Below are 55,235 nucleotides of genomic sequence, written 5' to 3'. Positions count from 1 at the left end.
CCGGATCGGTCGCGGCAACCACGACACGCGCCACACCCGCCCGCACCAGCGCTTCCGCGCAAGGCGGTGTGCGTCCGTGATGCGCACAAGGTTCCAGCGTCACATAAGCCGTCGCGCCACGCGCCGCTTCTCCCGCGTCTGCAAGCGCCTGCGGCTCGGCATGAGGCCTGCCGCCAATTGCAGTCACGCCACGTCCGACGATGACGCCATCCTTGACGATGATCGTGCCGACGGACGGATTGGTTCCCGTCAGCCCCTTGTGACGCCGTGCATAACGGATCGTCGCTTCCATGAAGCGGACGTCATCCGCAGTTGCATTCGAAGGCGGAAATTTGCTGCCACTCATGCCTAAACGTCCAGATCGTCCTCGGTTTCAGCAACTGTCAGTTCATCAATGACATTGTGGAAATCGACGGCCTTGCTGAAATTGCGATAGACCGAAGCAAAGCGGATATAGGCGATATCATCGATGCCTTTCAGCGCATCCATGGCCAGCCGCCCGATTTCGTCGGACGTCACCTCCGCCTCACCCGAACTTTCAAGCTGGCGGACAATGCCGGAAATGGCGCGTTCCACCCGGTCATTATCGACGTCGCGCTTGCGTAGCGCCACTTCGATAGACCGCGTAAGCTTGTCGCGATCGAAAGGAACTCGGCGCCCGCTTTTCTTCACGACCATCAGGTCACGCAACTGTACGCGCTCAAAGGTCGTGAAACGGCCTCCACACACCGAACAGACACGACGCCGGCGAATGACCGCACCGTCTTCCGCCGGACGGGAATCCTTCACTTGCGTATCTTCAGACTGGCAATAGGGACAACGCATGGAACACTTTCGATTTCAATATCGGCAATTTCAATATCGGCAGCTTTAGCACTGGCGACGAACAGCTCATATGTGGGGACACCCCCGCCAAAAACTCAAGAGCTTTGCCATCGTCAACCGATTCCCGGCGATCATAGCCCATAAGCGGTAAGCTACCTACCAGATGCGACAATGAAAAAGCCCCGCTCAACAGAGTTGAACGGGGCTTCATCTCAATTATGGAAGCAGGCTTAACCCTGATAGCCATACATCGGGAAACGGTCGGTCAAGGCCATGACCTTTTCCTTCACGGCCTGTTCGACAGCGGCATTGCCTTCATCGGAATTGGCAGCCTTCAGACCATCCAGCACTTCGGCGATCAGCGAACCAATTTCCTTGAACTCGGTTACGCCGAAACCGCGCGTGGTGCCAGCAGGCGTGCCGAGGCGGACGCCGGACGTGACAAACGGCTTTTCAGGGTCGAACGGAATGCCGTTCTTGTTGCAGGTGATGTTGGCGCGGCCAAGAGCAGCCTCTGCACGCTTGCCGGTTGCGTTCTTCGGACGCAGATCGACCAGCATCAGATGGTTATCGGTGCCACCCGAGACGATGTCGAGGCCATTGGACTTCAGTTCTTCGGCGAGCGCGCGCGCATTGTCGACGACGTTCTTGGCATAAAGCTTGAACTCCGGCTTCAGCGCTTCGGCAAAAGCAACAGCCTTACCGGCGATGACGTGCATCAGCGGACCGCCTTGAAGACCCGGGAACACAGCCGAATTGATCTTCTTGGCGATGTCGGCGTCGTTGGTGAGGATCATGCCACCGCGTGGACCGCGAAGCGACTTGTGCGTCGTCGTGGTGCAGACATGCGCATGCGGAACCGGCGAAGGATGGACGCCACCGGCAACAAGACCGGCAATATGCGCCATATCGACCATGAGATAGGCACCGACTTCATCGGCGATCTCGCGGAAACGCTTCCAGTCCCAGACGCGCGAGTAAGCAGTACCGCCTGCGAGGATGAGCTTCGGCTTGTTCTCGCGTGCGAGGCGGGCAACTTCATCCATGTCGAGCAGATGGTCGTCCTTGCGAACGCCATAGGACACGACATTGAACCACTTGCCGGACATGTTGACCGGCGAGCCGTGGGTCAGGTGACCACCCGAATTGAGGTCGAGGCCCATGAACGTGTCGCCCGGCTGAAGAAGCGCAAGGAACACGGCCTGGTTCATCTGGCTGCCCGAGTTCGGCTGAACGTTGGCAAATTCGGCGCCGAAGAGCTTCTTGGCGCGTTCGATGGCCAGTTCTTCCACGACGTCGACATACTGGCAGCCGCCATAATAGCGCTTGCCCGGATAGCCTTCGGCATATTTGTTGGTGAGGATGGAACCCTGCGCTTCGAGAACAGCGCGCGAAACGATGTTTTCCGAGGCAATCAGCTCGATTTCATGGCGCTGACGACCGAGTTCGTTGCGGATTGCTCCGAAAATCTCGGAATCGATGTCCTCGAGGCTTGCATTGAAGAAAACGTCGGACGACGCGTTCTTGGCGGCGGCGTTGGCTTGAGACATGTTTCACACCCTCCGGGTTAGCCGGTAAAAGCTATATGGATGAGGCGCATTATCACACTTGAATGCACAAGGCCAATGGTCGCAAAGCGAAAAGCTTATTCCAAAATGCGGCAAACCGATTTGATAAATGCCTTGCAACTAAAAAGCCGCCCGGAACGGGTCCGGACGGCTTTGGAAAATCAAACTCAAGATGAGAATCAGGTGTCGGTGCCAAGAGCGAGTTCGGTTGCGCCATCCATCTTGTAGATGTCGTCGCGGAACTGCACCACGCCGTCGCCGGTAGACCACGCAGTAATGTAAACAAAATGCAGCGGAACCGGATCGGCGAGCTGGATCGGCGTGTTCGTGCCCGACTTGATCGTGCTTTCGATGTTCTGACGATCCCAGCCTGCGGTGTTCTTCAGCAGCCACACATCGAGGTCGCGCACGTTCTGGACGCGAACGCAGCCCGACGAGTCGAAACGCATGAGCTTGTTGAAATAGCTCTTCTGCGGCGTGTCGTGCATGTAAACGGCGTACTGGTTGTGGAAGTTGATCTTGGTCGAGGACATGGCGTTGATCTTGCCCGGATCCTGACGGAACATCAGCTTTACCGCATCGTCCGTATTCCAGTCGATGCTTTCCGGCGCCACTTCCTGACCGGACTGGTCGTAGAGGCGGATCTTGTTCTTCGCCAGATATTGCGGGTCTTTCCGCATCAGCGGAATGATATCCTTCTGGATGATCGACTTTGGCGCAGTCCAGTAAGGATTGAGAATGACTTCGTGAATCTTCGAATTGAGGATCGGCGTCTGACGGTCGATCTTACCGACAACTGCCGTATGGCGCTGCATGACGCTGCCACCTTCAACGGCCTCGATACGCGCAGCCGGGATGTTGACCATCACGAAACGCTGTTCCTGCAGGCCCTGATTGGCGAGAGGCGAGAGACGCTGCAGATTGGTCTGGAGCTGGCCGAGACGCGTATTCGCGTCCACATTCATGGCCGCATAGGTGAACTGTCCCATGACGCCGTCGGCCGGCAGACCATGACGGGACTGGAAGCGCTTCACGGCAGCATCGACATAGGTGTCGAAAGAACTGGAAAGCCCGGCTTCCTGTGGCAGATCGCCAGAAATCATGAGGCGCTTGCGCAGTGCCTGGACGGACGGATCGGTGACGCCGATCTGGAGTTTTGTATTACCCGGAACGCTCGGCCAGCCACCGCGGCCGGCAATGTCGGTATATTGAGCGATAGCGGTCTGGAGATTGCCAACCGTCTGCGGGCTCAAAACCGGCTGGTTGGTTGCGACCCGCTGGCCACCCGTCGCGCGGGCATCGAACTGGTCAGCCCAGTTGCCGCGACGCGACGATGAGATTACATCGGTCAGAGCTTGTTGAGCGTAAGCCGAGGAAACCATGGCGGAGGCTGCCACGGAAAGGCCGGCGGTTGCCGCGCCGCGCAGGAAACTGCGGCGGTCTACTCTTAAAGTATCGGCTGGTCTGTCGGTCTTGGTCATTTTGCTTAGTCCCAAAAGGCTAACCGCTCGCGCGGGATCTTCCCAGAGAATATCAGCAATAGGTCAACAAGGCGATATCCGGACTGCAGACGATGCAAAGCTGCTCGCTCATCCGAAATTCGATTTCGAGCCCATTCCTGACTGAAGGTGGCACAATATTGCCCGTGCCGCTCTAAAACGCTTATGTCGTTTTTTATGGCTTAATCATGTCGCATGGCCCGAATTTCAAGCCATGCGCCTTACGATTGGGAGCTTCACAGCGCCTTATTCTTCTCAATGGCAGCCTGTTGTGACAGTTCTGCAACAAAGCAGTCAGTCAGTTAACACCGACCCGCTTTCTTTAGAGCCGGTAAGCGATGCTGTCGTTCCAGAAACGGTCGAGACGCTGCAGCGACTTGTTCATCGCCGTGAATTCTTCGACCTGAATACCGCCAACCTGTTCGATCGAGGAGATATGGCGTTCGTAGAGCGAAGCCACCTGATCGGCAATAGCATTGCCCTTGTCCGTCAAGCTGACGCGCACCGAACGACGGTCAACGCGCGAGCGCTGATGATGAATGAAGCCCATTTCGACCAGCTTCTTCAGGTTGTACGAAACGTTCGAGCCGAGATAGTAACCGCGCGAGCGCAGTTCACCGGCGGTCAGTTCCGAATTGCCGATGTTGAAGAGCAGAAGCGCCTGCGTCGCATTGATGTCGCTCTGGCCATTGCGGTCGAACTCGTCCTTGACGACGTCGAGCAGGCGGCGATGCAGGCGCTCGACCAGCTGGAGCGCTTCCAGATAAAGCGAACGAAGTGCGGTTTCCGGTGTCGTGAGCGGAGCGGATATGTCCGTCTTGCGCTGTGCGTTGATCATTTCTTTTGCCTCTCTGTTGGAGCCGCATTCCATGAAACCATGATGCAGCTCTCTGTCCTGTTTTATGCGGTGTATTGTTTCTCACCGTGTCTTGAGAGGAATTTAGGGGAGATGCATAAAATTCGACTTAAAAGTCAGCCTTAACAGTAACTTACCGGACAGATTGACCATTCAGGCTTAATGTTTACTTACTCTGCGCCATTTGCGGGACCGCGCCCGGATACATTGTTACAGCGCAAGAATGCCGGTTTTCCGGGCCTTAGAAAGACCTGCTACATTAAACTTTCGTCATTTGAGAAGTGTCTGGATAGTGGCTAAATACGAGCCATCAACAATCCATTGGAGGGACCATGGCGCTTCGTCTTGCACATTATTTCGTGGTCGGCGGGCTGTTAAGCTTTACCGGCTTTGTGAGTTTCGCTCATGCTGAACCGGTTACCGCAGCTCCGCAAATGACCATGTATAAAGATCCCTATTGCGGCTGCTGCGAGGGCTGGGCTGAACATATGAAAGCTGCTGGCTTCAATGTGACGGTTAAAGTCGAGGAAGCGATGGACACCGTAAAGGCAAAGTATGGCGTTGGTGCCAATCTCGTCTCATGCCACACGGCAGTCGTCGATGGATATGTCATCGAGGGACATGTTCCTGCCGGTGCAGTCAAGCGGCTGCTGGCAGAACGCCCGCAGGCAACGGGACTGACTGCACCCGGCATGCCGATGGGATCGCCGGGCATGGAAATGCCGGGCAGCAAAACCGATACCTATGATGTTCTGCTTTTCAAAGGCCAGATGACGAAGCCCTTTGCCCGCTATGAGGGTACGCAAGCGCTCTAGAAGCTAGATCGGCAGGCTCGCACGGGCCTGCCGTCTCTTTTCGAAGAAGAGCAGAATACGAAAAGCGATAAAAATGACGATGCAGGCCGCGTTGAACCCAACTGTCAGCGGCTTGTATTCGAAATGCCGGGAAAAAACGGAATAGATGGCGATTTCGCCGAGCGCTGCTACGAACCAGAGCACAGGCCCCCACGGTGCGCGCATCCACAGACCTGTCGCAGCAACGGGCATCAAAACGGCCAGAGCCACAACCGCAGTCTGCCAGGGCCACGGCATCAGATCGAAACGCCATAGAAGTCCCGGTTGAATACCGATCAGCCTGATCCAGTAGAAAACACCACTTGCCAGCGCCACAAGGGCGAGTATCCGAACGAACCATGTGAAGGCCCATTCGGTTCCGCTCGGCTGGGTATGCTGGCGCAGCTCGTTCATATGCATCAGCCGATCCTCACCACAAGGTCAGTTCCTTGTCACCCAGATTTGCAAAATAGACATTGACCTGTTCGGGTTTCACTTCGTTGAGCGTTGCGGGTTTCCAGTTCGGCGCACCGTCCTTGTCTATGAGCAATGCGCGAACGCCTTCATAGAAGTCGTGCGCTTCCAGCATCCGGTTGGCAATGCGGTATTCCATGCGCATGCAATCATCGAGATCGAGCGGACGACCATCGGCAATCTGGCGGAAAGTAACCGCGACACTGGTTGGTGAACGCGTGGCGATCACCTTCACGATGTCCATTGCGGCCTTGCTGCCCGCTTCGGCTTCCTTTTCCAGCGAAGCCATGCAATCGGCAAGCGTTGCGCCGGAAAAGCATTCCGCAATGATCTGGCGCGTTTCAACAGCGGTTTCAAAATCGGGATACTGGCTGCGCGTCAGAGCCGCATCAATGTCGGCGGTTGCGATGATGTCGTCCCGCAAATCATGCAGATCGCTTGCAGCGACGGCGTGTGTTGCAATTCCGCTTTGCAGGCAGTCGCCCCAGCGAATACGGTTGCCGGTCAGCGCAAGATAATATCCGAAATTGTCGTGCAGATGCGGCAGAAAAGCGCTGCCACCCACATCCGGGAAGAAGCCGATGCCGGTTTCCGGCATGGCGAACATGGTGTTTTCCGTCACGATGCGGTGCGAACCGTGAACGGAAATGCCCGCACCACCGCCCATGACGATCCCGTTGATCAGCGAGATATAGGGTTTTGGAAAACGGCCAATGCGCGCATTGAGCCGATATTCGTCGCGGAAGAATTCGTAAGCAGGTGTTCCGGCCTGACCGGCCTTGTAGGCGGCAACCACATCACCGCCCGCGCAGAATGCGCGCCCTTCGCCTTCGAGAATCACACAGGCCACTTCAGGATCGTCTTCCCAGGCCTGCAATGCGCGATCCAGCGCCAGAATCATTTTACGCGTGAGCGCATTGAGGGCCTCGGTCCGCGTAAGCTTCACAAGCCCCGCTTTTCCCTTGCGTTCAAAGCTGATTTCGCTGCCGCCGCCGAAGTCAATCTGCATATCGTGTCTCCCGTTCCATCAAATGGGTAGAAAGTGAGACGCCCCGCGTCAATCCTGCACAGGTCAATGTTCTTGGTTTCATCACTTTTCCCATGATAAACGGTGCGCATCCGATATCAGCCTCCAAAATTTGGGAATTAAGGCTTCACTTCTCGGGATTATTCAAATGACCGACCGCCAATCCAAATATCTGCCCACCAATATCAGCCAGCATGTCGATGACGTTACCGGCAGCAGACGTCTGCGCCGTATGCGCAAGGCCGACTGGTCGCGCAGGCTGGTGCAGGAAACCCGGCTGACGGTCGATGATCTCATCCTGCCGTTCTTCCTGACCTATGGAACCGGTGTGGCAGAACCTGTGGAAGCAATGCCCGGTGTCGAACGCTATTCGGTCGACATGGCTGTTCGCATGGCGGAAAAAGCCGCCAGGCTCGGCATTCCCGCCATTGCCCCCTTCCCGCGTGAAAAGCTGGAAGTGAAGACTGAGGACGGTGCTTTCGTCGCAAGCCCGGACAATCTGATCAATCGCGCTGTGCGCGCAATCAAGAAGGAAGTGCCTGAAATCGGCATCATCACCGACGCGGCGCTCGATCCCTTCACCACGCACGGCCATGACGGCATTTTGCGGAACGGCGAGATCGTCAACGACGAATCGGTCGCCATGGTGGTTCGTGGTGCGCTTTCGCAAGCTGAAGCCGGTGCGGATATCATTGCTCCGTCCGATATGATGGACGGTCGCGTCGGCGCCGTGCGTCAGGCGCTGGACGAACATGGGTTCCGCCATCTGCCGATCATGTCTTATGCCACCAAATTCGCTTCCGCCTTTTATGGTCCTTATCGCGATGCCATCGGCACGCAGGGGCTGCTGAAGGGCGACAAGAAGACCTATTATCTCGACCCGGCCAATCCGGAAGAAGCCGTGCGCGAAGCCGAGCAGGATATTGCTGAAGGCGCAGATATGCTGATGGTCAAGCCGGGCTTGCCCTATCTCGACATCATCCATCGCCTGAAAAGCGAATTCCGCCTTCCCACCTATGCCTATCAGGTGTCGGGCGAGTACGCGATGATCAAGGCCGCCGGGATTAATGGCTGGATTGACGAAGAAAAGGTGATGATGGAGAGCCTCATGGCGTTCAAGCGCGCCGGTTGCGACGGAATTCTTACTTACTTCGCAATCGAAGTGGCTGAAAAGCTTAAGCAACAGGGTTAAACGGCAAGTCCTTTCGGCAGGAAATCTTCAAATTTCCTTGAAACCGCCGGTTTTGGTTACCATGTTGATGACTGTTCCGCTGAGGTAGCGGGACAGCGCCGGTTGTCACACTCCCCCGGACGCTTCCTTGGAAACGACTGGAAGGAAAAATGTCCGACCATATTCTGCACGGCGAAGTCATGGGCCCGCGTTATGAAAGCCGCGCATTCTTTGAAGGCGTGCGCACGCGCCGTATTATGGCTTTTCTTATCGATTACCTGATTGTCTTTCTGCTCTGCATCCCGGCAGCAATCGTCATTGCAATCCTCGGCATCATTACGCTCAGCCTTGGCTGGATGCTCTACGGCATCATGTTTCCAATGGTGGCGCTGTTTTACATTGCACGCACTCTGGGTGGACCGCAGCAGGCCACCAAAGGCATGCAGATGATGAACATCAAGCTCGTCCGGCTCGAAGGCGGCACGGTCGATCCGATGCTCGCAATCGTGCACACGGTTCTGTTCTGGGGTCTCAACGTGGTGCTGACACCGCTGATCCTGCTCGCTTCGCTGGTTCTCGACCGCAAGCGCACGGTGCATGATCTTCTGCTCGGCACGGCTGTGATCCGTTCAGATCGATAAACGCATAGAGTTGAATCAACGCATCGACCCCAAAGTCTATTCGGATTTTCGGGTCGATGCTTCAGATCAAAAAAATTCAGAGCCGGCTGCGCAAAATGCCTATTGACGTTTTGTGCCGTCGGCTCAATCTTTAGAGATAGTATCGTGATGGTTTTGCCAGAGCATTTCCAGCAAAAGTGCGAAGCGGTTTTGTGTAGGAAAACGCGTCAAAGCGAATAAGTTAAGCCATTTCGTGGATATTGAATGACCCATCAACCGCAACAGTCTCCGCAGTTCTTTCTGACAGCTCCGTCGCCTTGTCCCTATCTTGAGGGTCAGATGGAGCGAAAAGTCTTTACGCATCTGGTCGGCGACAAAGCGAACGAGATCAATGATCTTCTGACCCAAGGCGGCTTCCGCCGTTCCCAGAACATTGCCTATCGTCCGGCTTGCGAACTGTGCAGGGCCTGCATATCCGTTCGCATCCTTGCCGGAGAGTTCAAGATGACGCGCAACATGCGCCGCGTCTGGACGCAGAATAATGACCTGATCGGGCGCGTGCACAAGGCACAGCCCAGCACCGAACAATATGCACTTTTTCGCGATTATCTCGACGCGCGCCATCGTTCCGGCGGCATGTCGGACATGACTGTCCTCGACTATGCGATGATGATCGAGGATACGCATGTGAACACGCAGATCATCGAATATCGCAAGCGCGGTCCGGAAAGCTTCATCAGCGCCAAAGGCGACGGCGAGCTGATCGCCGTAGCACTCACCGACGTGATGGCCGATGGCCTGTCGATGGTTTACTCGTTCTTCTCACCGCATATGCATGACCGGTCGCTTGGAACCTACATGATCCTCGATCATATCCAGCGCGCACACGCCGCCGGTCTGCCGCATGTCTATCTCGGCTATTGGGTCGAGGGATCACGCAAGATGCAATACAAGATCCGCTTTACCCCGCAGGAGCATCTTGGCCCCCGCGGCTGGCAACGGTTTGAGGGTTAGACATAAAAAGCGGCGAAAGCCGCTTTTTTATTGATCCGTTTGCGCAGTGTCTGAATCAAAAAGCGGCAGGCCGTGGTGAAAATGGTGATTTCGAGAACCGGAGCGCAGCGTACATAAAGGTACGTGAGCACCGGAAGCACAGAAATTGCCATTTTAGACCGGCATGGCGACTTTTAGATCAGACACTTAGAACTTGCCTGAACGCGGAAACCCCTTCGGCACCAGACGGCCCGCAGAGGCGCGTGCGCCGATCCACTCGACAAGCTCTTCCTTGTTGCGATTGAAGGTGCGCTCTGCCGAATCCTGCCAGGAAAGCCCCTCGGCAAGTGCAAAGGTGCGGACGTCGGAAACACCGCCATCCTTGTATTTTTGCAGGCGCACGCCCTTGCCGCGTGTCATTTCCGGAATGTCGGAAAGCGGGAAGACCACCATCTTGCGATTCTCGCCGACGACAGCGATATGATCGCCGGAAACGCGCTGGCAAAGCTTTGCCTCGTCCGGCGCCTTGACGTTCATCACCTGCTTGCCCTTGCGGGTGTTGGCGACCGCTTCGTTTTCTGGAACGATGAAACCGTTACCTTCATGGCTGACGAGCAGCAGTTTCGCGGATGGATCATGCACGAAGGCCGTCAAGATATCCTGATCGTTTTCCATATCGACAAGGATGCGGATCGGCTCGCCATGGCCGCGACCGCCCGGTAGCGTGTTTGCGCCGATAGTGAAGAACTTGCCGCCCGTCGTGAAGAACAGAAGCTTGTCCGTCGTCTCGGCATGGAAAGCGAGCTTGAGCTTGTCGCCTTCCTTGAAGGCGAGCGTCGAGAAATCGGCTAGATGCCCCTTCATCGCGCGCAGCCAGCCCTTTTCCGAAACCACAATCGTGACCGGCTCTCGCTCGATCATCGCCTGATGAATATCTTCCAGATCATGGGTCGGAGCATCAGCAAAGGTCGTGCGACGTGCGCCGAGCTTGGTCTTCGGACCGAACTTTTCACGCACCGCCTTGATTTCTGCACTGATATTCTTCCATTGGCGCGTACCGGAAGCGAGCAACCCTTCGAGATCGGTCTTCTCGACGGTGAGATCGTCGAACTCCTTGCGGATTTCGAATTCCTCAAGCTTGCGCAACGAACGCAGGCGCATATTGAGGATCGACTCGGCCTGAACGTCGGTCAGCTCGAAGGTCCGCATCAGGTCCTGCTTCGGCTCATCCTCCTCGCGGATGATGCGGATCACTTCATCCAGATTAAGATAGGCGATCAGGAAGCCGCCAAGGATTTCCAGGCGTCTTTCGATTTCCGCCAGACGGAATTGCGAACGGCGGACAAGCACTTCCTTGCGATGGTCGAGCCACTCGCGCAGAACGCTGCCCAACGACAGAACATTCGGCACCTTGCCATGCGACAGCACGTTCATGTTCAGTGAAACGCGGCTTTCCAGCTCGGTCAGCTTGAACAGCGATTCCATCAGCAGTTCAGGATCAACAGTCCTGTTCTTCGGCTCCAGAACGATACGGATGTCTTCCGCCGACTCGTCACGAATGTCGTCGAGCAATGGCAGCTTCTTTGCCAGCAGCAGCTCGGCAATCTTTTCGATCAGGCGCGATTTCTGAACCTGATAGGGAATTTCGGTGACGACGATCACCCAGGTGCCGCGATTGCCCTCTTCCTTCTCCCAGCGGGCGCGCACACGAAATGCGCCGCGGCCCGTGCGATAGGCTTCCAGGATATTGCCATGCTCTTCGACAAGGATGCCGCCGGTCGGGAAATCCGGGCCACGCACCTTGCACTTCAACAGAGCAGCCGGGTCGGTCTCGGCTTCGCGCTTCAGTTCTTCCCATTGCTCCGGCGAGGTAACGAGTTCCTCAACCGGCGCGTCAGGATGATTGATGATATAGAGCGCCGACGAGCAAAGCTCCGCCACATTATGCGGCGGAATATTGGTCGCCATGCCGACCGCAATGCCTGCCGAACCGTTTGCAAGCAGGTTCGGGAAAGCGCCCGGCAGAACGATCGGCTCTTCGTCCTCTTCATTATAGGTCGGGCGGAAATCGATGGCGTTTTCGTTGATGCCTTCCAGCAGCAATGTCGCCACTTCCGTCATACGCGCTTCGGTGTAACGCATGGCAGCCGCGTTATCGCCGTCGATATTGCCGAAGTTGCCCTGCCCGTCCACGAGCGGATAACGCACCGCGAAATCCTGCGCCAGACGCACCAGCGCATCGTAGATCGACGCATCGCCATGCGGATGGAACTTACCCATCACATCACCGACGATACGGGCGCATTTTGCATAGGCCTGATCGGGATTGAGACGCAGCAGACGCATGGCGTGCATGATGCGACGATGCACCGGCTTCAAGCCGTCGCGCACGTCCGGCAGCGCACGATGCATGATCGTCGACAGCGCATAAGCGAGGTAACGTTCCTCGAGAGCCGATTTGAGATCGACCCGTTCGATGTGTTCTTCGCCGTCATCCGGCGGAATCAGACTTTTTCCCATGTCTCTCAGTACCAACTGCGCGATTCGCCAGCAAGACTTCAGGAGAACCAATCCAGTACATTAGTGTGTAATAGTCGCAATCCTGCCGCCATTTGTGTCCTATAGAGCTATTGGGGGCAAGTTTCCCCGGCTGCAATCGCAGGATGAGGAAATCATGTTGTTATTGCGAGTGATTTCCGCCTATGAATGCCGCGCTATATTAGAGATTAGGCAGGAGCTTCGAATGCAGGTTTTCGTCAATATCAAGCCAGCGGCACGTGTTTTGGCTGCAGGTACAGCGCTTTCGCTGATTTTCGGCAGCGCGGCCATGGCAGCTGACGCCAATGCAGTCGCCGAGCGTATCAAGGCACTTTATGCGAAACAGGGCGGCGAACTGAGCTTCGCCAATGTTCAGGCGAACGGCTCCGACATCGTGCTCCAGGGCACCAAGATCAAGCTGCCGACAGTGGGCGAAAAAGAAACCGCCCTCGGCGACGTGACGCTCCAGAACGTTCAGGATGCGCCGGACGGCGGCTACAGCATCGAACAGGTCACCGTGCCCGATCTTGCCTTTGCTGGCGAGGAAGACAAGAACGACAAGGCCGAGATCAAGGGCCTTGCCATGCAGAACGTGCATATTCCGTCGGAAACCGCCAAGGGTCCGCTCGACAGCATGGTCATGTATGACAAGCTGAAGATTGACGAAATCCAGTTCGGCACCCCCGGCACGGATGGCGCCACCGTAAAGGGGTTCGACCTGTCGCTCGACACCTCCAACAAGGCCGAGAAGATCGGCTATGTCTGGACCATCGCCAATATCGACGCGACCTTTGAGAAGGGCGGCAAGAACCCGCTTGCACCGCTCGACATGAACACCTTCAACGGCTCGCTGAACTCCAAGGGCAGCTGGTCGCCGACTTCGGGCGACACATCGCTGGACCAGCTGGAACTTCAGGCCGAGGAACTCGGCAAGATCAACATCACCGGCAGCCTCGGTGGCTATGATCTGGCCTTCCTCGAAGCCGTCCAGAAGACACAGGAAAACATGAGCAAGGCCGATGCAGACAAGGATGCTGCCGGACTTGCAATTCTGGGTCTGGCGGAACAGCTGAACCTGAAGAACCTGTCGATCCGCTTCGACAACGAAACCCTGACCCAGAAGCTTCTCGACTATTACGGCAAGCAGCAGGGCGCCGATGGCAAGCAGCTTGGCGAGCAGATGAAGATGATGGTTCCGCTGATGGCGACACAGCTCAAGAACCCGGATTTTGCCCAGCAGCTCAAGGCTGCATCCGACAAGTTCTTCGACGATCCGAAGTCACTGACCATCAGCGCATCGCCGGACCAGCCGGTGACTTTCGCTTCCATCGTTGCCACCGCATCGCTGGACCCGACGAAGATCATCCAGCTTCTCAAAGTCAGCGTCGACGCCAATAATTAAAACGAACAAGCCCGGTGAGGAAATTCACCGAGCTTTTCTTCAACTAACAAAAACCCGGCTCAAGGCCGGGTTTTTTCTTTTCATCGAGGTCGTTTAGCTCTTCTGTACGGGAGCCAGACGGATATGCAGGTCGCGCAGCTGCGCGGGCGACACATCCGAAGGCGCGTTCATCAGAAGATCAAGTGCCTGCTGGTTCATCGGGAACAGCGAGATTTCGCGCAGATTCTTTGCACCGACCAGAAGCATGATGACGCGGTCGATACCGGCAGCCATGCCGCCATGCGGAGGTGCACCGTACTGGAACGCACGATAAAGACCGCCGAAACGCTCTTCCACGTCCTGCTGGCTCAAGCCAACCTTTTCAAATGCCTTGACCATGACGTCCGGCAGCTGGTTACGGATCGAACCCGAGGCAATTTCGAAGCCGTTGCAGACGAGATCGTACTGGTAAGCCTTGATCGCAAGCGGGTCCTGGTTTTCCAGAGCGTCCATACCGCCCTGCGGCATGGAGAACGGATTGTGTGCGAAGTCGAGCTTCTTGTTGTCTTCGTCCCATTCGTAGAACGGGAAGTCGATGATCCATGCCAGTTCGAAACGATCACGATCGACGAGGTTCAGTTCTTCGCCAGCGCGCGTGCGGGCATCGCCAGCGAACTTGTAGAACTTGGACGGCAGACCGGCAACGAAGAAGCAGGCATCGCCGTCTTCGAGACCCATCTGCGTGCGGATCGCTTCCGTGCGCTCTTCACCGATGTTCTTGGCAATCGGACCAGCGCCTTCAAGCTTGTCACCTTCCTTGCGCCAGAAGATATAGCCGAGACCCGGCTGGCCTTCGCTTTGCGCCCAGGAATTCATGCGGTCACAGAATGCGCGCGAACCGCCGGTCTTGGCCGGAATTGCCCAGACTTCGACCTTCGGATCGTTGGCGATCATGTTTGCGAAGACCTTGAAGCCCGAACCGGCGAAATGCTCGGTCACAGCCTGCATTTCAATCGGGTTACGCAAATCCGGCTTGTCCGAACCATAGGTGCGAATCGCATCGTCATAGGCAATGCGACGGAACTGCTGCGTCACCGGCTTGCCTTCGGCAAACTCTTCGAAGATGCCGCGCATGACTGGTTCCATCGTTTCCCATACTTCTTCCTGGGTCACGAAGCTCATTTCGAGGTCGAGCTGGTAGAACTCGCCCGGCAGACGGTCTGCCCGCGGGTCTTCGTCGCGGAAGCACGGCGCGATCTGGAAGTAGCGGTCGAAACCGGCAACCATCAGAAGCTGTTTGTACTGCTGCGGCGCCTGCGGCAACGCGTAGAACTTGCCTTCATGAATACGGCTCGGCACGAGGAAGTCGCGCGCGCCTTCCGGCGAGGAAGCTGTCAGGATCGGCGTGGTGAACTCATTGAAGCCGATTTCGGTCATGCGGCGACGCATCGCGGCAATGATCTTGGTGCGGCTCATGATGTTCTTGTGCAGCGTTTCACGGCGAAGGTCGAGGAAACGGTACTTCAGGCGGATATCTTCCGGGTAGTCCGGCTCGCCGAATACAGGCAGCGGCAATTCCTTGGCAGCGGCCAGCACTTCGATTTCGGTTGCGAAGATTTCGACTTCGCCAGTTGGCAGATTGGTATTGACCGCATCGCCTGCGCGGGCCTTCACTTCACCATCGACACGGATAACCCATTCGCCGCGAACGGTTTCGGCAACCTTGAAGGCGGGCGAATCGGGATCGGCCACGATCTGGGTAATGCCATAATGATCGCGAAGATCGATGAAGAGAATGCCGCCATGGTCACGGACGCGGTGAACCCATCCGGAAAGGCGAACGTTCGAACCAACGTCCGTCTTGCGAAGGGCTGCGCAGGTATGGCTGCGGTAACGGTGCATGATTTCTGCCTTTGGAATAATAAGTCAGTCCTTGCTGACGGAAACGCTTTAAATTCTCGCGGAAAAGCGCATTTTGACCGGGTTTTGTCAAGTCTGCATTCCCTGCGGGTTTTGGTGTTAAACCACCTTGACGTAACGTGTCGACAAAAAACACTATGTGCGTATTAAGTGGAGCGCCAGTTCCTGATTATTTCGCGACAAGCGGCAAAGCTCTGTCTCTTTGTTTTGTCGCATTATCCGACGCAAAACCGCTTCGCACTTTTGCTGGAAATGCTCTAAAAGGTAGACATGCATCTGATTACGACAACACAGGCTCTCGAAGAGGCCGTATCCGCCCTCGCCAAATCCGATTTTGTTACAGTCGACACGGAGTTCATCCGTGAAACGACGTTCTGGCCGGAATTGTGCCTTATCCAGATGGCCTCGCCTGACCATACGGCGCTTGTGGATGCGCTTGCGCCGGGGCTGGACCTCGCGCCGTTCTTCCGCCTGATGGCCGACGAGACGATCGTCAAGGTTTTCCACGCAGCACGGCAGGACATCGAAATCGTCTTCCATCTCGGCGATCTCATCCCTTCACCTGTCTTCGACAGTCAGGTAGCGGCAATGGTTTGCGGGTTTGGCGATGCCATTTCCTATGACCAGCTTGTGCAGAAGGTCACCGGCAAGCAGATCGACAAGTCGTCCCGGTTTACCGACTGGCGCCGTCGCCCGCTTTCAGACAAGCAGCTCGACTATGCACTGGCCGACGTTACCTATCTGCGCGATATCTATCTCTATCTGAAGGAAGAACTGGAGAAAGAAGGTCGCAGCGAGTGGGTGAACGAGGAAATGGCGGTGCTGACTTCCCGCGAAACCTATGACATGCACCCTGACGATGCGTGGCGCCGGGTCAAGGCACGCGTCCGCAAACCGCTGGAACTTGCGATTGTGCAAGCTGTAGCCGCCTGGCGCGAACGCGAAGCGCGCGAGCGCAATGTGCCGCGTGGGCGTATCATCAAGGACGACACCATAGCCGAAATCGCACAGCAGCAGCCGCGTGACGCGGAAGCACTGGGCCGTCTCCGCTCGATCCCGAAGGGTTGGGAGCGTTCGGCACAGGCTGCAGGACTTGTCGCAGCGATCCAGTCCGCGCTTGAAATCCCGAAGGAAGATTTACCAAAATTGCCGAAGCCGTCGCATTCGCCGGAAGGCAGCGCCGCCGCCGCCGATATCCTCAAGGTTCTGCTCAAGCTTGTGACGGAAGAGCACGGCGTCGCGGCAAAGATCGTGGCGAATTCCGACGACATCGACAAGATCGCCTCGGAAGGCGACAAGGCCAATGTGCCTGCCCTGCATGGCTGGCGTCGCGAGGTTTTCGGTCAGAAAGCCCTCGATCTTATCGACGGCAAGATCGTCATCAAGTTCGAGAACCGGCGGATCAGGGCAGTTGAGTTAGGGGAATAAGGTAATAGGGCAGTAAGGTAGTATGTCTAACGCGAGCATTAACATATTGCCTTACTGCCCTACTCACTTACTGCCTCATTCCCGCGTCCCCTCGATGGCTGCATCACCAACCGCGAAATAGATGTTCTTTCCGGTCAGCTTGGAGAGCTGCTGCAAGCGGCCTTCGGGACGATCCGAAATCAGATCGGCCAGGTCTCCCGGTACGACAAGCGCAATGCCGCTTTCTTCCTCACGCCAGACAAGGCGTGGGATGACGCCCGGCATCGAAGCCGACAGAAGGTAGACCACCCGCAGCAAGGCTCCAAGCAGCTTTGCCCGTTCACGCAGGCGCGGCGTGGCGAGCTGCATGATCTCCGGCGCAATCTCGTCTTCGATCAGTCCTTCGTGACGATAATAATTGGCAAGCGCCATGAAGGAACGTCCGGCGTGGTCGATACCGCCGAACGAGCCGTGAGCGATGATGTTCAGCGCCTGCGACCCGCGATAGTCGGGATGCGCGCGCCAGCTTATGTCGGCCACGAGGCAGGCAGCCTGTCGGTAGCGCGCTTCGTCCTCGGTTTCGTCAAACCCGAGGACCGGCAAGGACAATGTTGTCCAGGTTGCCAGTTCGCGGGCATGACGCGGAGAACGCGAGCGGAGAATGGACAGTTCGTCTGCCGAGGCCAGCAGCGGATCGAGCCGCTGCTCATTCTTGGGCAGAAGCGAATAAAGATAGCCTTCACGCACGCCGAGCGCCGAGAAAACGATCTTGGAGGGCTTCATCAGACGGATCGTCTCGAGCAGCACCGTGGCGCCATAAGACAAAAGCTGACGGCGGTTTTTCGAAACCGCTTCAATGCCGCGCATCGTGTCGAGATTGCCCTTGGCAACGCGCTTGAGGAAGCTCTGCGCGTCCACCGGATTCATCTCGTAGCCGTGCATGACGTGCAGCGGATAGTTCTTCGCCGTCATATGCAGCTTGGCAAGGTTACGCCAGGTGCCGCCGACCGCATAGAAAACCTGGCCCTGATGGGCTTGCAAAAGCGTCGCCTTTGCGAGTTCCGTGCGCGCAATCTTGGTTGCCTCTGGCAGCCGTCCATCGGACATATCCTGCAAGCGCAGACCACCGAGCGGCAAGGTGATCCCCTCGCCTACCTCGTGGTCGTCCACCGCGATCAGCTCAAGGCTGCCGCCGCCGAGATCGCCCGTGACACCCTTCGGCTGGAAGAAACCGGAAATAATGCCGAGCGCCGAGTAATAGGCTTCTTCCTTGCCGGACAGCACTTCGATGTGCCGGCCGAGAATGGCTTCCGCCTGTGCGATGAAATCCGGACCGTTTTTCGCTTCGCGTGCAGCCGCAGTCGCCAGCGCGTGAATGGAAACCGCGCCGGCCTGCTCGGCCAGAGCGCGAAAACGCTTCAGCGCACGAAGCGCCGCTTCAACGGATTTCTCGTTGAGCTTGCCGGTTTTCGCGAGGCCCTTTCCGAGGCCGCAAAGTATCTTTTCATTGAAAAGCACCGTCGGCGAACGGACGATGCCTTCATAGATGACGACACGGATCGAGTTCGAGCCAATGTCGATGACCGCGACGGGCTTGAGTCCCTTGAGGCGGCCTTGTGCTACAGCTGGACTCATGCAGTCGTTTTTCTTTCCGCCTGCGCGCGCTTGCGATGCGCGATAAGGCGGGGGGCCGAAGACTTCAGCGACTTTCCGCGACCCGACAGGCTAGGATTGGTCATGAAATATTCCTGCGCGTTGAAAGGTTCCTCTCCTGCTTCTTTTTCTATCCGGCGAGAGGTGCCGTCCGCAAGTAGCTGATAGCTCTGTTGGTTATCAATTATGTTGGCAAACATGATTTGCGACAGGATTTGCTGATGCACTGTTGCATTTGTGATCGGAACAAGCGTCTCCACGCGGCGATCAAGATTGCGCGGCATCATGTCGGCGGAACCGATATAGACGATTGCCTTGTCGGAAGGCAGGTCATTGCCATTTCCGAAGCAGAAAATGCGGCTGTGCTCGAGAAAACGTCCGACAATCGACTTGGCGCGAATATTGTCGGAAAGCCCCGGAACGCCCGGACGCAGGCAGCAGATGCCACGCACGACCAGATCAATCTGCACGCCCGCCTGGCTCGCCACGTAGAGCGCGTCAATAATCTGTGGATCAACCAGCGAGTTCATCTTCATCCAGATCGCAGCCGGACGCCCTGCCTTCACATGCGCAACCTCGTCCTCGATGTGCTTGAGGATTCGCGCGCGGAGCGTGAAAGGTGAAATCGCTATCTTCATCTCTTCGGCAGGCTGGGCATAGCCCGTGATGAAATTAAAGATATGTGCCACGTCGCGAGCAATATCCGCGTCCGACGTAAAGAACGACAGGTCGGTATAGATACGCGCCGTGATCGGATGATAGTTGCCCGTGCCCAGATGCACATAGGAGCGCAGCTTCTGATCTTCACGGCGTACCACGAGCGACATTTTCGCGTGGGTTTTCAATTCGATGAAGCCGAACACAACCTGAACGCCCGCGCGCTCCAGATCGCGTGCCCAACGAATATTCGCTTCCTCATCGAAGCGTGCCTTCAGCTCGACCAGCGCCGTTACCGACTTGCCCGCTTCTGCAGCATCTACCAATGCGCGCACGATCGGGCTGTCATTGGAAGTGCGATAGAGCGTCTGCTTGATCGCCAGCACATCCGGGTCGGCTGCAGCCTGCCGGAGGAACTGCACCACCACGTCGAACGATTCATAGGGGTGATGGACCACAATGTCCTTTTCACGAATCGCTGCAAAGCAATCGCCGCCATGCTCGCGAATACGCTCCGGAAAACGCGGATTGTAGGATACGAATTTGAGGTCATCCCGCGGGATCGAAACGATCTCCGAAATCATGTTGAGCGCCAGAAGACCTTCATGCACGCTGATTCGGTTTTCCGAAACGCCAAGTTCCGTCGCCACGAAGACGCGCAGGGCTTCTGGCATTTCGCCATCAAACTCGATGCGGATCACCTGACCGCGACGGCGACGTTTCAGTGCTGTCTCGAAGAGACGAACGAGATCTTCCGCCTCTTCTTCCACTTCGATATCGCTGTCGCGGATGATGCGGAACGTACCGGCGCCGCGCACTTCGTAACCGGGGAACAGTCGCCCGATGAATAGGCTCACCGCGTCCTCGATGGTGATGAAGCGGTAGGTGTTTTGCTGGTCTGTCGGCAGCTGAATGAAGCGCTTGAGCGCGACCGGAATACGCAGAAGGGCCGTCATCGGATGATTGTCGGCGCGGCGCGCAAGCTGCAGGGCGATGGAAAAGCCGAGGTTCGGAATGAACGGGAACGGATGCGCCGGATCGATGGAGAGTGGCGTCAGGACAGGGAAAATCGTTTCGAGGAAGTGGTTTTCAAGCCATTCCTTTTCGGGCTTTGAAAGCGCCGACGGGCGAACAATCTCGATGCTGTCCTGTTCCAGTTCCTCGCGCAGCATACGCAGGCGTTCCTGCTGTTCTTCCTGCAAGCGCCCTACTTCGTCCAGAACGAAGTCGAGCTGTTCCTGCGGCGTGCGTCCATCGGCGCTGCGCATCGCCACACCGGCGCGCACCTGAGCGGCGAGACCGGCAATGCGGACCATGAAAAATTCATCGAGATTGGCGGCGGAGATAGACAGGAAGCGCAGGCGTTCAAGCAGAGGCTGCCGCATATTCGCGGCTTCTTCGAGAACACGCCGGTTGAATTGCAGCCAGGAAAACTCGCGATTCACAAAGCGGTCGGAACTTTGCATCAATTCGCCGTTCAAAGCTTTGTGAACGTCAGGGGCTACGTCCGCATCGGGAACGACGGTTGGGTTGGGGGCTAGTCCGGCTGTCATTTCGTGTGTCCCGCCTTCAATCGCGTTGGGGGTTTCGCTCGCCATAACGCTGTTTTCGCTCATTTTTCCTGTCCCGACTTCCACCGGAACATTCCGGCTCTGCCTTAAGCCTATGGCTGTCATATGACAGTTTGATAGCAATTAGCTTGAAATGTCCTCAGAATTGATGAAAACGCTTCCGGAAACAAGACTTTCGCGGTACACGCATGCCAATGTCTATGCATGATCCTGTCCGGGACCCGGTTCAGGATCATGCTCATACCGCCCATCGACCAGAACCGGAGCATATTATGTCCGATCACATTATTCCTCACTTTCAGAACGACGCCGGCCATGCGGCCATCGAAATCGGCGTGAAGGAATTCATGTGCGTCGGTGCAAACCCACCTTTCGATCATCCGCACGTGTTTCTCGACATGGGTGATGAAAGTGAAGTCGTTTGCCCGTATTGCTCGACCCTCTATCGCTACAACGCCAAGCTCCATGCCGACGAAACCGTTCCGGCTGGCTGCGTTTACGAAGCACCCGCCGACAAAGCTGCCTGATCTGGGCAGCCTCACGGGGCTGAATGCCGGATGATCTCATCGACATGAGCAAAGGGCGCATATTGATTGCCGGGGCCGGAGTTGCCGGTCTGTCGGCAGCATTGGAGCTGGCAGCGCGCGGCTGGAATGTCCGGCTTGTCGAAAAGGCCGAGACCCTTTCGGAAGTCGGTGCTGGCCTGCAACTTGCACCCAATGCGATGCGTCATCTGGAACGGCTCGGCGTTGCCGGCCGTCTTTCTGCACAAGCCATAACGCCGGAAGCGCTCTACCTCATGGATGGGCGCAAAGCGCGTCCGCTGATGGAAATGAAGCTTGGCGACAAGGCTTCTCAGCGCTGGCACCATCCCTATGTCGTTTGCCATCGCGCCGATCTGCAATCCGCTTTGCTCGACGCCTGCCGTGAAGAGCCCGGCATCGACATCAGCCTCGGCGCTGAAATCACAAATCATCGCGTCGAAAACGGCGCTGTTGCAGCCACTATCCGCCGGGGCAATTCCGAAGAATCTGTCGACGCTGCATATCTGATCGCCTGCGATGGCGTCTGGTCGGCGGAGCGCTCGAAGGCAGGTTTCAGCAAGGCAAGGTTCAGCGGCCATATTGCCTGGCGCACTACGCTCGCGGCGGATGCCCTCCCCGCATCGTTTTTATCCGCCATGAAAACGAGTAACGCCGTTTCAGCATGGCTCGGCAGGCAAGCGCATTTCATCGCCTATCCGGTCAAGGGCGGCAGTTTCTTCAATTTCGTCGCCATCACGACGGGCGAAAACCCCGGCGAAGTCTGGTCCAGAACCGGCGATCCGGCGCGCTTGCGCTCCATCTACGCGGAGTGGGGCGCGCCCGTTCGCGATGTGCTGGCGGCTGCCGATGAGTGGACCTATTGGCCGCTTTTCGAAATGGCAGATGCTCAATTCGTCGGGCCTGACCGGACGATTTTTCTCGGCGACGCTTCGCATGCGGTCACACCTTTTGCTGCGCAAGGTGCCGCCATGGCGATCGAGGATGCAGCGGCCCTTGCCGAGGCGCTGGACAGTGGCGAACATGAAGCAGGACTGAAGCGCTTCGATACCGTCCGCAAGGAGCGGATCGCTGCGGTTGCCAAGCGCGGCCAGTTGAACAGGTTCGCCTATCACGCCACCGGCATTTTCGCGCTTGGCCGCAACACGCTCTTCGCCATGCGCAGTCCGGATAGTTTCCTGAAGGATCTGGACTGGCTCTATGGCTATGATGCCATTGCGGCCGTGCGGAATTAAGCTGCGTCGCGCGCAGCTTCGAGCGTCGCAACGTCGAGCTTGACCATCTTCATCACGGCATCGGCCACGCGCTGGCGCTGTTCGGCTGTGCCGTTCTGCAGGACATCCAGCAACATCTGCGGCACGACCTGCCACGAGAAGCCATATTTGTCCGTCAGCCAGCCGCATTCCATCGGCGCGCCGCCCTCCATCAGTTTCTCCCAGAACATATCCAGTTCCACCTGATCCTTGCATTGGACGAAAAGCGAAACTGCCGGGGAAAACTTGAAGGTCGGCCCGCCGTTGAGGCCGGATATCGCCTGCCCGTCGAGCGTGAAGTTCGCCACAACCACATCCGTGCCTTCGGGCTGGTGTGCATGCTCAAATCGAATGAAGCCATCGACGGAAGCCGATCTTCCGCAAGCGCGGAAGATCGAGACATAGTGGTTCGCCGCTTCTTCGGCCTGCTTGTCGAACCAGAGACAGATTGTCAGACCTGACATTGTTTCCTCCTCAGCCCATAACCTTCTTGGCTTCTTCCATATCCATCCACATTATCTCCCAGATATGGCCGTCAAGATCTTCAAAGCTGCGTCCATACATGAATCCATAGTCCTGTTTCGGACCCGGATCCGCCTTACCGCCAGCGTTTACCGCTTTCTCAACGGTGGTATCGACTTCAGCCTTGTTTTCCGCGGACAAACAGACCAGCACTTCGCTGACCGTGTTGGCATCTGCGATCTTTTTCGGCGTAAACTGGCTGAACTTTTCGTGGTCAAGGATCATCACGTGGATCGTATCCGAAAAGACCATGCCGGAAGCCGTTTCGTCCGAGAACATTGGATTCTTAGTAGCCCCGATGGCTTCGTAGAAGCTGGTCGACTGCGCAACATTCTTCACTGGCAGGTTCACGAATATCATTTTCGGCATAAGATTTCCTCCGTTGGAAGGCCAAGTGGCCTGATTTTATTTTACGATTATCTATCGCCTGCCCGGCTCCCCCGGCGATAAGATCGAGCCATGAGTCTGAGGCCCGGCATGCAATCGATGCTTGAGCCTTCCGGGCGTAAAACAATTCACGCAATTGGCATCGGAAGAACTCAAAGTTCGCTTGTACATAATGGCATATAAGTTATAATTAGCAACTATGAAGTTAGAAAAAATAACCAAACCGGAAAAACCAGCCGCCAAACGCAGTTATGACGATGCTTGCGCTGCTGCCCATGCCCTTGATTTGATTGGGGAACGCTGGTCGCTCCTGGTTATGCGCGAATTGATGTTCGGTCCCAAACGCTTCAGCGATCTGCGGGCTGATCTGCCGGGTGTGAGTGCAAATGTCCTCACCCAGAGGCTTGAAGGGCTGGAAGAAGCAGGCATTCTTCGCAAGACAAAACTTCCACCTCCCGCATCGGTGCAGGTCTACGAACTGACTGAATGGGGCTATGAGAGCGAACCCATCCTTCAGACGTTGGGTCGTTGGGCCGCGCGTTCACCAAAGCATGATCCCAACCTGCCTATTTCGACCGCTTCATTCCTGCTGTCGCTCAGAACCATGATGGATCATGACAGGGCTCTCGGTATGCGCGCCGTGATCGGTCTCCGTCTGGACGGAGAAGATTTTACCGCACAGCTGAACGATGAAGGGATTCGGATAGAGCGCGGCACAGCGCAGAAATACGATCTCCATTTCGAAAGTTCACCGCGTATGCTGGCTGCCGCCATCTATGGCGGACAGCCCCTTTCAGTGCTGGAAAGCGCCAATATTCTCAAGGTGATAGGCGACCGCACCCTTGCAGAAAAATTCGTGACGTTGTTCCCGCTTCCCGACAAGGCGACCGCACCCGAATAAAATATGCAACTTTTTAGTTGCGTATTTCGTCAAGCACCCTATATTGGCAACCATTAAGTTGCCAATTACGGAGGATGCATATCATGACCATTGCAAGCAATACTGACCGCATCGCGAAAACCGTCGATATTCATGCAGGGATCGACCGCGTATGGCGCGCCCTCACCGATCATGAAGAGTTTGGGAGCTGGTTTCAGGTCAAGATCGACGGGCCGTTCATCGTCGGCACCCGTTCGACCGGCCACATCACCTATCCCGGTTTCGAGCACGAGCCTTGGGAATCACTCATCAAGGAAATGAAGGCACCAAGCTACTTTGCCTTCACCTGGCATCCCTATGCGGTGGACCGCAGTATCGACTATTCCAAGGAGCCGCCGACGCTGGTGGAATTCAAACTGGAACCGATCGAGACCGGAACGCGGCTGACGGTGGTCGAAAGTGGTTTCGATGGGTTGCCTGCCGAACGCCGGCCGCTGGCGTTGCGGATGAACGAGGGCGGCTGGGAGGAACAGGTCGGCAACATCAAAAGACACGTCGAAAATGTATGATAAGCCAGAGATGACCGGTATGGACATGTCCATGGTTTTTGCAGCGCTCGCCGATCCGACCCGGCTGGCGCTCATCGAAACCCTTAGTGATGGCGAAAGCCGTTCGATTGTGGTGCTGTCGCAAAACGGCAGCATCACCCGGCAGGCCGTAACCAAGCATCTGTCCGTGCTGGAACAGGCAAATCTGGTCGAACGGGAAAAGGTCGGACGGGAGAGCAGGTTTCGCCTGCATCCTGCGCCATTGATTGACGCCCGCGCCTATCTCGCAACCGTTTCCAACCAGTGGGACGACGCACTCCAGCGCCTGCGCCGGTTTGTCGAAGATTAGAGCATTTCCAGCAAAAGTGCGCAGCGGTTTTGCGTGAGGCAAATGCGACGAAACAAATACTTAGAACACCGACCTGATTCAGTCAGATCGGTGTTCTAACGCTGGTTGAAAAGTAACGAGGATGTGCCCTTCACGAAGCCAAGCTTCTCGTAGAAGGGCACAAGCTGTTCCGGGCAGTAGAGTTCAAAACTTTTCACACGCTTCAACTTTTCATGGTTGAGAACGCGTTCAACAAGGGCTTGTCCGAGACCTCGTCCACGATGCTTCTCCGACACGATCACATCGAAGACCATCGCCTTGAAGGTGAAGTCCGTGAGAACGCGGGCGAAACCTGCGATCCTGCTTTCTGCGTCGAGGCAGAACAGAAGCAAATCACAATGGGCCAGCATGTTAGTGACGTCATCAAGCGTCCGCTCGCTCGTCCACCATTCTTTACTATAAAACTCATGAAATTCGCTGTATTGCTCAGGCGCGAGTTTCTCCACCCATTGAAAATCAGTCGCTGCTTCCCTCTCCCGTGTCACGGAATAATCAGTCGCAAAGGCGTTTCAGAATGGCAATCCAGTTTGAGCAAACCTGTCCGATCTTTCGCATTTTCGACATAGAGAAAGCCCGTGAATTTTATCTCGGCTTTCTCGGCTTCAATCTGGATTGGGAGCATCGATTTGCCGAGGGAATGCCGCTTTATATGCAGGTTTCCCGCGGTGCGCTTGTCCTGCATCTCAGCGAGCATCACGGCGACGGAAGTCCGGGCGCCAATATTTTCGTGCGCATGCAAGGTGTTGAGGAATTGCACAAAGAAGTCAACGCACGCGGTTACCGCTTCATGCGACCAGGAATTGAGAATGAGCCGTGGGGCCGCGTAATGGCGGTCATCGACCCCTTCGGCAATCGCATCCAGTTCTGCGAAGGCCCACACGACGAATAAACAAAAACACCCGCCGGCGAACCGGCGGGTGTTTCGATTTCAGGCCACTAATCTGATTAGTGCAGAATCTGGCTCAGGAACAGCTTGGTGCGTTCGTGCTGCGGATTGTCGAAGAACTGGTCCGGCGAGTTCTGCTCGACGATCTGGCCCTGATCCATGAAGATCACGCGGTTGGCAACCTGACGGGCAAAGCCCATTTCGTGCGTCACGCAGATCATGGTCATGCCTTCGGCAGCAAGGCTCACCATCGTGTCCAGAACTTCCTTCACCATTTCCGGATCGAGAGCCGATGTCGGTTCGTCGAACAGCATGACTTTCGGGTTCATGCACAGTGCACGAGCAATCGCCACACGCTGCTGCTGACCACCGGAAAGCTGGCCCGGATATTTGTTGGCCTGTTCCGGAATCTTCACGCGGGCCAAATAGTGCATGGCGATTTCTTCCGCCTGCTTCTTCGGCATCTTGCGCACCCAGATCGGCGCAAGCGTGCAGTTTTCCAGAATGGTCAGATGCGGGAAGAGATTGAAGTGCTGGAATACCATGCCGACTTCGCGGCGCACTTCATCGATCTTCTTGAGATCGTTGGTCAGCTCGATATTGTCGACGACGATCTTGCCCTTCTGGTGTTCTTCCAGACGGTTGATACAGCGGATCATGGTCGATTTGCCCGAGCCCGACGGTCCGGCAACAACGATGCGCTCCCCGCGCATGACCTTCAGATTGATGTCGCGCAGGACGTGAAACTCACCATACCACTTATGCATATTGGTGATTTCGATGGCGACATCGGTTGTGGAAACCTGCATCTTCGAACGGTCAACATCCATTCCCAGCTCGGATTGCGGGAGGGCGTTTTGTGCACTCATTTCCATTATTCCCTTTATTCTTATCGTTTATGACCCGTGTCGAGCCGTCGTTCCATGAATATAGAGTATCGCGACATTGCGAAACAGAAAATCCAGAAAACGAAGCCCGCAAAGATGAGACCGGTGGCAGGCGTCTGTGGAGAAGCCCAATTGGCATCGGAAAAGTTCTGACGGACGATGCCCAACAGATCGAACATGCCGATGATGTAGACAAGGCTCGTATCCTTGAACAGACCGATGAAGGTGTTGACGATACCCGGAATGACAAGCTTCAGCGCCTGCGGCAGAACAATCAGTCCCGTTTTCTGCCAGTAGCTGAGACCCAGCGCATCCGCACCTTCATACTGCCCACGCGGGATAGCCTGAAGACCACCGCGCACCACTTCCGCCATATAGGCCGAAGCGAACAGCGCCACGCCGATGAGCGCACGCAGGAGCTTGTCGAAAGTCACGCCCGGCGGCAGGAACAAAGGCAGCATGACGCTGGCCATGAACAGCACCGTCACCAGCGGAACGCCGCGCACCATTTCGATGAAGATGATCGAGAAGGTCTTGATGACCGGCAGCTTTGAACGGCGTCCGAGCGCGAGCACGATACCAAGCGGCAGCGACACGGCGATACCGACAAAGGACAGCACAAGCGTGACCAGAAGCCCACCCCAAAGCGGCGTTTCCACATAAGGAAGGCCGAACCAGCCGCCGACCAGCAGGAAGAAGGCGACAATCGGGAACACGAAGAAGAACAGGATCGCATTGATAGCCTTCTTCGGGGCCTTCGGAATCAGCAGCGGCACCAGCAGGACGACGAAGATCAGCGCCGTCAGATTGACGCGCCAGCGTTCCGAAATCGGATAACGGCCATAGATGAACTGCTCGTATTTCGCGTTCACGAATGCCCAACAGGCGCCCGACCAGCCTTCCGGTTGCGTGCCGCCCTGCGCGACAGTCAGGCAGGCCGTGCGATCCGCACCCGTCCAAACGGCCTTGAAGAACAGCCACTCGATGATTGGCGGGAGGAACCACGCCACGGCCAGCAGGCCGAGAATGGTCAGCGCCGCATCGACAGGCGTTGCGAACAGATTGACGCGCAACCAGTGCGAAATGCCCTGCACGGAGCGTGGCGGCGCTTCGCCATCCACCATCTGCGAGCGGACATATTGGAGATCTGCGTTTTCCATTGTCACCTCTCCACCAGCGCCATCTTGGCATTGAACCAGTTCATCAGGCCGGACACAATCAGGCTGATGCCCAGGTAGATCACCATCCAGATCGCCACGACTTCGACCGATTGACCGGTCTGGTTGAGGATCGTGCCACCTACGGCGACAAGATCGGGATAGCCGATGGCAATGGCGAGCGACGAGTTCTTGATAAGATTGAGATACTGGCTCGAGAGCGGTGGAATGATGATGCGCAGCGCCTGCGGCACGATGATGAGACGCATCGTCTGGCCGGGACGAAGCCCGACTGCATAAGCCGCTTCGGTCTGCCCCTTGTTGACGCCCAGAACGCCGGCGCGAACCGTTTCAGCGATAAAGGACGCCGTATAGAAGGAAAGCGCCAGAAACAGAGCCAGAAACTCCGGCTTGATCTGTGCGCCGCCGGTCAGATTGAACGTTCCGAGCTTCGGCGAGTCGAACGAAACCGGAAAACCGGTCGCGATCAGCGCCAGTATCGGCAGGCCGATAATCAGGGCGGCGGACACGCGTATTGTGTGAAAGGACTGGCCGGTTGCCATCTGGCGGCGTTTTGCCCAACGCGCAACGATGATCGAAGCGACGATGCCGATGAGAAGCGCTACCGGCAGAAGCCACGCCCCCTCACCCCATATAGGAGATGGCATGAAGAAGCCGCGATTGTTCAGGTACGTGCCCAGCGGGAGCGCGAAGCTGTCGCGGGCCTGCGGCAGGACCGACAGAACGCCGAAATACCAGAAGAAGATGACGAGCAGCGGCGGAATATTGCGAAATATCTCCACATAGACCGTGCAGATCTTGCGGATCAGCCAGTTGCGCGAAAGACGGCCGATACCAACCAGAAACCCGATGATCGATGCCGTAATGACACCCAGCGCGGCAACGTAAAGCGTATTCACGAGGCCAACCAGAAAGGCCCGGCCATAGTTCGAATCGCTGTTGTACTGAATAAGCGTCTGGCTGATATCAAACCCGGCACGCCCATTGAGGAAGGCGAAACCGGACGCAATGTTTGCGCGCTGCAGATTGGTGATCGTGTTGCCGACAATCCAGTAGATCGCGCCAATGACCGCACCAAAAACAATGACCTGATAGAAGATGCCGCGAATCCGCGGATCGTACAGGAGCGAAGTTCCGCCGCTGTCCTGGCGACGTTCAGTTGCAGAATAGGAAGCCATATGTTTCCTGTGTCTCTCGGCTGGCTGCATCGACCTCAAACAGGAAAGGCTGACCGCATCTGCGGAGCAATTCCTGAAATCGAGACATCGAATGCCGAACCGTTCGGTCTTGCCATCCCCAATTCAGGCTCATCTCGAGCTTGCGGGCCTGCAAGACGCGGTTGAATTCCAAAAAGCAGCTTATCAGCGTTCAAATGCCCTCACGATGCGAGGCCAGTAGCAAACGGACAAACTGCAGAGCCGACAAATCCGGCGGGCGCTGCTGCACCCGCCGATGATCAGTCTGGAAAGAAGGGCCCGTTAGCGCACAGGGACGCCGTATTGCAGGCCGCCCTTGTTCCACTGGGCGTTGATGCCACGTGCAATCTTGAGCGGGCTGCTGGCGCCGATATTGCGCTCGAAGATTTCACCGTAATTGCCGACGCCCTTGACGATCTTCACCACCCAGTCATTGTCGAGACCGAGATCGGTACCGATCTTCGTGTCTGCTTCCACACCGAGAAGACGCTTGATATCCGGATTGTCGGACTTCTTCATCTCTTCGACATTGGCCTGCGTAATGCCGTATTCCTCAGCGTTGAGCAGCGCATTATGGGTCCAGCGAACGACGTCCGCCCACTTGGAATCGCCCTGACGAACGGTCAGACCGAATGGCTCCTTGGAGATGATTTCCGGCAAGATGACGTGATCATCCGGATTGGCAAGCGCCAGACGAACCCCGTAGAGGCTGGACTGGTCGGTCGTATAGGCGTCGCAACGACCGGAATCGTAAGCGGCGTTGGCTTCTTCGATCTTCTCGAAGACAACCGGGTTATATTCCATCTTGTTGGCGCGGAAATAGTCGGCCATGTTCAGCTCGGTCGTCGTACCGGCCTGAACGCAGATGGAAGCGCCGGAAAGCTGCAATGCGGAATTGATGCCCGACAGCTTCTTTGAATTGATCATGAAGCCCTGGCCATCAAAGTAGTTGATGCCAGCAAAATCAAGGCCAAGCGCAGTGTCGCGGCTGATCGTCCAAGTCGTATTACGGATCAGGACGTCCACTTCACCCGACTGCAGGGCTGTAAAACGCTCCTTGGCGTTCAGCGGCGTGAACTTCACCTTGGTTGGATCGCCGAAAATCGCAGAAGCCACAGCGCGGCAATAGTCTACGTCAAAGCCGGACCACTCGCCCTTGTCGTTGGGCGAAGCAAAGCCGAGAAGACCCGTATTAACGCCGCACTGCAGAAAACCTTTCGCCTTCACATCGGAAAGCGTATCCGCGGATGCTCCCGAAGCTACGCTAAACAGCGCCGCCGCACCCAATACACCCGTCATAAGAGTTTTTTTCATCTGGCCTGCAACCTTTTGTTCCCTGGAGAGCGCTGAACCCTTGGCTCAAGCGTCTCTTGTTGCTTTATTTTTGCATAAACCCGTCGGAAAAGCCGTGTGACCTCCCAAGCCCATGCCCATACAGCAGGCTGCCCCTCGCCCGAGACCGCTTTCCGGTCTTCGATTCTTGTTTTTGAGCGCAGTGACAAACCTGCCGCCTTCACGGGTCTTATCGAAGGCGAAAAATTGCCTTTGGTCAAGGCAATAACGCAGCCCGGCGAGCTGGCCTCCAAAAAAGATGAGGGGGAAATATTTGAAAATTTACACGATTTCCCGATTTCTGGGTAGAAACCCTCTCCAGAGAAGATCATGTCGCAACCAGTTGGAATACGGCATTATAACTCAATTAATACAATTGGTTAAATTTGACTACCACCCTAGATGGGCAATGCCGAGAGCAACTCCTGATAGAAATCAGACGCGCGGCATCGCGCTTTCACCATCCAAAGAAAAAATAATATTTCGCGTCGCCATATAGCGGGCAACCCACCATGTCGCCACGAATCCGATCGTCAGACCGGCTACGATGTCGGTCGGATAGTGCGCGCCCGCGGCAAGCCTGCTGATCCCGAAGAGAAAACATGCCGGGGCTGTAAGGACGCGCCAGCGCGGCAGGAATATCCAAAGCGAGACCATCATGATGCCAGCCATCATAGAGTGACCTGACGGGAAGCTTTCATAAAGAAACTGGCCTTTGAACGGTGAGAAATAGGCTGCGCCCACGTCATCGAGCAGGAACGGGCGCGCCCGACCGATGGCGAGTTTACCGATTTCAGTCGGGATGCTCCCCACAACAATCGACGTCAGCACCAGCGTTGCCCAGCTATGGAGTTTCACGAACCATGGTCTGGCACTATCACGCAGTTTTGGCGAAAGCAGTATCGCTGTGACGAGCCAGACGACAATGCCGATTGCCAGCCAGACGATAGTGCGAATCGCATCCGTAACCGCACGCAGGAATTCCATGATAAAGTTGGTGCTCTGCGCCGTGACGCGAACGATGTCAGCATCCCACAGATGCAGCACGAGGATAATGAACGGCAGAAGCACCACAATTGCGGTCATTTCAAGCGTCCATGAGGATGGCGCCCCCTTGTAAGCCGGGCGCAAAAGAGCTCGAAGAAGTTCCAGCGCCGCGCGAAAGGGATATAGAAAAATGCTTCCCGTGCCTGACGCCATCATAATAGAAATACCCTTTCAAAAGCTTCTTACGCAATAAATTGCACGCGAGGTTGCATCCGGAACGCGCGCATCCTATCCAAGTATTCAAAGTTTCCGCCGCAAACGGAATCGCAGATCTTTTTGCCGCAGCCGACCTTGATGCGACCCGGCAGAATCCTCTTGTTCGAGAATCGGTGGGCGAGAATCAGTGGGATAGCATGCAACATGGTCTGGAGGCATTTTCGTGACTAAGCAGCAGGGCAAGACAGAGAAGCTGGGTATAAACACACGGCTGGCTCACGATGGTTATCAGCCGCGCGATTATCATGGCTTCGTCAATCCGCCCGTTGTCCGCGCCTCCACCGTGCTTTTCCCGGATGCAGAGACGATGGCAACCGGTGGCCAGAAATACACTTATGGCACGCGTGGCACACCGACCAGCGATGCGCTTTGCGCTGCCATTGATGCGCTGGAAGGTTCGGCAGGTACGGTCTGCGTCCCGTCCGGTCTTGCCGCTGTTACCGTTCCGCTTCTCGCCTTCCTCTCGCCCGGCGATCACGTGCTGTTTGTCGATTCGATCTACAATCCGACGCGTCATTTTGCCGATACGATCCTGAAGCGCATGGGCGTGGAAGTCGAATATTACGATCCGGAGATCGGTTCCGGCATTGCAAAGCTGATGCGCCCGAACACCAAGGTCGTGTTCACGGAATCACCGGCGTCGAACACGTTTGAAATGCAGGATATTCCGGCCATCGTTGAAGAAACGCACAAGGGCGGCGCCATCGTCATGATGGACAATACCTGGGCCACCCCGCTTTACTTCAAGGCGCTCGATTTCGGCGTGGACATTACCATCCATGCCTCGACCAAATATCCGTCCGGCCACTCCGATATTCTGTTTGGCACGATTTCGGCCAATGAAAAATGCTGGCCGCAGCTTCTGGAAACGCACGGAACGCTTGGACTGTGCACATCGGCTGACGACACCTACCAGATCCTGCGCGGCATGCGCACGATGGGCGTGCGGCTGGAACATCACCGCAAGAGCGCACTGGACGTCGCCCGTTGGCTTGAAAGCCACCCGGCCGTCGACCGGGTTCTGCATCCGGCACTGGAAAGCCATCCGGGTCATGAAATCTGGAAGCGGGACTTCTCCGGTTCTGCCGGCATTTTCTCCATCGTGCTCGCCAGCGGCGGGCAGAAGGAAGCCCATGCTTTCCTCGATGCGCTTGAGATTTTCGGCCTCGGTTATTCCTGGGGCGGCTATGAAAGCCTCGCAGTTCATGTCCGCCTCGATGACCGCACCGTGGCCAAGGGCGACTATCCGGGCCCGGTGATCCGCCTGCAGATTGGTCTGGAAGACGTGCCGGACCTCATTGCAGACCTCGAAAAGGGGTTTGCGGCGATCTAAGCCGGTTTTGCAGCGGCCATCTTGCGGGACCGCGCGCGGATCGTTTTCTTTGCCGCCTTCAAGGGCTTCGGTTCGATTTCAGAGAGGCCTTCCACGACGGCCTCTATCATGGTGCAGGCGACGAAATCCGCCTGCATTTCTTCCCGCAACGCCTTCCGGTCAACGGATCGTGCTTCGCTCGGATCGTGCCACAGCACCACGCCAATGCGCAGAGAGGGCCGCAGACGTCGCAGACGACGTACGGCAAAGCGGGCGTGACGCGCCGCCTGCTGATCCAGAAAGCAGATTATCAGCGTATCCCTGCCGGAAAGATCCAGCGCCCTGAGATTGGCGGGCTTGAGCGCATCATGCACGACGGCTTCTGCCGACGCGCCCTGCACGGCAAGCACCTGCGCCAGCATGATCGCAGCCGTGTCGTCGAGCCCCTTCCGTCCCCCGAATGTCAGCAGCGACCGGCCTTCGCCGGAGGGAAGTTCCAGATCGGATGCGCTGCCATCGCCATCGGGATTCTCAATCGCGATCTCTTCGTCGTCACCCTCCTCCTCGCTCGCAATCTGCTCCAGATTGGCCACCAGCGTCTTCGTGCTTTCGTCAACGATCTGCAATTGCGGCTCGGTCAGAACACCGCGCAGACGGTCCCGCTCCGCCATCAGGAGCGCCGGGATCGCGACCGAACCGTAAAACTCGACCAGATATTTCCGTTCCAGCATTTCCTCGGCATTATCCGTGGCCTCATCCGGGTCTCCGGCCAGGAGGCGTTGATAGAGACGTTCCTTCGGATCGAGTACAGGCTCGTTGCCGAACAGGATTTCCAGAAACTCGAATTGCGGCACATGACGCCCCAGCACCACGAGACAGACCGTCAGAGGCGTCGACAAGACCAGCCCGACCGGGCCCCAGAGCCAAGTCCAGAAAATGGCCGAAACGATGATTGCAAGCGGCGAAAGGCCGGTGCGCGAGCCATAGAGCCAAGGCTCGATCACATTGTTTATAAGAAGCTCAATGATGACGAAGAGCCCGATTGTCCAGAGGAGCAGGCTCCAGCCGGGTGCAACTGCAAAGGCAAGGAACAGCGGCAGGATCGCTGCGATAACCGGGCCGATATAGGGAACGAACCGCAAAACGATTGCCAGCATTCCCCATAGAGCTGCATTCGGAATACCCAAAATCCAAAGCCCGAAAGCGAGTGGCACTCCATAGGTAATATTCACCACAAGCTGCGTCAGCAGATATTGTCCAACCCGCTTTCCCGCATCCTGCAACGCTTCGGTCGTGCGGTGAAGATCGCCATAGCCGACCAGCCTTATGAAGCGATCCCGCAGCTCCTCCCGTTCGAGCAGCATGAAAATCACCACAACCACGACGAGACCTGTCGTCGCCAGCGGACCGACGAGCGGTTCGATTATGCTCCGGAGCGTTTCAACCGGATGGCGCGGCGCGAATATCTGGACGAGCAGCGGCTTTTCCTCCGGCTGATCCGAAGGCAGCGCCTGTGTTTTCTGTTCCGGCCTGTTGATTTCCGTGCCTATGCGCTCGGCAAAGCGGTTGAGCCTGTCAAAGAAACTGTTGTCTGAGCTCGCTTCCTTGAGTGTCCTGATCTTCTCGATGATGTTGTACTGATAGATTGAAATATTCTGCCCGACCTCAGAAACCTGAAAGGCAACGACCGCGCTGAAGACTGCGACGATCAGAAAGCCGCCGGCCACACTTGTAATCACCGCGAACAGGCGTGGAAGCCCGGCCCTGCGCAGAAAGGCGACAATCGGCGCAAGCGCAAATGTCAGCAGCACCGCTATGGCAAGAGGCAGAAAAACGTCTTTTGCAAAATAGAGAATGGCAACGGCGACAGCCATTGCCGCCAGGGTCGGCAGACGTGGCGGCGCCGACGTGATCGGACGCACCGCAGAATCCGGATTGTCGATAATCTCCATAAACCCCTCTTTAGCCGTGTTGTGACCTTCGGCTTGTTAGCCGCAATAACTGAACAGGAGGGCGTTCGGTTCCATATTCCACCGGACCAGAGAACAAATTAAATTAGTAATTACTAATAATAATATTGCTCGGAACATAATGGTTTCTATTGAAGAAAATATTAATATAATTAAAATATCGATCTTATCCAGACTACCGCAAGTACTGGAAATTTTGGGGACGTGCCTTGTCGTTGACGCCAATGAATAGCTTCTTTAACCGCAGTTTATACAAATATCTTCTAATTCTACTCTTGGTGGCATTCTCGTCAGCGTCTTATGCGCAGCAAGCACCCAAGCCGGTACAGGTTGGCGTTTATGTGAGTGAGCCTTTCGTCAACAAGCAGGGCAATGCCTATTCCGGCATGGCTATCGATATATGGCAGGATATTGCCGCACGCATGAACCTTGTTTCGCAATATGTGGAGTATCCGAACTACACCGAACTCGTAAAAGCCGTGTCAGAAGGTAAAGTCGAAGCCGCCGTAACCAATCTGACAATCACGGAACAGCGTGCCGAGATCGTGGATTTCACCCATCCATGGTTCGATGCTGGCTTGCGTATCATGGTGCATACCCAAGCAGGAAGCGGCTGGGACGATCTCATCAGCCGCCTCGATGATGCGGGGCATCTGGCGACCTATGCCTGGATCCTCGGCATTCTCGTTGCGGCCACGGTATTGCTGACGATCTTCGACAGGCGTTTTGATGAAGGCTTTCCGAAACGCTGGCGCGAGGGACTGGCAGAGAGTTTCTATCACGTGGTTTCCATTGCGACGTCTGGCAAAACTTCACGCAAAAACCTGTTCGGTTGGATGGGACGCATCTGGCAGACATTCTGGATGGTGTTTGGCATAGCGATAATCGCGTACATGACCTCGTCGATTACGAGTGTCATGACCGTCGCCCATATCGACAATAATATTTCCAGCCTTTCTGATCTGCAGGGGAAATCCGTTGGTGTGCGAGCAGGCAGCGTCGCAGAACAGTTTCTGAGGTCGCGTTCTATCGCGACCGTTCCTTTCGATCACATGCCCGAAGCGGTAAACGCACTGGTCAGCGATGAAATTGCGGCAATCGTCGGTGACGGGCCGGTTCTGGAATATTACGCCCACCAGCACGCCGACCAGCCTGTCGATCTGGTAGGCACTGTATTCAGCCCGGACAAATATGGTTTTGCCTTTCCGCGCCATAGCGAGCTCGTCAAACCGGCCAGTGTAGCGATCATCAGCGCTCATGAGAGTGAAGAGGTCGCCAAGCTGAAAGCCAAATATTTTGGCCCCGAGAACTGACATTGCAGACATAGAAAAGGCGGCCATTGGCCGCCTTTCTTGTGCAGATTATTTACCGGCCCGCCACGATGGACGAAATGATACCGGTTGCGATGCTGATCAACATATAATCGTTGTTGACCTTGACCCAGTGATAGCCGCGTGGCGGCTTGCGCAGCTTGTAGCCAGAATAGTTGTTCACGACGTGGCCGCGGTAGTTTGGTGGCAGACGGTTGCCCTTCTTCCAGCTCTGGTGACGGCGATTGTCATATTTACGCGCATCATATTTCGGACCGCCTTTGTACGTCTGGCTATGAGACGGCTTACCCTGTTGCGACGGATAAGGCTGAGCCATCGCAGCGGGAGCTGCAAGAAAGGAAAAGGCAGTAAGAGCAATAACGATCGGCTTCATATCGGCTTCCTTTTTTTATTCGATGTAAGGAAAATGCGCTCGCCAACGTGAACGCAAAGTGAATACTCCCATTAAATAAATTTAATGATTTCATACGATTAGTTTTTATCAAAGCGCATCATGTCCAATCAAAACAGGATCAGAAATCAGTCCAGCGAACTGATTTCCTTGTGTAGGCGCGTCGCACTTTTCGGGATGCGCTCCAGCTCAAAGCCATTATCTTGCGTTTCCCATCCGACTAAAATGCGCTAGGTAGAACCCAAATTCGTACGCACCTCTCAATGAGGTAAGTGTCAAAGGACTACATCATGATGAACTGGGTTTTCATTCTGCAAGGCGTTATCGCGTTCGGACTGGCTGGACTGGCGATTGCGGTCATCCTTCGCCATCGTCGCCACTGACGCTGTTTCGATCTGCGATATTTTTGCGTCGGGCCTGCAGGTTCGAACGCAACCGATCATGAAATCAATCGTTTAAGCTTAGTCTGATATTTCTCAGGAGGAGACAGTGATGCGGAAAGTGGCGCTTGGTTTGGTGGCCCTGCTCGCAATAACGGGCTGCACAACTACGGAAAAAGATATTTCCATCGGCACCGGCGCAGGTGCCATCATTGGCGGCATTGCTGGCGGCGGACGTGGCGCGCTGATCGGCGCAGGTGCGGGCGCATTGGGCGGTCTTCTGGTGCGTGAACTGCGTAACGGCAACTGCCAATATCGCGACCGTCATGGCCGCATGTATGTGGCTCGCTGCAGACGATAGTTCCAGCAATCCGCAAAGATCCTCGAAAGCGCCGGTTTTCCGGCGCTTTTTGTTATTCTGCACGCCCGACCTGTCTGCCCTGATTGGAACCTTCGCCCATCGATGTCGTTTTATAGACAATAGAGACAGTTCAGGGAGAACTCCGATGAAGCTTGCTCTCAAAGCCGCCCTTGTTGCCTTGGGCGTATTTGCGGCGGGCGCAGCGCAGGCGGCGAACGCCATATCCACCACCAATCTCAATATTCGAACAGGCCCCGGCACGCGCTATGCGACGCTGGGTTCCATACCCAGTGGAGCGCCTTTGACCGTGCGTGGCTGCACATCCGGTTATGGCTGGTGTCAGGTCAGCTACGGCCCGACTTATGGCTGGGCATCGTCGCGCTATCTGGCATTTCGCGAGGGAACATCAGGTGGTTACTCCGATGATTTCGGTCGAACAGCTGCGCTCATCGGCATTCCGCTTATCGCTGGCGTTGCCATAGGCTCTGCTCTCAATGACCGGGATGACTATTGGTATCGTGATCGTCGCTACTATCGCGACAGACATTGGGATCGCCGTGGATGGCGTGATCGTCCAGGCTGGCACGGGAATGACCGGCCACGTGTCTATATGAGGCACCGCGTTCCCGACGGTCCACACGGACAATAACGGACATCCGAACAGAAATTGAAACGCCGCGAAGTGCTCGCGGCGTTCTGTCTTTGCTGGAAGCCTCGTACCGCGCCCTATTGTGTTTTCAGGTAAACTTCGTGCCAGAGAGTGACAAGGTCAGCTTCATCGAATTTCAAAAGCAGCATCGCTTCGAATTGATCCGTCGTTTCATCAAGACGCACAACTGTAGCGGTCATTGCCAGAACGGCTGAGTTTCCTTCCGCCACAACGTCTTGCACATCGTAGTCGATGGAATGGATGGTGCTGCGGAAACCATTCAGAAAGGCCAGATAATTGGCATGATTGGCAGGATGGACGCGTCCATTGGCCTTGACGACGAACTGGTCTGCGAATTTCTCCGCTATGATTACCTCGGTAAGTGCTCCGCCTTGAGCCAGATGCTTTCGATTCCAATCCAAAAGGCCCAAGGCCAGTTGTGCCGTGGTTTGCTTGTGCAAGATGGCCTCCACGTCGGTTGCAATAACGCGCTCCTCTGTCAGGCCTTTGCAATATGCTCAAGACCGAGCCTGTGCTTTTGGCCTTCTTGCAGCTTAAATTGGCCCGATATCGATATTCATTGCCTTTGTCGCTTCGTGAAGATCGTCAGTGCCAGGCCGATTAAAACAAGTGTGACACCGGCAGCGAAATACCACCCCATCGTATCGCCAAACATGATCGACGAAGCCATGACCCCGAAGACAGGCTGCAGATACTGAACACTGGCAGCCGTTCTGGCCGGAACCGTCCGCAGGAGATGAAGCCAGAGGAAAAAACCAGCAACGCTAACAATGAAACCAAGATAGATCGCTGAAACGATTGCAACATAATTGAGCTGAAAATCGACGGTCGAGATTTCCCATCCGGCAAACGGCAAGAGTGCCAGCAAGCCGAACCAAGTGCTCCATGCGACAACTGTGGCTGTCCCGTACTGAACCGTGAGCTGAACGCTCCACACATAATAGAAGGCGATAGCGACTGCCGACAGCAGCAGGAAGCTTGCACCGACGAGACTGTTTTGCGTTCCAACCGCAGACGGATCGCCCTTTTCCAGAGCGACCAGACCGATTCCCACAAAGGCGGCAAACAGTCCGAGCATCTGCACGCCTGAAACGGCCTGCTTCAGGCGAAGGGCTGCAAAAACGACGACAAACAGCGGAATGGTAGCGGAAATAATCGTTCCGACTGATGCCGATGTGCCGGCAACACCCAATGTCTGTGAAACCTGACCAATGCCGATGCCCAGAACACCCAACCCTGCCAGTCTGGGAAAAGCCTTGAGTGGAAGTCTTTGTTTGCCCAGAACGAAGAGCAGCAGAAGCGGAACAGCTATGCCAAACCGCAATGCGGTCAGCGTCAGCGGCGGCATTGTCTGGAGTCCGAGCTTGGTCACCGGAATGGACAAGCCCCACATCACCGCGAGGCCGAGCATGGCGGAAAGGCTTTTGAACGAGGAGGCAACACCCGGTTGCATTGTGGCTTCTGATTGCATCGCTGTTTCAGTCTAGACGAGGAAGGGAACCGTTGCGCCAATGGCAGATGAAGGACCTTTCGCAAATGGCATGGGGCATCCTGACCAGCCTTTCAGCACGCCATGCGTGATCTTTGCGACTCCATTCAGACCGAATACCAAAGGCATGTCGATTGATGTCTTGGGAATAAGAACCACGTTTTGAGTCGCATTCTCCTGCTTTTCAATGTGCGCAGGCTTCAATTATCGGCTTTCATAATCTGACGACAATCGATTTGTTTTCACTCGATGCGTGATTTATATTCACATATATGTTGCAGCAATTACCGCCTCTACAAACACTCAAAGCTTTTGAAGCCACAGCGCGCAGATTAAGCATGACGCTGGCTGCGGAAGAACTATGCCTCACTCACGGAGCCGTCAGCCGTCAGATCAAAACACTGGAAGACGATCTCGGCATCCGTCTGTTCCACCGGATGACCCGAAAGATCGAGCTGACCGAAGAGGGTTCCTTGTTCTTCAGCGCGGTAACCCGCCTGCTGGCTGAATTATCGAGAGAAGCCGAAACCCTGAGACAGAAATCCGACGACACACAGCTGGTGGTAAGCACGGGCGTATCATTTGCCAGCAAGTGGCTTACCCAGCGGCTTCATCGTCTGGTTGCGCGCTATCCGGAATTCGATATCCAGCTGGAGGTGACCGACGCCGACCTCGACTTCACGCGCGGGAAAGTTGATGCCGCCATACGCTACGGGACCGGGCATTATGCGGGCGCCTCCTCCGAACGGATCATGAATGAGACCGTATCGCCGGTATGCTCGCCCTTGTATCTGGAACGTGTCGCCGTCATATCCTCGCCTCGCGACCTGTTGCAGTGCCAGCTTCTTCACGAAAACGGTTTGAAAGCGAATTGGCAGAACTGGTTCGCTTTGGCGGGAATGCCTGCGATCCAGACACGAGGGCAAGGTTTCAGCCATGGGAGCATGGCCATTGATGCCGCCATCAGGGGAGAAGGCATAGCCCTTGGCCGGAGCGTCCTGATTTCCGAGGACCTCGCAGCGAGCCGCTTGGTTGAGCTCTTCCCGGAATGCCAGCTCGATGTCGAGTATGGCTACGATCTCGTATTCGCCCCATGCAAAGAAGCGCACCCCAAAGTGCAGGCAGTCCGCGCCTGGTTGGCGGATGAAATGCGTTGATACAGCTAGCCCCAGAACAGCGATCTGGCGAAATAATCGATAAGCGTGGGGGGTGGCGATCCCGACAGGATTCGAACCTGTGACATTCAGCTTAGAAGGCTGACGCTCTATCCAACTGAGCTACGGGACCTCGCCTTTCGAAAAGACCGAAGATATTTCAATGCACACAGGGCTTTGCCAGCAAAGCCCTGCCGAATTATCGCATTGCCCGGCCTGAAACAAGTGTCAGGCTAAACAGGCAATCAATGCGTCTCAATGCGTCCAGGGCATCGTCCGGTCGAAGCGGAAATTGTCCGAGTAGGAAACCTTGCGGCGCTTCGGCTCATTCGGTTCCGTAATGCGATAGGCAATGCCATTGCGCTTTGCATAATCGACTGCTTCTTCCTGCGTGGCGAAGAACAGACGAATCTGGCTCTTCATATCACCTGAAGAAGTGTAGCCCATCAAAGGCTCGACCATACGCGGGCTTTCCGGTTCATATTCCAGAAGCCATTGGTCTGTCTTAGCCTGACCGGACTGCATTGCAGTCTTAGCTGGACGGTAAATACGTGCAACCATTTGAAGAACCCTGAACTACTCTCTTGCCCCGCTGGGGGAGCTGAAAATCCACCAAGCCAATAGTTTACACGGGAATGCATGTCAACGCGATAAAGACGCACGCCACAGCCTGTGCCGGGGCGTTCATATATCGACCATTTCAAATCTTGGGGAAGATGGTCGGAGCGGCAGGATTCGAACCTGCGACCCCCTGATCCCAAATCAGGTGCGCTACCAGACTGCGCTACGCTCCGTCGCTTTCAAGCGGTGCCGCTTCACTAGATAATCCAAAGAGATAAAGCAAGAGGCAAATTTGCCAGTTTGTGTTTTTTCCATTCAATAAAAACAGGATGGCGCATTTTTGTGGTCATCATGTTCTGCGGAACCAAATCACGCGCGCGAACGTTCCCACTTCACCATCAACCAGCTGGAGACTGAATGTGAATAGAAACGGGCTTTATCTGATTATTGGCGCGCTGATTGTCGTGGCTGCAGGTCTTGCGGTTTATGTCTATCGCGAAGAGACCAAACCCGCCGGGATTGAGATGAAAATCGGAGAAGGTGGTGTTTCCATTCAGGAAAACTGAAATCGGCAAGACGTTATAAACATATAAACCGATTAAGATTTCAAACGCTTACGCTTTGTGATGCAACGTTTCGGACTTCGCCATGTTATTTGGGGCACCAGATAAAACGGAGGACCGAAATGGGTATCCAGACTGTTTCCGACGAGCTTTATCGTCGTCATGAACGCGAATGGGCAGAGTTGCGCAACGCAGTTGAAGCAAGCGAAGCCAACCAACGGCAGCAGGAGAAGGCTTCAGGCCAGACCTCTTGCGATGACAAGACGTCTGGGCACCAGTAAGTCTTCACCAATCCACCTTGAAACGCCGCGAAAGCGGCGTTTTTGTTTCCGATTCGTCGTTCCAGCCGTTCGCGCCCGATGCTGCGGTAACCAAATGCGAAGGAACAATTGGTAGCGTCTCCCCATCGCGATTCGAACAGGAGACAGACGATGGCTGCACGGAAACGCACCACCCGCACGCCCAAGCGCTCCACAAAGCGCTCGGCCAGGTCGTCGGGCAAGTCGTCCGGCTCGTCCACTCCCATGCTCGCGCTTGCCGCAATCCTCGGCCTTGGTGCTTTCAGCCTGTGGGCAACCTCGCAGCACAAGAGCCCGCAAGCCGCGATCACAGCCCTGTTCCAGCGCCCCGCTTCCAAGCCGAACACACAGTCATCTGCGAGAACCGAGCCAAAGGCGACCGTCACCAGCAAAGCACCCAAAAGCAAGGCCCCCGAGAACAAGGCGTGGTCGAAGGATTATGGCGCTGCCGTCGGCCCTGTGCCGCGTCCATCGGCGCCCGTTATGGCACCCGCACCGCAAAAGCCGGTACAGCAGGCAGCAATCCAGACCGCCACCCCGCCCCGCCCCACAAATCAGGTTGTCGTGTCCCCACCAGCCGCTGCACTGCGCTCCATGCCGCCGCGTGGCGTCAACACTCCCGCAAGCTCGCCTTCGGTGATTTATGCCAAGGCGCGACTCACTATCCATAAGAATGCGTGGGACAAGTCGCCATCCATCGGCGTCGTGGAAAAAGGCCGTGAGATGCGCTCCTATGGAAAGACCGGACGCTGGCATCGCGTGATCGTCCCGAAGACGAACATGATCGGCTGGGTGCATGAAGATCAGCTTATCGGTGGACGCAACAAGCCTGACAGCGCAAGCCTGATCACCGGCTCGGTTACCAGGAAGACGCAAACTGCAACGGCAGCCGCACCGAAACAGGCTCCAAATCCAGCGCATTCGCGCATGGAGCCGCCCAAAGCTATCGGCCAGAAAAACTAGAGCGGTTCCGGTTAAAACGGAGTCGCTGGAACCGCTCTATCTCTTTGTTTTTACGCATGTCTTTATCCCAAAACCGGTTCCCACTTTTGGGAGACATGCTCTAATCCAGACCACGCGCCATTGCTTCGAGTTGCTGGTCACCGGGCAAATAGTCGAATCCTGCTTCAATCAGCGACGAACTGTCCGCGACCAGATCGCCATAAAGCTGGTCGTAGAGACCGCTTTTGCCCACTGCCGAAAGCAATACCCGCATAAAGACCGGTGGAACGGGTACAAGACGCACAGGCTTTCCCAAGGCAGCACGCAGCTTCGTCACGAGCTCTTTTGTGGAGCGGGGTTGCGGCTCCGCAAGATGAAACACCCGCCCTGCAACTTTTTCTGCAGGCGCAACGCTTAAGAATGTCAGCGCATGTGCGACGTTTTCAAGCGACACGAAACTGCGCCTGTTGTCTGCCAGGCCGAACGGCAACGGCAACCCGCTATCGCAGAGCTTTATCAAGGCTTTCAGGTTCGCCCGCGCTCCGGGACCATAAACGAGAACCGGGCGCGCAATGACGATCTCAATCCCGTTGAGTTCACGCAGATCGGCTTCCGCCTTTGCCTTGGCACGCCCATAATCATCACGCGGCCTCAGCGGCATGTCTGGCGTCAGCGGCGATGGGTTTCCCGCAATCGTATAGATCGTAGATACAAACACGAAGCGTCTTACACCGGCGGCTTTTGCCTTGGTGGCGAGTTCCACGGCCAGTCGATGATTGACCGCATCGAATTTATCTGCATCCGGTCGTTCCGCGCCGGTGCGGTGAGCAAGTGCTGCACAATGAACAACCGTTTCCACACCTGAAAAATCCGGATCAGACAGTTCATTCCGGGACAGAGGCAAGACTTCATGCCCTTCCCCGGTTAGCACTTGAGTGAGTGCGCTTCCGATAAAACCACCCGCCCCGGTAACCGCTATCTTCATCCTCAGCGTTCCAGCTGTTCGCTGCCTGCCAGAACCTGTGCGGCAAGCGTGCGTGTGATGCGGCTTTTCTGCTCAAGTGCCGCCCGGTCAAGCTTGTCGACGATCTGGATCGCAGACAGAAGCGAGCGCTCGATCCGGCTCACCAGATAGGCGACGACATGCGGCTCGACGCTTACCTGCCGGTCCGCGAAGAGTTTGTGAATGACGCCGGAAAGCAGCAGATCGTCCGGTTCTGAAATTTCCACGACGGTTGCAGCCTTGAGACGCGAGGCAAGATCAGGGAGCTTGACGTTCCAGTTGGCTGGCCACAGACGGGAGGTCATCAGCAGGGAAGGCCCAAGACCCTGAGCCGCATTCTGCCGGACGCTGTTGATGAGATGGAAAAGTCCGGTTTCATCGAAAGGAGCAGCACCAATATCATCGATCAGCACCGGATATTCGGCAGCGCCGTTTACAGCTTCCTCGGTAATGTTCGTGGGGTCTACCAGAAGCGCACCTGTTCCGGCGCGCCAGATTTCCGCCAGATGCGTCTTGCCTGACCCCGTCGGCCCGGCAAGGATCGTGACAGGCGACAGCCAGTTCGGCCAGCGATCGATAAGATCGACAGCGGCACGGTTGGAGCCCGTGACGATCATGTCTTCCCGATGATAACCGGGCTGATGCTCAAGATTCAACGGAATCTGGCGCGGTGCCTCACGCATCGCGGCCTCCTGCAAATCCCGTTTCAAACCTTGCCCGGTTACGACCCAATCTCATTTCTCTTTGCCTGCATTCTCGCCTGCCTCGATCAGCGGCCCGGCGTCGGGGTTCGGCTGATGGTAGGCAGGATCATACATCGGTGAGTGGAGATAGCTATTCAATGCGAACCGCACAAGCACCCCGACTGCAGCCGCTGCGGGCACTGCCACCAGCATTCCTGTAAATCCGAACAGCGAACCGAAGGCAAAAAGAGCGAACATAAGCCAGACCGGATGAAGCCCCACGGACGAGCCGACGAGCTTCGGCTGGAGGATGTTTCCTTCCACAAACTGACCAAGGAAAAACACACCCGCGACGGCACAGATCATGATCCAGTCAGGCCAGAACTGCACTAGCGCCACACCGATGGCAAGCGCCAGGCCGACAAAGGAACCGATATAGGGAATAAAGCTGATGAGACCGGCAAAAAAGCCGATCAACAGGCCGAAATTAAGCCCGGTCAGCGTGAGACCGATGGCGTAATAGGTTCCCAGAATGAGACAGAGCGTTCCCTGCCCGCGAATGAAACCGGCGACGGCAGCATTCATCTCAGCGGCAATGCGGCGCACGGTATGAAGCTGGCGGCGCGGCACCCATGAATCGATGCTGCTGACCATGCGGTCCCAATCCAGAAGCATGTAGAATGCAACCACCGGAGTGACGACGAAAAGCCCCGCAATATCGATCAGCGATTTCCCCGAATTCCACAGGGATTGAAGCAAGGTCGACATGAACCCGGCGCCCTGCTGGAGCAGGGAACTCAGATTCTGCTGAATGACCGAACTGTCAATACCGATATATTTCTTCAGCCATTGCGAATCTTCGTTTGCCAGAAGCGACTGAAGTTGTGTGATGTAGTCTGGAATTTTAGAAATGAAGTCGGCTAGCTGGGTTGCCAAGATCGGCACAATAATCATCAGGCCAACTACCAGCGCCATCAGGAAGATGAGCAGGATGACGATTGTGGCCGTAAGCCGGGACAAGCCGAAACGTTCCAGCCTGTCTGCGACAGGGTCGAGGAAATAGGCCAGCGCCATGCCCGCAACAAAAGGCAACAGCACTGAACTGAATACGATCAGGAACAGAACGAAGACCGCGACGGTCCCCACCCAGAACATCGCCTGACGGCGCACCGAAGAGCCGGTCAGCGCGCCGACTTCCACATTGACGTGGATATCACCATCCCGAACTGTCGCTTCCGACTGACGGATCGTTCGGCTGGCGCTCGTGCGCGTGGGTGTCGGTTTCTTGACCATGTGCATCTATTTCCAGGAAACGAATTGGATAGAGCCAGTCCTGATAGCAGAATGGCGTTACGGATATCTTAGTGCGAACGGGAACAAGTTAGAACGGTTACTGAGGATTGCAATGTCTGTGCGAAAAGCCTGACGAAACACAACCTTCTATCGAGTTATGGACGGTGCTTTACGATTTCAGGCAGAATCCTGCGCTGTTTCGCTCTTTTCGAGCTTTGTGGCCTTGCAGGCAGCGCCGTCTCGTGCCATTGCGCGCACATTCTCTGTTTATCGCATTTTTCTTGAGCAAAACCGTTACACGCTTTTGCCGAAAATGCATTAAACAGCTGCGTGGATAAGCACCCAATTTCAGGAGCAGGCCATGACCATGGAAAATAAGCCCGCCGATAAGCCTGTTGGCCAGAACGGCCTGACCTATGCGCAGGCTGGTGTCGACATCGATGCCGGGAACCTGATGGTCGAGAAGATCAAGCCGCTCGTGCGCTCCACGCGCCGCCCCGGTGCGGATGGCGAGATCGGCGGTTTTGGCGGGCTGTTCGACCTCAAGGCTGCTGGCTTCAAGGATCCGGTACTCGTTGCCGCCAATGACGGTGTCGGCACCAAGTTGAAGATCGCCATTGATGCCGACAAGCACGACACGGTAGGCATTGATCTTGTTGCCATGTGTGTCAACGATCTCGTCGTTCAGGGTGCTGAACCGCTTTTCTTCCTCGACTATTTTGCAACCGGCAAGCTTTCGCCGGATCAGGGTGTCGATATCGTTGCGGGTATCGCCGAAGGATGCCGACAGGCTGGCAGCGCGCTGATCGGTGGTGAAACCGCTGAAATGCCCGGCATGTATCGCGACGGCGATTATGATCTTGCAGGTTTCGCGGTTGGTGCGGCTGAACGCGACCGTCTGCTGCCGCGTGGCGATATCGCCGAAGGTGATGTCATACTCGGCCTTGCTTCGTCCGGTGTTCATTCCAACGGATTTTCACTGGTACGCCGCATCGTTGAACTCTCCGGCCTCGGCTGGAAGTCCGATGCCCCGTTCCAGCCGGGCGCAACACTCGGTGAAGCGCTGCTCACCCCAACGCGCATTTATGTGAAGCCTCTTCTTGCCGCAATCCGCGCTTCAGACGGTATCAAGGCGCTGGCCCACATCACCGGCGGCGGTTTTCCCGACAATATTCCGCGCGTCCTGCCGGAAGGTCTCGCTGCTGAAATCGATCTTGCGTCGATTTCCGTTCCGGCGGTCTTCTCCTGGCTTGCCAAGACGGGCGGCGTCGAGCCGAACGAAATGCTGCGCACATTCAATTGCGGCATCGGCATGATTGCCGTCGTGAAGCCTGAAAAGGTCGAGGAAGTCGTGGCTGCCCTTGCCGCTGAAGGCGAAAAGGTTGTCACGCTCGGCCAGATGGTGAAGCGTGAAAAGGACGGCGTCGTCTACAAGGGCACGCTTTCGCTATGAGCCGCAAGCGGGTCGTCATCTTCATTTCGGGCGGCGGTTCCAATATGGAGGCGCTGATCCGCGCTGCTCAAGCCGCCGATTTTCCGGCGGAAGTGGTGGCGGTCTTTTCCGACAAGGAAGAAGCTGGCGGCCTTGCCAAGGCGCAAGGTTCGGGTATTGCGACACAGGTTTTCAAGCGCAAGGACTACGCCTCGAAGGATGAGCATGAAGATGCCATTCTGGACGCGCTCGCCGCGTTGAAACCGGATATGATCTGCCTCGCCGGCTATATGCGCCTCTTGTCGGGCCGCTTTATTGCTCCCTATGAAGGCCGCATCCTCAACATTCACCCTTCCCTGCTCCCGCTTTTCCCTGGGCTACATACCCATCAGCGCGCGCTGGATGCGGGCATGAAAGTCGCAGGCTGTACCGTTCATCTGGTCACGGAAGGGATGGATGAAGGTCCGATTCTGGCCCAGGCGGCGGTGCCGGTACATGTTGGCGACGATGCCGAAGCGCTCGCAGCCCGCGTTCTCAAAGCCGAACATCAACTTTATGCGCTGGCCCTACGTAAATTTGCCGATGAGCAAAACGGCCAGCCGGATATGGCCGATGCGATGGTTTTGAGCGCCTGATGGCGCTCTTTCCATGTTCAACCGCGGCAAATTAATCACAGACGAAGTTTTTTGTTAATAAAACTTTAATTTCCCGCAAAAAGCTCTAATTCCCATTCGTAACGGAACTTGCTTCGGCAAATCTCGTTAAGGGACGTGTAAGCGTCTCTTTCAATGTGTGTTTTAGAAGAGGACAAGGACATGTCTCTCCGTTTTTCGACTTCCTTCCTTTCGGCAATGGCCGTCATTTCAGGCATTGCGGTCACGGCTCCAGCCATTGCTGCCGACTACGTAGCTCCTCCCGCTTCGGGTCGCACCCAGCCGCGCTCGGAAGTCGGCACGCTGTCCTGCGATATCTCCCCTGCCATCGGCGTCATCATCGGCAGCCAGCAGGATGTGGACTGCGTATTCAGCCCAGCCCGTGGACGTGGTCCAGCTGAACGTTATACAGGGACGATTACCAAGCTCGGCATCGATGTCGGCTTCATCAATGGCGGTCGTGTCGCCTGGGCCGTCTGGGCTCCCACCGTTCGTCCCGAGGGCGCTCTTCAGGGCCGTTATGTCGGCGCATCTGCCAATGCAGCAATTGGCGTCGGCTTCGGCACCAACATCCTGACCGGCGGTTCGTGGAAGACGATTTCGCTTCAGCCGATCTCGCTTCAGGGCCAGCGCGGCCTGAATGCAGCTGTGGGTGTTTCCAAGCTGAAACTGCGTTACGCTGGCTAACGAGCAGCGCGAATAAACAACAGCGCCGGGGCGCATATATAGTTTATATATGCGCCCCGGCGTTGTTGGATAAATATTTATGAGTTTATTTTTCGAATCCAGATCTTGGTATCGTGCACCGCCAGCCCGCCATAGGGTGCGGCAGGTTCAGCGCCGATCAATATATTGATCCCCTCGCCGCGCTCGAATGTCGAGTTCGGGAAAATGCCCTCCGACACCACAACACCACGCTTTTGCCCGGCACGCAGCACGGCATGAAGCACCAGCTCGCCTCGATGATTGCCTATCTCGATCCGCTCGCCATTCTCGATGCCAAGCTCAGCCGCGTCATCAGGATGGATAAGCAATTCTGGCCGGATTTCCTTGGCAAGCGATGTCGGCGTCTCGGCAAAGGTTGAATTCAGGAAATTATGCGCCGGTGAGGTCGTCATGCGGAAGGGATGCTCGGCATCCGCCGTTTCGATCACTTCCCAATGGTCTGGAAACTCCGGTATCGACTGGAAGGGCCCCTGCAGCCCCATGACTTCCGGCGGCTTGTTCGGCGACGGGCTCCCGGACCAGTCGGGTCGGAAGCGGAATTTGCCATCCGGCCATTTGAAGCCATTGATATAATGCGCTTCTTCGAAGGGCGGCTGCAGATCGACAAAGCGCTTTTCCTTCAATTCGTCGAATTGCGGCAAATCGCTATTGGCATTCATGTTGTCGATCAGCGTGCGCGCTTCGAGATCAAAACCCGGCAGATGCGCAACGCCGAGGCGCTTTGCCAGTTCGTTGATAACGAAGATATTCGGACGCGCATCGGCGAGAGGCTCGATCAGCTTCGGCCCCAGAACCACATGCTGCTGCCCGCCGCCGCGATAGATATCGTCATGCTCAAGGAACGTCGTGGCGGGCAGCACGACATCGGCCATCTTCGCCGTATCGGTCATGAACTGTTCGTGCACGGCAACGAAAAGATCCTCGCGCGCAAAGCCTTTGCGAACCAGCCGCTGTTCCGGCGTCACATTCATCGGGTTGGTGTTCTGGATCAGCATCGCCATGACGGGTGGGCCGCCATAAAGAGCCTCACTGTCACCGGTGAGAATACGACCGATCTTCGACTGATCGAGAAAACGAAGACCTACATCCTGCATGGCGCGACCTTCGATCTCGCGCTTGTCCATCTTGAAGATGCCTGAGTTCGAGTGGAATGCACCACCGCCTTCATAAAGGAAAGCGCCTGTCACACAGGCAATCGAAGAAGCTGCGTGCATGTTCACCGCGCCGTTGCGCTGGCGGGTGAAACCATAGCCGAGACGGAAATAGGTGCGCTTGGTCTTGCCGACGAGATGGGCAAATGCCTCGATCTCTTCGACGGACAGGCCGGTGATGGCGGCCGCCCATTCCGGTGTCCGGGTTTGAAGATGCGCTTCCAGTCCTTTCGGATCATCGGTGTAGCGCTCCAGATAATCCCAGTCTGCAAGGCCATCACGGAACAGCACATGCATGACCGCGCAGGCAAAGGCGCCATCCGTACCCGGTTTCAGCACAATGCCCATATCCGCCTGACGGACGGTCGCATTGGCGTAAACATCGATGACGACGATCCTGGCGCCGCGTTCCTTTCGCGCCCGGACCGCGTGGGTCATCACATTGACCTGCGTGGCGGCGGCATTGGTGCCCCATATTACCACCACATCTGCCTTTGCCATTTCACGCGGATCAGGACCGGTCAGGCTTCCTGTTCCCGCAAAATAGCCAGTCCAGGCCATATTGGTGCAGAAACTATCAAACTGATTGGAATAGCGCTTGGCAAAGCGCAGGCGATTGATCGAGTCGCGCTGTACCAGCCCCATGGTGCCCGCATAGTAATAGGGCCAGACGCTCTCGCTGCCATAATCGCGCTCGGCTTTCAGGAACCGTTCGGCAATGAGATCAAGTGCGGCTTCCCATGAAGCTTCCTTCCATTGCCCCTCACCTTTCGTACCGGCACGGACCAGCGGATGCTTGAGGCGGTCAGGATGATGAACCCGCTCGGCATAGCGCGCCACCTTGGCGCAGATGACGCCAGCCGTGTAGCTGTTGTCCTTTGCGCCGCGCACGCGCCCTATGGTGCGCTCATCGAGAATTTCGACATCGAGTGCGCAAGTTGACGGACAGTCGTGCGGGCAAGCCGAATGACCTGTTTTGATGTTCGAGATGGGAGCGTGCTGGTTCATGTTACTTTATTATCTCAAGCCACTTCGCGCAGAAACGAATTTCTGCCGGAAGATTGTCACTGTGACGAAATAAATTTTCACGACAGGCGGAGCGAAATCGCACCAAGAACAATAAGACCGGCAGCGATGAAGCGTGGCAAGCCAACCTTTTCCTTCAACACCACAGCCGAGATGAGTACGCCGAAGAGGATAGCCGTTTCGCGAAGCGCCGCCACGACGGCAATCGGAGCCATGGTCATCGCCCAAAGAGCCAATCCGTAAGAACCGAGGGTTCCGACACCGCCAATCATGGCCGGTCGCCAGTGATTGCGCAGATATTGGATAAACCTGTTCGGTTCACGATAAAGAGCCCAGCCTGCCAGCGGCATGGCGTTCATCAGGAATAGCCACAGCGTATAGGAAATCGGTGCGCCCGAGACACGAACACCGAGGCCATCAATTATCGTATAGCTTGCGATGAAGCCCGCATTCGCGAGCGCAAGCAACGCCGTGCGACTTGAGGCGCCACGATTTCTGCGGCGGGCATCCAGCGCCATCGCAAGAACACCGGAACAGATCAGCACGATCCCAAGCCAGCTTTGCCAGCCCATAACCTCGCCGACCAAGGGGGCACTCACCAGCGCCACCAGCAAGGGCGGCGTGCCGCGCATAATCGGATAGGCTTCGCTCATGTCGCCCGATTTATAAGCCGCGGCCACGAGCGACATGTAGAATACCTGCGTGACGGTTGAAGCAACTATGTAGCCCCAGCTTGCCGGGTTCGGCAGTGGCAAGAATGGCAGGATGAAAAGAGCAATCAAACCGGCTGCACCGGTTACACTGGCTGCGCCGAAGAACTTGTCTCCGCTTCCCTTTACAATTGCGTTCCAGCTCGCGTGGAGGAACGCGCCAAAGAGGACGATCAGAAGGACGCCACCAGACATTTCGGGACTCGACTCAAAGCTAAGGAGCGGATGTTGAAAGTTGTATGTCACATTTGTGACAGGAGAGATATTGCAGGAACGACGCAGACCGGGGTCTTTTTGGATATCACTGCCTCTTGCCGAAAACTGGCCGACATGAAACAAGCGCAACCATGAATTATCGTCACGCCTATCACGCCGGAAATTTTGCGGATGTCGTCAAGCACGTCATCCTGACGCGTCTTGTCGAGTATCTGAAACGCAAGGATCAAGCCTTTCGCGTCATCGACACCCATGCAGGCATTGGCCTCTACGACCTGAAGGGTATCGAAGCAGGCAAAACCGGCGAGTGGACGGGCGGTATCGACCGCATCATGGACGCGGTGAAGAAAGGGCAAATCGAGCAGCCCGCGCTTGAACTTCTGGAGCCTTATCTCGCCGCTGTCCGTGCGGTCAACAACGGTGAAAAGCTTCGCCATTATCCGGGTTCGCCGCTTGTCGTCCGGCATTTGCTGCGCAAGCAGGATCGCCTGTCCGCACTGGAACTGCATCCGCAGGACTCCACCAAGCTGGCGAAACTTTTCGACGGTGATTATCAGGTCCGCGTGACGGAGCTCGACGGCTGGCTTGCGCTGGGCGCCCACCTTCCGCCCAAAGAAAAACGCGGCATGGTTCTGGTTGACCCGCCTTTTGAAAAGGATGGCGAATTCGATCGTCTGGTCGACGGTCTGGCCAAGGCCTACAAGCGCTTCGGCGGCGGCATCTATGCACTGTGGTATCCGGTGAAAGATCGCAAGGAAACAGAACAGTTCACCCGGCAGCTGCGGGAAACCGGCATTCCAAAGATCATGCAGATTGAGCTTGCGATTCGTGCACCGTCCGCTGAACCACGCCTTGATGGCACCGGCATGATTGTCGTTAATCCGCCCTATACACTCGAAAGTGAGATGCAAACCCTGCTTCCCTGCCTTACCAAGCTTCTGGCGGAGGAAAAAGGGAGCAATTTCAGCATCAAGTGGGTGCGCAGCGAGACGGATCGCACTTGACCCGCGCGAATTGCTGACAGAAACTGCGCCTCAACGCTTCGGCTATCACAGATTAGAGCGGGTGCGAGCTCGCAATTTGGGACAGGACAGAGATATGCAACGAACCCTGGAACGTATCGGACAGTATTCACGCGCAGCCCTGTTTGCTGCGTCTGTCCTTCCCCTGACGCTTGTGTCTCTGCCGGCCAGTGCCGCAGACTATCTCACTCCTGCTCCAGCAGGCGTTGCCGATGCAGGCGCTTGCAGCCAGCAGAGCGTTTTGCGCTCGGTGGTTTCCGATTTCGGCTATCAGGTACGTCATGTCCCGAACCTGCCGCAGGTCGGTATTTCGGCGATGAGCGATGTTCAGCTGACACGCTATGAGCCGAAGACCAATCCGGCCCAGATCGAACGTACCTATTGCAAGGCAACCGCCGTTCTGACCGACGGTCAGTACCGTTCGGTCTGGTATATGGTCGAAGAAGGTCAGGGCTTTGCCTCGATGGGCCGCAACGTCGAATTCTGCGTCGATGGTTTCGACCGCTGGTATGTGTACGACGCGAGCTGCCGCGTTCTTCGCTAGTGGTCTGATTCCGACATTTGCATCCCTCGGATATGAGCACTGAGCAAATGTCGGAATCAAAAGACCACTAGTAACTTTATGAATCTAGTGGATTTTTCGAATTTGACGTTTGAAACGAGATTTATATCGGACGGGTATCAAACGTCAAATTCAATCCACTAGTGTCTGCTCCAAAAGTCGCCATGCCGGTCTGCAAATGGCAATTTGTCTGCGTTCCGGTGCTCACGTACCTTTAAGTACGCTCCGCTCCGGTACTCGAAAATCACCATTTTCGCCTCGGCCTGTCGCTTTTTGATTCAGACACTGAAGCCTTGAGCAACGATTGAGTGGAGGGCATATGCTGCGGAATTTTGGTGCAGCTGCGTTTACGTTGCTCGCAGCGGCAGTTGCGAGTGTTTTGGCAGTCGCACCAAGCCATGCTGATGACGTTGCGGGCGAGTTCGACTTCTACGTCCTCGCCCTCTCCTGGTCGCCGAGCTATTGTGCCTCCGAAGGCCCCCGCGCCAACAAGCAGCAATGTGGAACCAACCGTCCTTTCGGTTTCGTGGTGCACGGTCTCTGGCCACAGAACGAATGGGGCTATCCGGCGAACTGCCAGTTCGACAATGCCCGCAGTCGGGGCAGCTATGTGCCTCGTCCAATCATTTCCCACCTGTCGGATATCATGCCTTCTGCCGGTCTTGTCGCTTATCAATGGCGCAAACACGGCAGTTGTTCGGGCCTGTCGCAGGACGAATATTTCTCAACGCTGCGTAACGCTTTCGATCAGGTCAACATTCCGCCCAGCCTGCGCAATCTGGCGAGTGGCCGGCGTGTTGATCCCCTTCTCGTCGAAAAAGCCTTTATCGCAGCCAATCCCGGCATGAAGCCGGACGGAATTTCGATAAGCTGCAAGCGGAACTATCTTCAGGAAGTTCGCATCTGCATGACAAAAGACCTGCAATACCGCGCTTGCGGTCAGGTCGATGCCAATGCTTGCCGAAGCCGTTCCGTCATGATGCCCGCCACGCAATAAACTTTACATATCCGGTTTAGGAACGAACGATGACACAGATACTCTATTCGCCTGCTTCGCCCTACAGCGCGAAGGTGCGCATG

57 protein-coding genes and 2 tRNA genes (2 of these 59 running past the window's edge) are annotated in these 55,235 nt (G+C 56.1%); 28 read left to right on the top strand and 31 right to left on the bottom strand.

Annotated features, from left to right (window positions below; all coding sequences use genetic code 11):
- The 5 genes from ribD to KWJ32_RS20465 form a co-directional block, all read right to left on the bottom strand.
- On the bottom strand, positions 1-346 hold the beginning of the coding sequence (gene ribD / locus KWJ32_RS20485) for a bifunctional diaminohydroxyphosphoribosylaminopyrimidine deaminase/5-amino-6-(5-phosphoribosylamino)uracil reductase RibD (protein ID WP_040129445.1). The gene continues 779 nt to the left of window position 1, outside the view; only the first 346 of its 1,125 coding nucleotides appear in the window; it begins with the start codon at positions 344-346; its stop codon lies beyond the left edge, outside the window.
- Positions 347-348: 2 nt separating this feature from the next.
- On the bottom strand, positions 349-825 hold the full coding sequence (gene nrdR / locus KWJ32_RS20480) for a transcriptional regulator NrdR (RefSeq protein ID WP_010661090.1): 477 nt from the start codon (positions 823-825) through the stop codon (positions 349-351).
- Between the two features lie 230 nt (positions 826-1,055).
- On the bottom strand, positions 1,056-2,375 hold the full coding sequence (glyA, locus tag KWJ32_RS20475; protein WP_010661089.1) for a serine hydroxymethyltransferase: 1,320 nt from the start codon (positions 2,373-2,375) through the stop codon (positions 1,056-1,058).
- A gap of 197 nt (positions 2,376-2,572) precedes the next feature.
- Positions 2,573-3,874 (bottom strand): murein L,D-transpeptidase, encoded by a 1,302-nt coding sequence (locus KWJ32_RS20470; protein WP_010661088.1) that lies wholly within the window; start codon positions 3,872-3,874, stop codon positions 2,573-2,575.
- Positions 3,875-4,214: 340 nt separating this feature from the next.
- Positions 4,215-4,730: a MarR family winged helix-turn-helix transcriptional regulator gene (locus tag KWJ32_RS20465; protein ID WP_010661087.1), complete on the bottom strand. Its 516-nt coding sequence runs from the start codon at positions 4,728-4,730 to the stop codon at positions 4,215-4,217.
- Positions 4,731-5,080: 350 nt separating this feature from the next.
- On the opposite strand from KWJ32_RS20465, the gene KWJ32_RS20460 reads away from it, so the two are divergent.
- The gene (locus tag KWJ32_RS20460; protein WP_040129447.1) at positions 5,081-5,563 is read left to right on the top strand and encodes a DUF411 domain-containing protein; all 483 of its coding nucleotides are present in this window, start codon (positions 5,081-5,083) and stop codon (positions 5,561-5,563) included.
- 3 nt (positions 5,564-5,566) lie between these two features.
- On the opposite strand, the gene KWJ32_RS20455 is transcribed toward KWJ32_RS20460, so the two are convergent.
- Entirely contained in the window at positions 5,567-6,001 is a 435-nt protein-coding gene (locus tag KWJ32_RS20455; RefSeq protein ID WP_012092343.1) for a DUF6163 family protein, read from the bottom strand.
- Positions 6,002-6,011: 10 nt separating this feature from the next.
- Positions 6,012-7,064 (bottom strand): enoyl-CoA hydratase/isomerase family protein, encoded by a 1,053-nt coding sequence (locus KWJ32_RS20450; protein WP_040129449.1) that lies wholly within the window; start codon positions 7,062-7,064, stop codon positions 6,012-6,014.
- 166 nt (positions 7,065-7,230) lie between these two features.
- On the opposite strand from KWJ32_RS20450, the gene hemB reads away from it, so the two are divergent.
- The 3 genes from hemB to KWJ32_RS20435 all read left to right on the top strand — a co-directional run bounded on the left by hemB (position 7,231) and on the right by KWJ32_RS20435 (position 9,887).
- A complete protein-coding gene (hemB, locus tag KWJ32_RS20445; protein ID WP_040129451.1) occupies positions 7,231-8,274 on the top strand; it encodes a porphobilinogen synthase in 1,044 nt (347 codons plus the stop codon).
- A 149-nt stretch (positions 8,275-8,423) separates the two neighbouring features.
- The gene (locus KWJ32_RS20440) at positions 8,424-8,894 is read left to right on the top strand and encodes an RDD family protein (RefSeq protein ID WP_010661082.1); all 471 of its coding nucleotides are present in this window, start codon (positions 8,424-8,426) and stop codon (positions 8,892-8,894) included.
- A 243-nt stretch (positions 8,895-9,137) separates the two neighbouring features.
- Entirely contained in the window at positions 9,138-9,887 is a 750-nt protein-coding gene (locus tag KWJ32_RS20435; RefSeq protein WP_012092346.1) for an arginyltransferase, read from the top strand.
- 186 nt (positions 9,888-10,073) lie between these two features.
- Here KWJ32_RS20435 and KWJ32_RS20430 read toward each other — a convergent pair whose 3' ends face one another.
- On the bottom strand, positions 10,074-12,386 hold the full coding sequence (locus KWJ32_RS20430) for a DNA topoisomerase IV subunit A (protein ID WP_040129453.1): 2,313 nt from the start codon (positions 12,384-12,386) through the stop codon (positions 10,074-10,076).
- 223 nt (positions 12,387-12,609) lie between these two features.
- Between KWJ32_RS20430 and KWJ32_RS20425 the strand changes: the two genes are divergently transcribed.
- Complete coding sequence (locus KWJ32_RS20425) at positions 12,610-13,806, top strand: hypothetical protein (RefSeq protein WP_010661079.1); 1,197 nt, start codon at positions 12,610-12,612, stop codon at positions 13,804-13,806.
- Positions 13,807-13,899: 93 nt separating this feature from the next.
- On the opposite strand, the gene aspS is transcribed toward KWJ32_RS20425, so the two are convergent.
- Complete coding sequence (gene aspS, locus KWJ32_RS20420; protein ID WP_010661078.1) at positions 13,900-15,687, bottom strand: aspartate--tRNA ligase; 1,788 nt, start codon at positions 15,685-15,687, stop codon at positions 13,900-13,902.
- Between the two features lie 288 nt (positions 15,688-15,975).
- Here aspS and rnd point away from each other — a divergent pair, with 288 nt between their 5' ends.
- On the top strand, positions 15,976-17,133 hold the full coding sequence (gene rnd, locus KWJ32_RS20415) for a ribonuclease D (RefSeq protein WP_010661077.1): 1,158 nt from the start codon (positions 15,976-15,978) through the stop codon (positions 17,131-17,133).
- Positions 17,134-17,208: 75 nt separating this feature from the next.
- Here rnd and ppx read toward each other — a convergent pair whose 3' ends face one another.
- Together ppx and KWJ32_RS20405 are read right to left on the bottom strand one after the other, a co-directional pair.
- Positions 17,209-18,747 carry an exopolyphosphatase gene (ppx, locus tag KWJ32_RS20410; RefSeq protein WP_256886206.1) on the bottom strand — a complete coding sequence of 513 codons (1,539 nt, stop codon included), beginning with the start codon at positions 18,745-18,747 and terminating at the stop codon, positions 17,209-17,211.
- On the bottom strand, positions 18,744-20,975 hold the full coding sequence (locus KWJ32_RS20405) for an RNA degradosome polyphosphate kinase (RefSeq protein ID WP_256886216.1): 2,232 nt from the start codon (positions 20,973-20,975) through the stop codon (positions 18,744-18,746). The genes ppx and KWJ32_RS20405 overlap by 4 nt, the downstream gene beginning before the upstream one ends.
- 290 nt (positions 20,976-21,265) lie before the next feature.
- On the opposite strand from KWJ32_RS20405, the gene KWJ32_RS20400 reads away from it, so the two are divergent.
- On the top strand, positions 21,266-21,520 hold the full coding sequence (locus KWJ32_RS20400) for a zinc-finger domain-containing protein (protein WP_010661074.1): 255 nt from the start codon (positions 21,266-21,268) through the stop codon (positions 21,518-21,520).
- A gap of 44 nt (positions 21,521-21,564) precedes the next feature.
- Positions 21,565-22,770 carry an FAD-binding protein gene (locus KWJ32_RS20395; protein WP_040130166.1) on the top strand — a complete coding sequence of 402 codons (1,206 nt, stop codon included), beginning with the start codon at positions 21,565-21,567 and terminating at the stop codon, positions 22,768-22,770.
- On the opposite strand, the gene KWJ32_RS20390 is transcribed toward KWJ32_RS20395, so the two are convergent.
- Positions 22,767-23,252 (bottom strand): VOC family protein, encoded by a 486-nt coding sequence (locus tag KWJ32_RS20390; RefSeq protein ID WP_010661072.1) that lies wholly within the window; start codon positions 23,250-23,252, stop codon positions 22,767-22,769. The two genes, KWJ32_RS20395 and KWJ32_RS20390, sit on opposite strands and share 4 nt — an antisense overlap.
- A gap of 10 nt (positions 23,253-23,262) precedes the next feature.
- On the bottom strand, positions 23,263-23,679 hold the full coding sequence (locus tag KWJ32_RS20385; protein ID WP_010661071.1) for a VOC family protein: 417 nt from the start codon (positions 23,677-23,679) through the stop codon (positions 23,263-23,265).
- A 217-nt stretch (positions 23,680-23,896) separates the two neighbouring features.
- Here KWJ32_RS20385 and KWJ32_RS20380 point away from each other — a divergent pair, with 217 nt between their 5' ends.
- From KWJ32_RS20380 to KWJ32_RS20370, 3 genes are all read left to right on the top strand, one after another.
- Complete coding sequence (locus KWJ32_RS20380) at positions 23,897-24,598, top strand: helix-turn-helix domain-containing protein (protein ID WP_010661070.1); 702 nt, start codon at positions 23,897-23,899, stop codon at positions 24,596-24,598.
- A gap of 83 nt (positions 24,599-24,681) precedes the next feature.
- Positions 24,682-25,146 carry an SRPBCC family protein gene (locus KWJ32_RS20375; protein ID WP_040129459.1) on the top strand — a complete coding sequence of 155 codons (465 nt, stop codon included), beginning with the start codon at positions 24,682-24,684 and terminating at the stop codon, positions 25,144-25,146.
- A 10-nt stretch (positions 25,147-25,156) separates the two neighbouring features.
- On the top strand, positions 25,157-25,474 hold the full coding sequence (locus KWJ32_RS20370; RefSeq protein WP_029376230.1) for a metalloregulator ArsR/SmtB family transcription factor: 318 nt from the start codon (positions 25,157-25,159) through the stop codon (positions 25,472-25,474).
- A 95-nt stretch (positions 25,475-25,569) separates the two neighbouring features.
- Here the strand turns inward: KWJ32_RS20370 and KWJ32_RS20365 are convergent, their stop codons facing one another.
- Positions 25,570-25,998: a GNAT family N-acetyltransferase gene (locus KWJ32_RS20365; RefSeq protein ID WP_051917488.1), complete on the bottom strand. Its 429-nt coding sequence runs from the start codon at positions 25,996-25,998 to the stop codon at positions 25,570-25,572.
- Between the two features lie 29 nt (positions 25,999-26,027).
- Between KWJ32_RS20365 and KWJ32_RS20360 the strand changes: the two genes are divergently transcribed.
- Entirely contained in the window at positions 26,028-26,402 is a 375-nt protein-coding gene (locus KWJ32_RS20360; protein WP_029925143.1) for a glyoxalase superfamily protein, read from the top strand.
- 56 nt (positions 26,403-26,458) lie between these two features.
- Here KWJ32_RS20360 and KWJ32_RS20355 read toward each other — a convergent pair whose 3' ends face one another.
- The 4 genes from KWJ32_RS20355 to KWJ32_RS20340 form a co-directional block, all read right to left on the bottom strand.
- Positions 26,459-27,268: an amino acid ABC transporter ATP-binding protein gene (locus KWJ32_RS20355; protein ID WP_012092357.1), complete on the bottom strand. Its 810-nt coding sequence runs from the start codon at positions 27,266-27,268 to the stop codon at positions 26,459-26,461.
- A gap of 20 nt (positions 27,269-27,288) precedes the next feature.
- On the bottom strand, positions 27,289-28,446 hold the full coding sequence (locus KWJ32_RS20350; RefSeq protein ID WP_010661064.1) for an amino acid ABC transporter permease: 1,158 nt from the start codon (positions 28,444-28,446) through the stop codon (positions 27,289-27,291).
- Between the two features lie 2 nt (positions 28,447-28,448).
- Entirely contained in the window at positions 28,449-29,642 is a 1,194-nt protein-coding gene (locus KWJ32_RS20345; RefSeq protein ID WP_036580041.1) for an amino acid ABC transporter permease, read from the bottom strand.
- 300 nt (positions 29,643-29,942) lie between these two features.
- Positions 29,943-30,974 carry an amino acid ABC transporter substrate-binding protein gene (locus KWJ32_RS20340; RefSeq protein ID WP_010661062.1) on the bottom strand — a complete coding sequence of 344 codons (1,032 nt, stop codon included), beginning with the start codon at positions 30,972-30,974 and terminating at the stop codon, positions 29,943-29,945.
- 96 nt (positions 30,975-31,070) lie between these two features.
- Between KWJ32_RS20340 and KWJ32_RS20335 the strand changes: the two genes are divergently transcribed.
- Entirely contained in the window at positions 31,071-31,301 is a 231-nt protein-coding gene (locus KWJ32_RS20335; RefSeq protein WP_010661061.1) for a hypothetical protein, read from the top strand.
- A gap of 126 nt (positions 31,302-31,427) precedes the next feature.
- Here the strand turns inward: KWJ32_RS20335 and lpxE are convergent, their stop codons facing one another.
- Entirely contained in the window at positions 31,428-32,195 is a 768-nt protein-coding gene (lpxE, locus tag KWJ32_RS20330; RefSeq protein ID WP_029925152.1) for a lipid A 1-phosphatase LpxE, read from the bottom strand.
- 223 nt (positions 32,196-32,418) lie between these two features.
- Between lpxE and KWJ32_RS20325 the strand changes: the two genes are divergently transcribed.
- Positions 32,419-33,588, top strand: coding sequence for a cystathionine beta-lyase (locus tag KWJ32_RS20325; protein WP_151663874.1), 1,170 nt, complete (start codon positions 32,419-32,421; stop codon positions 33,586-33,588).
- Here the strand turns inward: KWJ32_RS20325 and KWJ32_RS20320 are convergent.
- Complete coding sequence (locus tag KWJ32_RS20320; RefSeq protein ID WP_256886205.1) at positions 33,585-35,519, bottom strand: AI-2E family transporter; 1,935 nt, start codon at positions 35,517-35,519, stop codon at positions 33,585-33,587. The genes KWJ32_RS20325 and KWJ32_RS20320 overlap by 4 nt on opposite strands.
- Positions 35,520-35,746: 227 nt before the next feature.
- Here KWJ32_RS20320 and KWJ32_RS20315 point away from each other — a divergent pair, with 227 nt between their 5' ends.
- Positions 35,747-36,850, top strand: coding sequence for a transporter substrate-binding domain-containing protein (locus KWJ32_RS20315; protein WP_125334988.1), 1,104 nt, complete (start codon positions 35,747-35,749; stop codon positions 36,848-36,850).
- A 52-nt stretch (positions 36,851-36,902) separates the two neighbouring features.
- Here KWJ32_RS20315 and KWJ32_RS20310 read toward each other — a convergent pair whose 3' ends face one another.
- A complete protein-coding gene (locus tag KWJ32_RS20310; protein ID WP_151662804.1) occupies positions 36,903-37,241 on the bottom strand; it encodes an RcnB family protein in 339 nt (112 codons plus the stop codon).
- Between the two features lie 510 nt (positions 37,242-37,751).
- Between KWJ32_RS20310 and KWJ32_RS20305 the strand changes: the two genes are divergently transcribed.
- The gene (locus tag KWJ32_RS20305) at positions 37,752-38,000 is read left to right on the top strand and encodes a YMGG-like glycine zipper-containing protein (protein WP_012092366.1); all 249 of its coding nucleotides are present in this window, start codon (positions 37,752-37,754) and stop codon (positions 37,998-38,000) included.
- 145 nt (positions 38,001-38,145) lie between these two features.
- Positions 38,146-38,649, top strand: coding sequence for an SH3 domain-containing protein (locus KWJ32_RS20300; RefSeq protein ID WP_012092367.1), 504 nt, complete (start codon positions 38,146-38,148; stop codon positions 38,647-38,649).
- A 77-nt stretch (positions 38,650-38,726) separates the two neighbouring features.
- On the opposite strand, the gene KWJ32_RS20295 is transcribed toward KWJ32_RS20300, so the two are convergent.
- The gene (locus KWJ32_RS20295; RefSeq protein ID WP_235823003.1) at positions 38,727-39,110 is read right to left on the bottom strand and encodes a nuclear transport factor 2 family protein; all 384 of its coding nucleotides are present in this window, start codon (positions 39,108-39,110) and stop codon (positions 38,727-38,729) included.
- 116 nt (positions 39,111-39,226) lie between these two features.
- A complete protein-coding gene (locus KWJ32_RS20290; RefSeq protein WP_256886204.1) occupies positions 39,227-40,123 on the bottom strand; it encodes a DMT family transporter in 897 nt (298 codons plus the stop codon).
- A 308-nt stretch (positions 40,124-40,431) separates the two neighbouring features.
- On the opposite strand from KWJ32_RS20290, the gene gcvA reads away from it, so the two are divergent.
- Entirely contained in the window at positions 40,432-41,316 is an 885-nt protein-coding gene (gene gcvA, locus KWJ32_RS20285) for a transcriptional regulator GcvA (protein ID WP_256886203.1), read from the top strand.
- A 53-nt stretch (positions 41,317-41,369) separates the two neighbouring features.
- On the opposite strand, the gene KWJ32_RS20280 is transcribed toward gcvA, so the two are convergent.
- The 3 genes from KWJ32_RS20280 to KWJ32_RS20270 form a co-directional block, all read right to left on the bottom strand.
- Positions 41,370-41,446, bottom strand: a tRNA-Arg gene (locus KWJ32_RS20280).
- A gap of 122 nt (positions 41,447-41,568) precedes the next feature.
- A complete protein-coding gene (locus KWJ32_RS20275; protein ID WP_010661699.1) occupies positions 41,569-41,874 on the bottom strand; it encodes an ETC complex I subunit in 306 nt (101 codons plus the stop codon).
- 156 nt (positions 41,875-42,030) lie between these two features.
- Positions 42,031-42,107 (bottom strand) — tRNA-Pro (locus KWJ32_RS20270).
- Between the two features lie 186 nt (positions 42,108-42,293).
- Here KWJ32_RS20270 and KWJ32_RS20265 point away from each other — a divergent pair.
- The 3 genes from KWJ32_RS20265 to KWJ32_RS20255 all read left to right on the top strand — a co-directional run bounded on the left by KWJ32_RS20265 (position 42,294) and on the right by KWJ32_RS20255 (position 43,699).
- On the top strand, positions 42,294-42,440 hold the full coding sequence (locus KWJ32_RS20265; RefSeq protein ID WP_010661698.1) for a hypothetical protein: 147 nt from the start codon (positions 42,294-42,296) through the stop codon (positions 42,438-42,440).
- A 119-nt stretch (positions 42,441-42,559) separates the two neighbouring features.
- Positions 42,560-42,718 (top strand): hypothetical protein, encoded by a 159-nt coding sequence (locus KWJ32_RS20260; protein WP_010661697.1) that lies wholly within the window; start codon positions 42,560-42,562, stop codon positions 42,716-42,718.
- A gap of 150 nt (positions 42,719-42,868) precedes the next feature.
- The gene (locus KWJ32_RS20255) at positions 42,869-43,699 is read left to right on the top strand and encodes a hypothetical protein (protein ID WP_256886202.1); all 831 of its coding nucleotides are present in this window, start codon (positions 42,869-42,871) and stop codon (positions 43,697-43,699) included.
- Positions 43,700-43,799: 100 nt separating this feature from the next.
- Here the strand turns inward: KWJ32_RS20255 and KWJ32_RS20250 are convergent, their stop codons facing one another.
- The 3 genes from KWJ32_RS20250 to KWJ32_RS20240 are packed head-to-tail and all read right to left on the bottom strand — an operon-like array spanning position 43,800 to position 46,657.
- Positions 43,800-44,663: an NAD-dependent epimerase/dehydratase family protein gene (locus KWJ32_RS20250; protein ID WP_256886201.1), complete on the bottom strand. Its 864-nt coding sequence runs from the start codon at positions 44,661-44,663 to the stop codon at positions 43,800-43,802.
- Between the two features lie 2 nt (positions 44,664-44,665).
- Positions 44,666-45,364 carry a DnaA regulatory inactivator HdaA gene (gene hdaA, locus KWJ32_RS20245; protein ID WP_036580968.1) on the bottom strand — a complete coding sequence of 233 codons (699 nt, stop codon included), beginning with the start codon at positions 45,362-45,364 and terminating at the stop codon, positions 44,666-44,668.
- A gap of 51 nt (positions 45,365-45,415) precedes the next feature.
- Positions 45,416-46,657, bottom strand: coding sequence for an AI-2E family transporter (locus KWJ32_RS20240; protein WP_172488791.1), 1,242 nt, complete (start codon positions 46,655-46,657; stop codon positions 45,416-45,418).
- Positions 46,658-47,018: 361 nt separating this feature from the next.
- On the opposite strand from KWJ32_RS20240, the gene purM reads away from it, so the two are divergent.
- The 3 genes from purM (at position 47,019) to KWJ32_RS20225 (ending at position 49,429) form a co-directional block, all read left to right on the top strand.
- Positions 47,019-48,110, top strand: a complete 1,092-nt coding sequence (gene purM, locus KWJ32_RS20235; RefSeq protein WP_151662798.1) for a phosphoribosylformylglycinamidine cyclo-ligase — start codon at positions 47,019-47,021, stop codon at positions 48,108-48,110.
- Positions 48,107-48,724: a phosphoribosylglycinamide formyltransferase gene (gene purN / locus KWJ32_RS20230; protein WP_151662797.1), complete on the top strand. Its 618-nt coding sequence runs from the start codon at positions 48,107-48,109 to the stop codon at positions 48,722-48,724. The genes purM and purN overlap by 4 nt, the downstream gene beginning before the upstream one ends.
- 180 nt (positions 48,725-48,904) lie before the next feature.
- A complete protein-coding gene (locus KWJ32_RS20225) occupies positions 48,905-49,429 on the top strand; it encodes a DUF992 domain-containing protein (RefSeq protein WP_010661690.1) in 525 nt (174 codons plus the stop codon).
- Between the two features lie 77 nt (positions 49,430-49,506).
- Here the strand turns inward: KWJ32_RS20225 and KWJ32_RS20220 are convergent, their stop codons facing one another.
- Positions 49,507-51,627 carry a molybdopterin oxidoreductase family protein gene (locus KWJ32_RS20220; protein ID WP_256886200.1) on the bottom strand — a complete coding sequence of 707 codons (2,121 nt, stop codon included), beginning with the start codon at positions 51,625-51,627 and terminating at the stop codon, positions 49,507-49,509.
- A 77-nt stretch (positions 51,628-51,704) separates the two neighbouring features.
- Positions 51,705-52,550 carry a DMT family transporter gene (locus KWJ32_RS20215; RefSeq protein ID WP_010661688.1) on the bottom strand — a complete coding sequence of 282 codons (846 nt, stop codon included), beginning with the start codon at positions 52,548-52,550 and terminating at the stop codon, positions 51,705-51,707.
- A gap of 152 nt (positions 52,551-52,702) precedes the next feature.
- Here KWJ32_RS20215 and KWJ32_RS20210 point away from each other — a divergent pair, with 152 nt between their 5' ends.
- The 4 genes from KWJ32_RS20210 to KWJ32_RS20195 all read left to right on the top strand — a co-directional run.
- A complete protein-coding gene (locus tag KWJ32_RS20210; RefSeq protein WP_256886199.1) occupies positions 52,703-53,575 on the top strand; it encodes a 23S rRNA (adenine(2030)-N(6))-methyltransferase RlmJ in 873 nt (290 codons plus the stop codon).
- A gap of 94 nt (positions 53,576-53,669) precedes the next feature.
- The gene (locus KWJ32_RS20205) at positions 53,670-54,137 is read left to right on the top strand and encodes a phage portal protein (protein ID WP_010661686.1); all 468 of its coding nucleotides are present in this window, start codon (positions 53,670-53,672) and stop codon (positions 54,135-54,137) included.
- 337 nt (positions 54,138-54,474) lie between these two features.
- Complete coding sequence (locus KWJ32_RS20200; RefSeq protein WP_256886198.1) at positions 54,475-55,152, top strand: ribonuclease T; 678 nt, start codon at positions 54,475-54,477, stop codon at positions 55,150-55,152.
- A 29-nt stretch (positions 55,153-55,181) separates the two neighbouring features.
- On the top strand, positions 55,182-55,235 hold the start of the coding sequence (locus KWJ32_RS20195; protein ID WP_010661684.1) for a glutathione S-transferase. Its footprint extends 546 nt past the window's final position; 54 of the gene's 600 nt are visible here — the first part of the coding sequence; the start codon lies at positions 55,182-55,184; its stop codon lies beyond the right edge, outside the window.

It is taken from the genome of Ochrobactrum sp. BTU2, assembly GCF_024539785.1.
GTDB lineage: Bacteria > Pseudomonadota > Alphaproteobacteria > Rhizobiales > Rhizobiaceae > Brucella > Brucella anthropi.
Note: the sequence above shows the minus strand (reverse complement) of the source record. Positions and strands in the feature narration are given on the sequence as shown.

What these genes read in the sequence shown, in the direction of transcription:
- rnd (WP_010661077.1), top strand. Translation starts at nt 15,976, where the DNA reads ATGCATCTGATTACGACAACACAGGCTCTCGAAGAGGCCGTATCCGCC.
- KWJ32_RS20380 (WP_010661070.1), top strand. Translation starts at nt 23,897, where the DNA reads ATGAAGTTAGAAAAAATAACCAAACCGGAAAAACCAGCCGCCAAACGC.
- glyA (WP_010661089.1), bottom strand. Translation starts at nt 2,375, where the DNA reads ATGTCTCAAGCCAACGCCGCCGCCAAGAACGCGTCGTCCGACGTTTTC.
- KWJ32_RS20320 (WP_256886205.1), bottom strand. Translation starts at nt 35,519, where the DNA reads ATGGAGATTATCGACAATCCGGATTCTGCGGTGCGTCCGATCACGTCG.
- KWJ32_RS20290 (WP_256886204.1), bottom strand. Translation starts at nt 40,123, where the DNA reads ATGCAACCGGGTGTTGCCTCCTCGTTCAAAAGCCTTTCCGCCATGCTC.
- KWJ32_RS20370 (WP_029376230.1), top strand. Translation starts at nt 25,157, where the DNA reads ATGACCGGTATGGACATGTCCATGGTTTTTGCAGCGCTCGCCGATCCG.
- KWJ32_RS20360 (WP_029925143.1), top strand. Translation starts at nt 26,028, where the DNA reads ATGGCAATCCAGTTTGAGCAAACCTGTCCGATCTTTCGCATTTTCGAC.
- gcvA (WP_256886203.1), top strand. Translation starts at nt 40,432, where the DNA reads ATGTTGCAGCAATTACCGCCTCTACAAACACTCAAAGCTTTTGAAGCC.
- KWJ32_RS20255 (WP_256886202.1), top strand. Translation starts at nt 42,869, where the DNA reads ATGGCTGCACGGAAACGCACCACCCGCACGCCCAAGCGCTCCACAAAG.
- aspS (WP_010661078.1), bottom strand. Translation starts at nt 15,687, where the DNA reads ATGCACCGTTACCGCAGCCATACCTGCGCAGCCCTTCGCAAGACGGAC.
- KWJ32_RS20430 (WP_040129453.1), bottom strand. Translation starts at nt 12,386, where the DNA reads ATGGGAAAAAGTCTGATTCCGCCGGATGACGGCGAAGAACACATCGAA.
- KWJ32_RS20215 (WP_010661688.1), bottom strand. Translation starts at nt 52,550, where the DNA reads ATGTCTGGTGGCGTCCTTCTGATCGTCCTCTTTGGCGCGTTCCTCCAC.
- KWJ32_RS20390 (WP_010661072.1), bottom strand. Translation starts at nt 23,252, where the DNA reads ATGTCAGGTCTGACAATCTGTCTCTGGTTCGACAAGCAGGCCGAAGAA.
- lpxE (WP_029925152.1), bottom strand. Translation starts at nt 32,195, where the DNA reads ATGATGGCGTCAGGCACGGGAAGCATTTTTCTATATCCCTTTCGCGCG.
- KWJ32_RS20425 (WP_010661079.1), top strand. Translation starts at nt 12,610, where the DNA reads ATGCAGGTTTTCGTCAATATCAAGCCAGCGGCACGTGTTTTGGCTGCA.
- KWJ32_RS20200 (WP_256886198.1), top strand. Translation starts at nt 54,475, where the DNA reads ATGCTGCGGAATTTTGGTGCAGCTGCGTTTACGTTGCTCGCAGCGGCA.
- KWJ32_RS20260 (WP_010661697.1), top strand. Translation starts at nt 42,560, where the DNA reads ATGGGTATCCAGACTGTTTCCGACGAGCTTTATCGTCGTCATGAACGC.
- KWJ32_RS20300 (WP_012092367.1), top strand. Translation starts at nt 38,146, where the DNA reads ATGAAGCTTGCTCTCAAAGCCGCCCTTGTTGCCTTGGGCGTATTTGCG.
- KWJ32_RS20350 (WP_010661064.1), bottom strand. Translation starts at nt 28,446, where the DNA reads ATGGAAAACGCAGATCTCCAATATGTCCGCTCGCAGATGGTGGATGGC.
- KWJ32_RS20210 (WP_256886199.1), top strand. Translation starts at nt 52,703, where the DNA reads ATGAATTATCGTCACGCCTATCACGCCGGAAATTTTGCGGATGTCGTC.
- nrdR (WP_010661090.1), bottom strand. Translation starts at nt 825, where the DNA reads ATGCGTTGTCCCTATTGCCAGTCTGAAGATACGCAAGTGAAGGATTCC.
- KWJ32_RS20450 (WP_040129449.1), bottom strand. Translation starts at nt 7,064, where the DNA reads ATGCAGATTGACTTCGGCGGCGGCAGCGAAATCAGCTTTGAACGCAAG.
- KWJ32_RS20395 (WP_040130166.1), top strand. Translation starts at nt 21,565, where the DNA reads ATGAGCAAAGGGCGCATATTGATTGCCGGGGCCGGAGTTGCCGGTCTG.
- KWJ32_RS20455 (WP_012092343.1), bottom strand. Translation starts at nt 6,001, where the DNA reads ATGCATATGAACGAGCTGCGCCAGCATACCCAGCCGAGCGGAACCGAA.
- KWJ32_RS20465 (WP_010661087.1), bottom strand. Translation starts at nt 4,730, where the DNA reads ATGATCAACGCACAGCGCAAGACGGACATATCCGCTCCGCTCACGACA.
- KWJ32_RS20440 (WP_010661082.1), top strand. Translation starts at nt 8,424, where the DNA reads ATGTCCGACCATATTCTGCACGGCGAAGTCATGGGCCCGCGTTATGAA.
- ppx (WP_256886206.1), bottom strand. Translation starts at nt 18,747, where the DNA reads ATGAGTCCAGCTGTAGCACAAGGCCGCCTCAAGGGACTCAAGCCCGTC.
- hemB (WP_040129451.1), top strand. Translation starts at nt 7,231, where the DNA reads ATGACCGACCGCCAATCCAAATATCTGCCCACCAATATCAGCCAGCAT.
- KWJ32_RS20345 (WP_036580041.1), bottom strand. Translation starts at nt 29,642, where the DNA reads ATGGCTTCCTATTCTGCAACTGAACGTCGCCAGGACAGCGGCGGAACT.
- KWJ32_RS20375 (WP_040129459.1), top strand. Translation starts at nt 24,682, where the DNA reads ATGACCATTGCAAGCAATACTGACCGCATCGCGAAAACCGTCGATATT.
- KWJ32_RS20305 (WP_012092366.1), top strand. Translation starts at nt 37,752, where the DNA reads ATGCGGAAAGTGGCGCTTGGTTTGGTGGCCCTGCTCGCAATAACGGGC.
- purN (WP_151662797.1), top strand. Translation starts at nt 48,107, where the DNA reads ATGAGCCGCAAGCGGGTCGTCATCTTCATTTCGGGCGGCGGTTCCAAT.
- KWJ32_RS20470 (WP_010661088.1), bottom strand. Translation starts at nt 3,874, where the DNA reads ATGACCAAGACCGACAGACCAGCCGATACTTTAAGAGTAGACCGCCGC.
- KWJ32_RS20240 (WP_172488791.1), bottom strand. Translation starts at nt 46,657, where the DNA reads ATGGTCAAGAAACCGACACCCACGCGCACGAGCGCCAGCCGAACGATC.
- KWJ32_RS20460 (WP_040129447.1), top strand. Translation starts at nt 5,081, where the DNA reads ATGGCGCTTCGTCTTGCACATTATTTCGTGGTCGGCGGGCTGTTAAGC.
- KWJ32_RS20250 (WP_256886201.1), bottom strand. Translation starts at nt 44,663, where the DNA reads ATGAAGATAGCGGTTACCGGGGCGGGTGGTTTTATCGGAAGCGCACTC.
- KWJ32_RS20275 (WP_010661699.1), bottom strand. Translation starts at nt 41,874, where the DNA reads ATGGTTGCACGTATTTACCGTCCAGCTAAGACTGCAATGCAGTCCGGT.
- purM (WP_151662798.1), top strand. Translation starts at nt 47,019, where the DNA reads ATGACCATGGAAAATAAGCCCGCCGATAAGCCTGTTGGCCAGAACGGC.
- KWJ32_RS20405 (WP_256886216.1), bottom strand. Translation starts at nt 20,975, where the DNA reads ATGACAGCCGGACTAGCCCCCAACCCAACCGTCGTTCCCGATGCGGAC.
- KWJ32_RS20385 (WP_010661071.1), bottom strand. Translation starts at nt 23,679, where the DNA reads ATGCCGAAAATGATATTCGTGAACCTGCCAGTGAAGAATGTTGCGCAG.
- KWJ32_RS20400 (WP_010661074.1), top strand. Translation starts at nt 21,266, where the DNA reads ATGTCCGATCACATTATTCCTCACTTTCAGAACGACGCCGGCCATGCG.
- KWJ32_RS20355 (WP_012092357.1), bottom strand. Translation starts at nt 27,268, where the DNA reads ATGAGTGCACAAAACGCCCTCCCGCAATCCGAGCTGGGAATGGATGTT.
- hdaA (WP_036580968.1), bottom strand. Translation starts at nt 45,364, where the DNA reads ATGCGTGAGGCACCGCGCCAGATTCCGTTGAATCTTGAGCATCAGCCC.
- KWJ32_RS20340 (WP_010661062.1), bottom strand. Translation starts at nt 30,974, where the DNA reads ATGAAAAAAACTCTTATGACGGGTGTATTGGGTGCGGCGGCGCTGTTT.
- KWJ32_RS20435 (WP_012092346.1), top strand. Translation starts at nt 9,138, where the DNA reads ATGACCCATCAACCGCAACAGTCTCCGCAGTTCTTTCTGACAGCTCCG.
- KWJ32_RS20220 (WP_256886200.1), bottom strand. Translation starts at nt 51,627, where the DNA reads ATGAACCAGCACGCTCCCATCTCGAACATCAAAACAGGTCATTCGGCT.
- KWJ32_RS20225 (WP_010661690.1), top strand. Translation starts at nt 48,905, where the DNA reads ATGTCTCTCCGTTTTTCGACTTCCTTCCTTTCGGCAATGGCCGTCATT.
- KWJ32_RS20310 (WP_151662804.1), bottom strand. Translation starts at nt 37,241, where the DNA reads ATGAAGCCGATCGTTATTGCTCTTACTGCCTTTTCCTTTCTTGCAGCT.
- KWJ32_RS20205 (WP_010661686.1), top strand. Translation starts at nt 53,670, where the DNA reads ATGCAACGAACCCTGGAACGTATCGGACAGTATTCACGCGCAGCCCTG.